The 57671-nt window shown below is 51.4% G+C and carries 43 protein-coding genes (1 of these 43 cut by a window edge); 16 read left to right on the top strand and 27 right to left on the bottom strand.

Annotated elements, in window-relative coordinates:
• Window positions 1-1878, bottom strand: partial view of an Ig-like domain-containing protein gene (locus DZK30_RS13200; protein WP_118974585.1) — the 5' portion only. Its footprint begins 531 nt before the window's first position; the window shows 1878 of its 2409 coding nt (coding positions 1-1878); the start codon lies at window positions 1876-1878; the stop codon falls past the left edge of the window.
• A gap of 282 nt (window positions 1879-2160) precedes the next feature.
• Here DZK30_RS13200 and DZK30_RS13195 point away from each other — a divergent pair, with 282 nt between their 5' ends.
• Both DZK30_RS13195 and guaA read left to right on the top strand, forming a co-directional pair.
• Complete coding sequence (locus DZK30_RS13195; protein WP_118974584.1) at window positions 2161-2475, top strand: DUF3467 domain-containing protein; 315 nt, start codon at window positions 2161-2163, stop codon at window positions 2473-2475.
• 45 nt (window positions 2476-2520) lie between these two features.
• Window positions 2521-4053 carry a glutamine-hydrolyzing GMP synthase gene (gene guaA, locus DZK30_RS13190; protein ID WP_118974583.1) on the top strand — a complete coding sequence of 511 codons (1533 nt, stop codon included), beginning with the start codon at window positions 2521-2523 and terminating at the stop codon, window positions 4051-4053.
• Between the two features lie 55 nt (window positions 4054-4108).
• On the opposite strand, the gene DZK30_RS13185 is transcribed toward guaA, so the two are convergent.
• From DZK30_RS13185 to tsaB, 3 genes are read right to left on the bottom strand one after another with little or no spacing between them, the layout of a single operon-like run.
• Window positions 4109-4618 carry a PH domain-containing protein gene (locus DZK30_RS13185; protein WP_118974582.1) on the bottom strand — a complete coding sequence of 170 codons (510 nt, stop codon included), beginning with the start codon at window positions 4616-4618 and terminating at the stop codon, window positions 4109-4111.
• 57 nt (window positions 4619-4675) lie between these two features.
• The gene (locus DZK30_RS13180) at window positions 4676-5191 is read right to left on the bottom strand and encodes an acyl-CoA thioesterase (protein ID WP_118974581.1); all 516 of its coding nucleotides are present in this window, start codon (window positions 5189-5191) and stop codon (window positions 4676-4678) included.
• Between the two features lie 56 nt (window positions 5192-5247).
• Window positions 5248-5889: a tRNA (adenosine(37)-N6)-threonylcarbamoyltransferase complex dimerization subunit type 1 TsaB gene (gene tsaB / locus DZK30_RS13175; RefSeq protein WP_118974580.1), complete on the bottom strand. Its 642-nt coding sequence runs from the start codon at window positions 5887-5889 to the stop codon at window positions 5248-5250.
• Between the two features lie 72 nt (window positions 5890-5961).
• Here tsaB and DZK30_RS13170 point away from each other — a divergent pair, with 72 nt between their 5' ends.
• The 3 genes from DZK30_RS13170 (at window position 5962) to DZK30_RS13160 (ending at window position 8066) form a co-directional block, all read left to right on the top strand.
• On the top strand, window positions 5962-6426 hold the full coding sequence (locus tag DZK30_RS13170; RefSeq protein WP_118974579.1) for a DinB family protein: 465 nt from the start codon (window positions 5962-5964) through the stop codon (window positions 6424-6426).
• 257 nt (window positions 6427-6683) lie between these two features.
• Window positions 6684-7376, top strand: a complete 693-nt coding sequence (locus DZK30_RS13165; RefSeq protein ID WP_118974578.1) for an ATP-dependent Clp protease proteolytic subunit — start codon at window positions 6684-6686, stop codon at window positions 7374-7376.
• A gap of 36 nt (window positions 7377-7412) precedes the next feature.
• A complete protein-coding gene (locus DZK30_RS13160) occupies window positions 7413-8066 on the top strand; it encodes a ClpP family protease (RefSeq protein ID WP_118974577.1) in 654 nt (217 codons plus the stop codon).
• A gap of 82 nt (window positions 8067-8148) precedes the next feature.
• Here the strand turns inward: DZK30_RS13160 and DZK30_RS13155 are convergent, their stop codons facing one another.
• The 9 genes from DZK30_RS13155 to DZK30_RS13115 all read right to left on the bottom strand — a co-directional run bounded on the left by DZK30_RS13155 (window position 8149) and on the right by DZK30_RS13115 (window position 19801).
• The gene (locus DZK30_RS13155; protein WP_118974576.1) at window positions 8149-8391 is read right to left on the bottom strand and encodes a hypothetical protein; all 243 of its coding nucleotides are present in this window, start codon (window positions 8389-8391) and stop codon (window positions 8149-8151) included.
• A gap of 59 nt (window positions 8392-8450) precedes the next feature.
• Window positions 8451-8705 (bottom strand): hypothetical protein, encoded by a 255-nt coding sequence (locus tag DZK30_RS13150; protein ID WP_118974575.1) that lies wholly within the window; start codon window positions 8703-8705, stop codon window positions 8451-8453.
• 185 nt (window positions 8706-8890) lie between these two features.
• On the bottom strand, window positions 8891-11788 hold the full coding sequence (locus DZK30_RS13145) for a histidine kinase (protein ID WP_118974574.1): 2898 nt from the start codon (window positions 11786-11788) through the stop codon (window positions 8891-8893).
• The gene (locus tag DZK30_RS13140; protein WP_118974573.1) at window positions 11785-12549 is read right to left on the bottom strand and encodes a LytR/AlgR family response regulator transcription factor; all 765 of its coding nucleotides are present in this window, start codon (window positions 12547-12549) and stop codon (window positions 11785-11787) included. The genes DZK30_RS13145 and DZK30_RS13140 overlap by 4 nt, the downstream gene beginning before the upstream one ends.
• 136 nt (window positions 12550-12685) lie before the next feature.
• Entirely contained in the window at window positions 12686-14629 is a 1944-nt protein-coding gene (locus tag DZK30_RS13135) for a porin family protein (RefSeq protein ID WP_118974572.1), read from the bottom strand.
• 6 nt (window positions 14630-14635) lie between these two features.
• Window positions 14636-15214 (bottom strand): RNA polymerase sigma factor, encoded by a 579-nt coding sequence (locus tag DZK30_RS13130; protein WP_162903067.1) that lies wholly within the window; start codon window positions 15212-15214, stop codon window positions 14636-14638.
• Between the two features lie 131 nt (window positions 15215-15345).
• The gene (locus DZK30_RS13125; protein WP_118974570.1) at window positions 15346-17226 is read right to left on the bottom strand and encodes a M1 family metallopeptidase; all 1881 of its coding nucleotides are present in this window, start codon (window positions 17224-17226) and stop codon (window positions 15346-15348) included.
• Window positions 17227-17309: 83 nt separating this feature from the next.
• The gene (locus tag DZK30_RS13120; RefSeq protein WP_118974569.1) at window positions 17310-17804 is read right to left on the bottom strand and encodes a YfbM family protein; all 495 of its coding nucleotides are present in this window, start codon (window positions 17802-17804) and stop codon (window positions 17310-17312) included.
• 185 nt (window positions 17805-17989) lie between these two features.
• Complete coding sequence (locus tag DZK30_RS13115; protein ID WP_118974568.1) at window positions 17990-19801, bottom strand: serine hydrolase; 1812 nt, start codon at window positions 19799-19801, stop codon at window positions 17990-17992.
• Window positions 19802-20090: 289 nt separating this feature from the next.
• Between DZK30_RS13115 and DZK30_RS13110 the strand changes: the two genes are divergently transcribed.
• Window positions 20091-20618, top strand: coding sequence for a hypothetical protein (locus DZK30_RS13110; RefSeq protein ID WP_118974567.1), 528 nt, complete (start codon window positions 20091-20093; stop codon window positions 20616-20618).
• 198 nt (window positions 20619-20816) lie between these two features.
• Here DZK30_RS13110 and DZK30_RS13105 read toward each other — a convergent pair whose 3' ends face one another.
• From DZK30_RS13105 to DZK30_RS13070, 8 genes are all read right to left on the bottom strand, one after another.
• Window positions 20817-21095 carry a hypothetical protein gene (locus tag DZK30_RS13105; RefSeq protein ID WP_118974566.1) on the bottom strand — a complete coding sequence of 93 codons (279 nt, stop codon included), beginning with the start codon at window positions 21093-21095 and terminating at the stop codon, window positions 20817-20819.
• A gap of 85 nt (window positions 21096-21180) precedes the next feature.
• Complete coding sequence (locus DZK30_RS13100; protein WP_118974565.1) at window positions 21181-21630, bottom strand: hypothetical protein; 450 nt, start codon at window positions 21628-21630, stop codon at window positions 21181-21183.
• A gap of 205 nt (window positions 21631-21835) precedes the next feature.
• Window positions 21836-24103, bottom strand: coding sequence for a polyribonucleotide nucleotidyltransferase (gene pnp, locus DZK30_RS13095; protein WP_205529433.1), 2268 nt, complete (start codon window positions 24101-24103; stop codon window positions 21836-21838).
• 103 nt (window positions 24104-24206) lie between these two features.
• A complete protein-coding gene (locus DZK30_RS13090) occupies window positions 24207-24374 on the bottom strand; it encodes a hypothetical protein (RefSeq protein WP_162903066.1) in 168 nt (55 codons plus the stop codon).
• 26 nt (window positions 24375-24400) lie between these two features.
• Window positions 24401-24814 carry a hypothetical protein gene (locus tag DZK30_RS13085; RefSeq protein WP_162903065.1) on the bottom strand — a complete coding sequence of 138 codons (414 nt, stop codon included), beginning with the start codon at window positions 24812-24814 and terminating at the stop codon, window positions 24401-24403.
• Window positions 24815-24929: 115 nt separating this feature from the next.
• The gene (rpsO, locus tag DZK30_RS13080) at window positions 24930-25208 is read right to left on the bottom strand and encodes a 30S ribosomal protein S15 (RefSeq protein WP_118952694.1); all 279 of its coding nucleotides are present in this window, start codon (window positions 25206-25208) and stop codon (window positions 24930-24932) included.
• Between the two features lie 63 nt (window positions 25209-25271).
• On the bottom strand, window positions 25272-25796 hold the full coding sequence (locus tag DZK30_RS13075) for a hypothetical protein (RefSeq protein ID WP_118974561.1): 525 nt from the start codon (window positions 25794-25796) through the stop codon (window positions 25272-25274).
• 21 nt (window positions 25797-25817) lie between these two features.
• Complete coding sequence (locus DZK30_RS13070; RefSeq protein ID WP_118974560.1) at window positions 25818-27191, bottom strand: pyridoxal-phosphate dependent enzyme; 1374 nt, start codon at window positions 27189-27191, stop codon at window positions 25818-25820.
• 176 nt (window positions 27192-27367) lie between these two features.
• Between DZK30_RS13070 and pdxA the strand changes: the two genes are divergently transcribed.
• Both pdxA and yihA read left to right on the top strand, forming a co-directional pair.
• A complete protein-coding gene (gene pdxA, locus DZK30_RS13065) occupies window positions 27368-28420 on the top strand; it encodes a 4-hydroxythreonine-4-phosphate dehydrogenase PdxA (protein WP_205529432.1) in 1053 nt (350 codons plus the stop codon).
• 9 nt (window positions 28421-28429) lie between these two features.
• Window positions 28430-29077, top strand: coding sequence for a ribosome biogenesis GTP-binding protein YihA/YsxC (yihA, locus tag DZK30_RS13060; protein WP_118974559.1), 648 nt, complete (start codon window positions 28430-28432; stop codon window positions 29075-29077).
• Window positions 29078-29216: 139 nt separating this feature from the next.
• Here the strand turns inward: yihA and DZK30_RS13055 are convergent, their stop codons facing one another.
• Window positions 29217-31106 (bottom strand): DNA polymerase III subunit gamma/tau, encoded by a 1890-nt coding sequence (locus tag DZK30_RS13055; RefSeq protein ID WP_118974558.1) that lies wholly within the window; start codon window positions 31104-31106, stop codon window positions 29217-29219.
• Between the two features lie 304 nt (window positions 31107-31410).
• On the opposite strand from DZK30_RS13055, the gene DZK30_RS13050 reads away from it, so the two are divergent.
• The 7 genes from DZK30_RS13050 to DZK30_RS13020 all read left to right on the top strand — a co-directional run bounded on the left by DZK30_RS13050 (window position 31411) and on the right by DZK30_RS13020 (window position 38231).
• Complete coding sequence (locus DZK30_RS13050) at window positions 31411-32085, top strand: DUF2306 domain-containing protein (protein ID WP_162903064.1); 675 nt, start codon at window positions 31411-31413, stop codon at window positions 32083-32085.
• Window positions 32082-33044: a WD40/YVTN/BNR-like repeat-containing protein gene (locus DZK30_RS13045; protein WP_118974556.1), complete on the top strand. Its 963-nt coding sequence runs from the start codon at window positions 32082-32084 to the stop codon at window positions 33042-33044. Before DZK30_RS13050 ends, DZK30_RS13045 begins: the two co-directional genes overlap by 4 nt.
• A 295-nt stretch (window positions 33045-33339) precedes the next feature.
• A complete protein-coding gene (locus DZK30_RS13040) occupies window positions 33340-33918 on the top strand; it encodes an RNA polymerase sigma factor (RefSeq protein ID WP_118974555.1) in 579 nt (192 codons plus the stop codon).
• On the top strand, window positions 33905-35128 hold the full coding sequence (locus DZK30_RS13035; protein ID WP_118974554.1) for a hypothetical protein: 1224 nt from the start codon (window positions 33905-33907) through the stop codon (window positions 35126-35128). Before DZK30_RS13040 ends, DZK30_RS13035 begins: the two co-directional genes overlap by 14 nt.
• A 223-nt stretch (window positions 35129-35351) precedes the next feature.
• Window positions 35352-36875 (top strand): lysine--tRNA ligase, encoded by a 1524-nt coding sequence (gene lysS, locus DZK30_RS13030; RefSeq protein ID WP_118974553.1) that lies wholly within the window; start codon window positions 35352-35354, stop codon window positions 36873-36875.
• Between the two features lie 18 nt (window positions 36876-36893).
• Window positions 36894-37262 (top strand): glyoxalase superfamily protein, encoded by a 369-nt coding sequence (locus tag DZK30_RS13025; protein ID WP_118974552.1) that lies wholly within the window; start codon window positions 36894-36896, stop codon window positions 37260-37262.
• A gap of 15 nt (window positions 37263-37277) precedes the next feature.
• A complete protein-coding gene (locus DZK30_RS13020; RefSeq protein ID WP_162903063.1) occupies window positions 37278-38231 on the top strand; it encodes a hypothetical protein in 954 nt (317 codons plus the stop codon).
• 91 nt (window positions 38232-38322) lie between these two features.
• On the opposite strand, the gene DZK30_RS13015 is transcribed toward DZK30_RS13020, so the two are convergent.
• The 3 genes from DZK30_RS13015 to DZK30_RS13005 all read right to left on the bottom strand — a co-directional run bounded on the left by DZK30_RS13015 (window position 38323) and on the right by DZK30_RS13005 (window position 45080).
• The gene (locus DZK30_RS13015) at window positions 38323-39036 is read right to left on the bottom strand and encodes a hypothetical protein (protein ID WP_162903062.1); all 714 of its coding nucleotides are present in this window, start codon (window positions 39034-39036) and stop codon (window positions 38323-38325) included.
• A gap of 102 nt (window positions 39037-39138) precedes the next feature.
• Window positions 39139-40206 (bottom strand): T9SS type A sorting domain-containing protein, encoded by a 1068-nt coding sequence (locus DZK30_RS13010; protein WP_118974549.1) that lies wholly within the window; start codon window positions 40204-40206, stop codon window positions 39139-39141.
• An 86-nt stretch (window positions 40207-40292) separates the two neighbouring features.
• On the bottom strand, window positions 40293-45080 hold the full coding sequence (locus DZK30_RS13005; protein ID WP_162903061.1) for a hypothetical protein: 4788 nt from the start codon (window positions 45078-45080) through the stop codon (window positions 40293-40295).
• 772 nt (window positions 45081-45852) lie between these two features.
• Here DZK30_RS13005 and DZK30_RS13000 point away from each other — a divergent pair.
• Entirely contained in the window at window positions 45853-46245 is a 393-nt protein-coding gene (locus DZK30_RS13000) for a helix-turn-helix domain-containing protein (protein WP_118974547.1), read from the top strand.
• Between the two features lie 165 nt (window positions 46246-46410).
• On the opposite strand, the gene DZK30_RS12995 is transcribed toward DZK30_RS13000, so the two are convergent.
• Both DZK30_RS12995 and DZK30_RS12990 read right to left on the bottom strand, forming a co-directional pair.
• Complete coding sequence (locus tag DZK30_RS12995; protein ID WP_118974546.1) at window positions 46411-47445, bottom strand: T9SS type A sorting domain-containing protein; 1035 nt, start codon at window positions 47443-47445, stop codon at window positions 46411-46413.
• 82 nt (window positions 47446-47527) lie between these two features.
• The gene (locus tag DZK30_RS12990) at window positions 47528-57346 is read right to left on the bottom strand and encodes an HYR domain-containing protein (RefSeq protein ID WP_118974545.1); all 9819 of its coding nucleotides are present in this window, start codon (window positions 57344-57346) and stop codon (window positions 47528-47530) included.
• Between the last annotated feature and the right edge of the window lie 325 nt (window positions 57347-57671).

Below are 57671 nucleotides of genomic sequence, written 5' to 3'. Positions count from 1 at the left end.
AATATGGCGGTCTTCTGTCTGTACGCAGCTATAGGGCGTGGTAACCGTTACGGAATAGGTACCGGAGTCCGTTATAGCAATGGTCTGTGTGGTTGCCGCCGTATTCCAGAGGAAAGTATAACCTGCATTGCCGGCATCGAGCGTGATCTGTGCGCCGTCGCAGATGCTGGTATCATTGCCCAGGGCCGGCACCGGCAAAGGACGGATGATTACATTGGTGCTGCTGTTGATCACGCAGCCGTTGGTACTCTTGATCTGCGCCGTATAAGTACCGCCGGCCGTTACATTGATGGTCTGCGTCGTATTACTTCCGGGCGTCCACAGAAAGGTGCTGCCCGCATTGCCCGCATTGAGCGTAGCGGTGCTACCCGAGCAGAGATCGGTTACGGCGGGCTGTACGTTCACCGGAACGATGCCGGGTGTAATAACGCGGGCGTCGGAGCCGCTGCAGCTGTTCACGGTTACCGCCACGGAATAGGTACCGGCTGTGTTTACAGTGATCGTAGGCGTAGTAGCTCCGGTATTCCAGGCATAGGTGCCACCGGTCGTGGTCGCGTTGAGTGTATAGGTAATACCAGGACATATAGTGGTATCGTTGCCTATATTCACTGTTGGTATAGGACGTATGGTAGCCACTACCGCCTGCCGCGGACTGGATTCGCAGGTGCCGCTGGCAGCAGCGATGTAATAAGTCGTGGTGGCCGAAATGGAACCGGTTGTATAGATATTGCCTGTAATAAGCGCCGTACCACCGGTAAGCGCCGCATACCATTTGATGCTGGCGCCGGCTACTGTACTGGCTTTAAGCGTGACCGCGCCGGTACCGCAATTGAAGCTGTCCGTCTTGCTCACAATCGCCGGTGCATTACAGGTGGTAGTAAAATTCGTAACAGGAGTCCAAAGGCTTGTATCGTTGGCTCCGCATACCGCCCTTACATAGTAGGAATAGCCGGTTGAAGGAGTCAGCGGCGGGTTTAAGGTATAAGGCTTGGTGCTGGTAAAAATAGAAGTGCCGCCGGTCGCCACGGGGAAACCGGTAGGACCATATTTGATCTGCCACTGGCCTGGGGTTCCGGTCTGCGCCCAGTCTAGCACCGCCGTAGTAGGTGTAATAGAAGTTGCAGTGGGGCTGGTCGGCGCCGCGCAGGTTACCACAGTTTCCACACTTGCCGCAAATACGTTGAGCACAGATCCGGCAGCACTCGTGGTGGCTTTGGTAATCTGGATGCTGGCAATTTGCTTAGTCTGGTTGGCCGTATTGATCGGGATCGTGATCTGATACAAACGTGGGTTGCCTGAAGGATTCTCCGTAAGGTTAGAAAGATAGCCTACCCGGCCAAAGCCGGACGCTGCCACGGGCTGAAGCGTGGAGCTGAACCAATCCGGCACAACGATCGCGGTGCTGATGGGCTGGTTTGTAGCATCAGTAAAGTTGATCTGCCCGGTAAAATAGCTATTGCCGCTACCAGAAGTAGCCAGTATAAACAAATTGCTGGCGGTAGGATTGCTGGCAAAGACCAGGGTACCTGAAGTACCGTTGGTCGCTATACGCAACGAGTTGTTGCCGGTGTAAGGTGTTCCAGAAGGACCAATGTTAAAGTTAAGGCCGGGTGTGGCAGCAACGGCGCTACTGATCACACCGCTGGCCGGCAAACCGAAAGTAACCGGAGTGCTGGTGCTCGTTTGCTGCCAACCAATAGCCATGAAGCTGAAATTGGCGCCATCCACATCGGCAGAGGTAGTCGCCATTACAGTACCGGTACCATTGGCCACCACGTCTGCCGTAAACCCAGTAGTGATTGGCAGCGGCACATAAGCTGCCTGCGCAGCATAGGTGGACAGGGCCAGCAAGGAAGCAAAAAGTAATCTTGATTTCATCTATTATTTGGTTTATCTAAAGAGGTAAAAATTTGTATTTTCTTTAAGCTATAATAAGAAATTCTGCTTCAAAAAACGCATCAAAACAAGAAACTACATCAATATGCGGGATTCAATTCTTTGTTAACCTTCCCTAAAGAAAAGACGGCGGAAAAACAAATAAGTGAGGGGTAGGAAGGCAAAAAATGGGGACCATCCTTTCTGAAAAAGCAAGGCTTTATTTCTCCGCATTATTAAATTACCTTTGCACCTCTTCAACTCAAAAAAATACACATTTTAATAATGGAAAATCAGAATCCTGATCAGCAGCAGATCAATATCGAGCTTACAGAAGAAGTTGCAGACGGAACCTATGCCAACCTGGCCATCATCACCCACTCTTTCGCCGAATTTGTGATCGATTTTGTCAACGTAATGCCGGGTCTTCCTAAGGCCAAAGTCAAATCGAGAGTGGTTATGACGCCGCAGCATGCCAAAAAGCTGATGCGCGCGCTTATTGACAACGTTAAACGTTATGAGACCCAGAACGGCGTGATCAAAGATCAGGAACAAGCCAGCCTGCCCTTTACCTTCGGTGGTCCTACTGCCGAAGCGTAACGCCGTACCGGCTTACATCCCGTAAATGATATTACCAAGCATATAATGACTGAAAAAATCCTCATTCTCGATTTCGGTTCCCAGTATACCCAGCTGATCGCCCGCGGCGTGCGGGAACTGAATATCTATTGCGAGATCGTACCCTGCCTGAAGCCGGTGGCCATTACACCGGAAGTGAAAGGGATCATCCTTTCCGGGAGCCCGTTTTCTGTAAACGACCCCAATGCGCCCAAACCCGACATTGCTGTGCTGGCCAAAGAAGTGCCTGTACTAGGCGTTTGCTACGGCGCGCAGCTGATCGCGCAGCAGAACGGCGGCGTGGTGGCTAAATCCAACAGCCGGGAATACGGCCGTGCGCATCTTCATTTTGCCGCTAAAGAAACCCTTTTCGAAACCGTATCGGATGCCACCCAGGTATGGATGAGCCATAGCGATACGGTAAAAGAGCTACCCGAAAACTTCGAGTTACTCGCTACCACCGAAAGTATTCCCGTTGCGGCTTACAAGGCCAAAGGCTATCCCAACCCGGTTTATGGTATCCAGTTCCACCCCGAAGTAACGCACAGCACCGAAGGCCGCCAGATCATCAAGAACTTTGTTGTCGACGTATGTGGCTGCGATCAGAGCTTTACACCTGCCGCTTTCGTGGAAGAATCTGTAGCCGCCATCAAAGCAAAGGTGGGCTCCGAAAAAGTAGTGATGGCCCTTAGCGGTGGCGTCGATTCCACAGTAGCGGCCACGCTGATCCATAGAGCAATCGGCGACAAGCTCTTCTGTATTTTTGTAGACAACGGCCTGTTGCGCAAGAACGAGTTTGAGCAGGTAATGGAAGGCTACAGGCATCTTGGCCTGAATGTAAAAGGCGTAGATGCGAAAGATCGCTTTTATGGTGAGCTGGATGGCGTGAGCGACCCTGAGCGCAAGCGCAAGATCATCGGCAAGCTGTTCATCGATATTTTCCAGGAAGAAGCGGCCTTGCTGAGTGATGTGAAGTTCCTGGGACAGGGCACTATTTATCCCGATGTGATCGAGTCCGTATCGGTCAACGGTCCATCGGTAACCATCAAATCGCATCATAATGTAGGCGGCCTGCCCGACATCATGAAGATGGAGCTGATCGAGCCGCTGCGCTTCCTTTTCAAGGATGAGGTGCGCCGCGCGGGCAAAGAGCTGCAGCTCGATGATATTTTTCTCAAACGCCATCCTTTTCCCGGCCCCGGCTTGGCCATCAGGATCCTCGGCGCTATTACTGCCGACAAGGTTGCTTTGTTGCAGGAGGCCGATGCCGTATACACCCAACTACTACGCGATACCGGCGAATACGACCGCGTATGGCAGGCCGGAGCCATATTGCTGCCGGTACAGAGCGTAGGTGTTATGGGCGATGAACGCACTTATGAATTTACGGTAGCCCTGCGCGCGGTGACCTCGGTCGATGGTATGACCGCCGATTGGGCGCACCTGCCTTATGAATTCCTGGCAAAAGTATCTAGCGACATCATCAACAATGTAAGGGGTATCAACCGCGTGGTATATGATATCAGCAGCAAGCCCCCGGCCACTATCGAGTGGGAATAAAGTTAAAATAATAAAAAAAAGAGATTCAAGTTTTTGTAAACTTGAATCTCTTTTTTTAGTTGGTATCGTACTCCCCCACTCCTTTCTCGTTCCGTCTCGTTTCCACTAAGTGCCTGAGCTGTTCCCGGAGTGCCGTAGCCTGGCTTACGGCTTTGATCGCAAACAACTGCGTGCTGCGTTGTGAGGAGATCAGCGAAATGTTGCCTAGTCCGAAGAGCCGCAATTGCAGCGGCTCAAACAAATGCACATCCTTGACCCGGTACAGTTCGATCTCGTAAGTGGTACGGTTGAGCACGCCCGCCCGCCTGATGATACGCTGGTTGGTGAGCGTATAGCTCGCGGCATTCAGGATCATAAAGTAGCACAGTGCGTACACTACAGCAGCGAGGCAGCCCAGCAACAGATAGTTGCTGTCGAAATGCAGGGCAGCCCATATGCTGACCGCCGCGACCAGCAGGGCCAGGGCATAATGTTTGGCATTGAGCAGCTGGGAAGACTTTCCCTTCCATACGATCTGCTCGCCGGCATTGTGCAGGTCGAGGCTATTCTGGCTGATCTGGCTCATGGCATCTGTTTTGAATGTCCAAATTTACTTTTTAGCTCAGGATATCCCAAATGCTTTCTACAGGAACAAAGCCTTCAATTCGCCCGCTTCTTCGGGTTTCATTTTGCCACCCAGTATCAGGCGCAACTGGCGGCGGCGCAGCGCCCCATTGTACATTTCTTTTTCAGCCTCCGTTTCGGGTATCAGCTCCGGTACGGTATAAGGCCTGCCGTTGGCGCCCAGGGATACGAAGGTGAAGTAAGCTTCGTTGGACAGATACTTATGCCTTGCCTTGAGGTCTTCGCCCCATACCTTGATATAGATCTCCATGGAGCTGTTGAAGGCACGGGTAACCTTGGATTCGATGGTCACCACATCGCCCAGCTTGATGGGATTGGCAAAGGATATATTATCGACCGAAGCCGTTACCGCAACGGTATTGCAGTGTTTCTGCGCGGCGATACCGGCGGCAATGTCCATCCAGTACATCAACTTGCCCCCCATAAGATTGGCCAGGGTATTGGTCTCTCCGGGAAGCACCAGCTCGCTCATCATGGTGAAGGACTCCCGGGCGGGCTTTGCAGTTTGTAGCATGTTTTGTGAAAAAAATTAAGATAAAAAAATAGCGGCCTGCGCCGCAGTGTAAAGCGTTATTTTTTGCTTTGGGTAGTGTAAGCAGCCTTCAGGTAAAAAGGTTCGGAATACGCCAGATCGTCGAAGGCAGCCCTGGCAAACCGCTCTTCTGCCAGCGCGACCCAGGAAGGCATATCGATACCCGCTGCTGTATCGGGCTGTATCCGGCGGGCTCCGGGAAGGAGCGCCGGCTCATCGGTAAGCAACCATTCCTCGCCGGGATCGCCTATCTCCTCTTCGAACCGGTGTGCCGGCGGCTCGGCAATGCTGCCATCGTCATGGTAACGGGCATAGAAATATTCCCCGGCCCTTGCCTTGAGCGCGATCACAAGCGCTCCCTGCCCGCCATATTGTGCAGCGAGGAGATCGAGGTGGTTGAACAGCATCAACGGCTTTTCCAGTGCGAAGGCCAGGCCCTTGGCGGTGCTGAGGCCCACCCGGATACCGGTATAAGAGCCAGGTCCGGCACATACGGCAATCGCATTCAGGCGGTCAAGCGCCGTTCCGGCAGCATCCAGCGCCTCACTGATCACGAGGTTGAGGATCGCCGCCTGCTCCCTGGCATCGGGCATACGGCGCAGCAGCACCGGCTGGTCCTTGCGGGATACGGCTACCGTCGCTGTTTTTCCGGAAGTGTCTATATAGAGCAGATCGGGCATGGTCAAAATTCAGAGTGCAAAAGTATTACATTTGTGACTAGCAAAGCAAAACAAGCACAAAACCCCTGTCTCATGGACAAAGCACAATTCCTGAAGAACGACCTGGTAACCCTTATTTCCGGCATCCCGGCCGATCATCAGCCGGCATGGGGAAAAATGAACCTGCAGCAAATGACGGAGCATATAGCCCGGGAAGGCTTCGGCTGGGCCAGCGGCAAAATCGTGCATACCCGCGTACTTACACCCGACGAGCACCTGCCACAGGTACGCGCCTTCCTGGTAAGTGAAAAGCAGTTCAGGGAGAATACAGAAAATAAGCTGATGCCGGCGGAACCTATACCGGTTCAGCATGCTGACATGCCTGCCGCGCTGGAAGCCCTCCAACAGGAAATCGACCATTTCTTTGCCGTTTATGCCGCCGACCCGGGCAAAACCTTGCTGAATCCTTTCTTCGGCGAACTAGATTATGACCTTTGGATACAATTGCTGCACAAGCATGCCAGCCATCACCTGAAACAATTTGGGGTAACAGCCTAAGCATCCCGCCCGATACAGATATTTACCATCGCCTTTAACAAAGGCGTCTTTTGTCGTTAGCGTCATTTGTTGCGGAATACAACCGTGCCAAAAGGGATTAATGTTTGCCAACAAGACCCACTATGCCACACGAAAAATGACGATTTGGCATTTTCCCCGATTGGATTGATATTTGTTACCCTCCCTGTAGGGCTTTTTGCTTTTTGGAATAGAAAAGCCCTAAATTTATCTTTCACTGTAAAATCAATTATTCAACAATGGATCATAACGAGTTTCGCAAATATGCGGTCAAACATCGGGGCATCAGCAGCAACACCTTTGATAGCTATGCCGCCCATGTAAGCGCGCAACCGACGGCTTTAACCCCTTATATCATTGAGGAACGCCCGCTTAACGTAGCTTCTATGGACGTTTTTAGCCGGCTGATGATGGACCGTATCATTTTTATGGGCGAGCCCATAAATGACTATGTGGCCAATATCGTTACCGCGCAGCTGCTTTTCCTGGAAAGCACCGACCGTACCCGCGACGTGCAGATGTACATTAACAGTCCCGGTGGCAGCGTATATGCCGGCTTGGGCATTTACGACACCATGCAGATCGTAAACCCCGATATCGCGACTATTTGCACCGGTATCGCCGCCAGCATGGCTGCTGTGCTGATGTGTGCCGGTACCAATGGCAAACGCACAGCCCTGCGCCACGCACGCATCATGATGCACCAGCCGAGCAGCGCTATCGGCGGCCAGGCAACTGATATCAGCATTACCGTAAAAGAGATACAGCGCGTGAAACAAAACCTGTATACCATCATCAGCGAGCATACAGGCCAAACCCTTGAGAAAGTAGCCAAGGATAGCGATCGCGACTTCTGGATGCTGGCCGAAGAAGCCAAAGAGTACGGTATCGTAGACGAGGTGCTGCTGCCCAATGCCAAGAAAAAGAAATAAGCAATCCTTCATTTCAAAAAATCCAATCGAAAAAATATGAATCAATATAATCTGGCTCAACTGGGCCTCCGGTATAAAAGCGAGGACGGCGACGAAGATGAGGAGACTGAAAAACCTGTAGTCGATCCACAGGTCCCCGGTAGTCTTACGGTAAAAAAGCAGGAAGAAATGTTCTTCAAGAACCGTACCGTATACCTGTGGGGCCCCGTAGAAGACAAATCGGCCAAAGATGTGGTCAATAAATTGCTGCTGCTGGATGCCGACAAACCTGGCCAGGAGATCAAATTCTATATCAATAGCCCGGGCGGCGTTGTTACAAGCGGTCTTGTTATTTATGACGTGATGCAAATGATCAAGTCGCCGGTTGCTACTATCTGTATGGGTCTTGCGGCCAGTATGGGTTCTATCCTGCTGTCCGGAGGCAAAAAAGGCAAGCGTTATATTTTCCCCCACGGAGAAGTAATGATCCACCAGCCCAGTCTGGGTGGCTATTTCCAAGGGGTATCGGCTGACCTGGAGATCCATGCCCGCCAGATCCAGAAGACTAAGGAAATGAGCGCGAAGATCCTGGCCGATAACTGCGGTCAGCCCTACGATAAAGTGCTGCTTGACCTGGAACGTGACTACTGGATGGATGCTGAAGAAGCCATTAAATACGGTATTGTAGACAAAATTGTAGATAAACTGTAAGCCACCTTGCTTTCAGACAAAATAAAACCCGGCGTCGATCGACGCCGGGTTTTATTTTGTTTGTGTAACAAATCCGACGGTATTATCGGGTACAAACCAATGAGGCCGCCTGGCATACACCCGACAGCGCGCAGGTCTGCGCCATCCGGGTTTCAAAGCACTGTATCCACTGTGTTTCCGGAACAGGTATGACCACGATATTGCAGGTGCGGCCTTCTGTTTCGTACCGGCCTGCGCCAAGGACATATTTTTCTTCAGCCGCCGTTAGCCGGCCCATAGGGACTTTCTTTAACGATAATCTTTGTTTCGGGGATTTCTTTTTCATGATCTTTTTATTTTAGGTTATAACGGGCAAAATGCATTTCTGACGCCGCTCCGATGTGATCAACAGGCAATAAATACCGATTCCATCTGGCAGCCGGGCTGACGGGTATGCATGCATGGCGGCGGCACACTCGGACAGTTAACCCGGGTAGGCGCCGTACAGGTCATATTATCGCATGTGGCGACAAAGGTGAGGCAGGAGCCTGTCGCGCTTGTAGGTGGGCATCCGCCCTTAGCCTTATCCTGTTGCTGGAGTGGCAGCACCGTCACTTTCTCCAGGGAGAGCTTTTTAATGTTCAACTTTTGTTTTTTCATCGAATGTTTATTTTAAAATGATCAATAAATATTAAGGACAAAACAGGGTGTGTAGCATCGTTGCGGTTAAATAATGCTTAAAGCTACGCACACGATACGCCGCCAGGATGCGGATTGTAGGGAAGGTGGTATTGATTGTAGGAACGGCAGGAAGGCTTGTAAGAACGGTCGCGCAGCGCCTGCTTTCAGGGCCGGATGACCAATGGCAACTCCAGCCGGGCGGTAACGCCTTTGCTGCCTTTAACATCTTCATTGGCGTACAAATGAAAGGCATAGTGCTCTTTGTAAATTTCGCCCAGGAGCGCCAACCGGCTTTTAATGGTCTGTATACCCAGGCTGCGGTGCTCATCGTTTTCCTCTGGCCGCACCATCAAGCCCTTGCCATTATCCCTGATGCGGATCAGCAAGCGGTTGCTGACGGCCGAAATATCAATATCGACATGGCCGGTATAGCCGGTATCGGGTATACCGTGCAGTATTGCATTCTCGACCAGAGGCTGTACCAGCATGGCCGGTATCATCGTGTATTCTGCAGGGATATGTTCATCGATGGTGATCGTGAATTGCAGCATTTTGCCAAAGCGTAGCTGCTCCAGCTCCAGGTAATCACGCAGTCCCGCCAGCTCTTTTTCCAACGAGATAAGCGATGCGGTATTGTTGTTGAGGTTGCGACGTAACAATCTCGAAAATTTGGTCAGGTATTTGTTGACCTCATAAGCATTGCCTTCGTTGACAAAATGCTGCACAGAATTCAGGGCATTGAAGACGAAATGCGGATTCATGCTCGATTGTAGCGCGCTTATTTCGAGCAGCGCTACCTGCAGCTTAAGATCCTTCATGTTCATTTGCCGTTTTCGCAGCCGGTTGACGAAATACATGCTCAGACTGCTCGCCGTCAGCACTGCGACAATAAAAAATAGCGCTACTGCTGCCGTTTGCCTGTGCCAGGGGACTGGAACATAGAGCCGCAATACCGCTGCCTGCGACCACTCGCTATCGCCCTTCCTGCATTTAAGGAAGAGTGCTTCCTTACCGTCGAAGCCAACCGGGATGGTCAATATGGGGTCGCTGGTTTCGATGAAATTGCCTGAAGGCCCGAAACGATAGGCAAAGACAGCCCTGGCCGTATTGCCAAAGGCCAGCGCGCTGCAATGCAACCTGATCTCGCGGCAGCGCGGCGGTAGGGCTATTTGCGCGCCATAGGCGGTCCATACTTTACTGCCACTCTCCAGCGCATGAAGGAACAGGCGCGGTGTACCTGCCTTTTTCAGCAAAGCGGTCCGGCTTAGCTTCTGTAATCCGCCATTGGTAGATGCATACAGGAATTCCCGGTCCACACAAAAGGCACGAACATCGTTTGATTGCAAGCCGCTGTTTTTGTCGATCCAGTACTGCGGTACGAGCTTGTTTCCCCTAAGCTGAAAAATGCCAATACCTGCAGTACCTGCAAGCCATAGTTTATCGCCCTCCACAAAGGCCTTTCCAATAAGCCCGTAGTGCAGCTCCCGGCCCGACAGCACCTGCAACACATTCCCATCCTTATCGGTCAAAGCTACGCCCTCGCCATCGCTTACCAGCACCAGAAGCCCCTGCCCCATCTCCCGGATATCGATGATCCTTTTTTGCAGGAAGGGATGGCCTCTTCCCGGTAGTGGCATTTTCTTACCACGCTCCAGCAACTGCAGCCCTTCAATACTGCTGTACCACAAACGATCGCTCCCCGTAGCAGGCCATACCGCATACTTTCGGGTGCCGAGTCCTTTTCCCCGTTCGGTATGGAACAGGGAGCTGCGGCCTGTTGCCGGATCGAGCCAACCCAGGTCTGTCATGGTGGCAAAGTATACTTTCTGCCCGTCTGTTTCAATGTCCTTAAAAGCGCCGATAGCAGCTGCTTTCGAATGCTGCTTTACCAGACAGCGGCTGGCCCCCGATACGACGATCTGCCGACCGGCTGTCATTCGTATGTCCCTGACGGGTAGATATTGATTTGCACCGGTAAGTCGGTAGGCCTCCTGTACATCAAAATCCTTATCGGCCATCGCGACATTGCCGCTTTCAAAACCCAAAATGATCTTCCCTTCGCTGGTCATAAACATATCGGTGACTATCTTTCCGGGCCAGTTGCTCCGGGGAGGGACCATACGCCAGTTGCGGCTATCGGAAGGATAATAGTATAAGCCTTGCGTCAGCGTAGTGATCCACACCCCGTTTTGCCGGTCGACCAGTATTTTACCTTCGTTCTTAGGATCGGGATACGAGTCGATGAGCCTAAAGACGCCGGCCGTCTTTTGCCAGCGCGTCACGCCCCCGCCATTGTTGAACGTAAATATTTCGTTTGCTCCGTTTACGTAAAATTTTTTTATAGGACCAGCCGACCGCACGGCTGGCAGAAGCAGCCGGAAATGATCGTTCCGGAACAGGTAAATGCCCTTCCTACCCGGATAATATAGCGTGTTGTGGTCGGTATAGGCATATTGCGGCATATTGGCGCTCAGCGAAGGGGCAATCCCAAAAAGGCATTTGCCATTCTTAAAAATAGAATCCCGGTGCAGGTAGTAGCGGTCTGTCCTATCTTCCCAATAACAACTTGCCGGCGCATGAACGATCTTGCTGCTTACAATCCCTGTTGCATTGATCTTGAGCAGTACATAACTGCCGTTCTGGACAAGGATATGCAATAGGTTGTTCTTCCCTTCATAAAAGCTAACGGGAATATTTTTTAATTGTATCCCGGCCAGAATGCTATCGTTGGCATCATTACGGAACCGCCCGTTTTGATAATAGGCGATACGGCCATTAAAACAGAAGAACCAGATACGCCCGTAGCTGTCCTGAAACAGTTTCAGCACTTCGTTATCGGGCAAGCCATCGGCAATGCTGAAGTTCCGGAAATAGGTACCATCGAAGCGGTATACGCCGCTATTGCCCGATAGCCAGATAAACCCGTCCCTGTCCTGTACGATATCATAAAGCTTATTGCTCAGCAACCCGTTTACTGTAGTGTATTGAATATAGCTACCGGGCTGGGAACCGGAATTATAGCCGAGCAGCAGGAAGCCTATCAATGCGGAAAGCTTTCTCACGGCTGTCTTTTTTTACAGCGTTCCAGGAAGTCAGGAAGCTTTCTGCGGCTTATCGGGATCTTATACCCTTCCATCATGTGGGCCACATAGCCTTCCCGTGAAGAATAGCCGGTAAGGTACTTCAGGTTAATGATAAAAGACTTGTGGGCGCGAAAGAACGACGATGGCTCCAGGACTGTCTCGTAGTAACCGATCTGCTTTGAAGAAACCATTTTTCTATAGCCTTCCAGGTGGAAAATGGTATAATTTCCATCGGCTTCTGCAAAGATGATCTTCTGCGCATCGATAATATCGAATCCCGCCCCATGCGGTATGATCAACCTTCCCGGCGCATCGTAATCGCTGCGTCCGGGATGGACACTGTTCTCACGCTGTATTTCTTCCTTTCCGGTATAATGTTTGTTAAGGTACCGGCTTGCCTTTTCTACCGCTGCGTTCAGCTCATCAATGTTTACGGGCTTCAGCAAATAATCAAGCGCATGTGCCTTGATTGCAGACAAGGCATACTGTTCATGCGCCGTAACAAAGATCACCGCCTGTTTCTCGGTGTCAATGCTACGGACAAGACCGAACCCTCTTTCGGAACCGAGGTGAATATCGATAAACAAAAGCCCGACCGTCTTTTCCTTCAATACGGAAACGGCTTCGGCAACGGTAGCAGCGCAGTAGATGTCGCCAACCTGCGGACAATGCTTGCGCAACAAGCCTTGCAGGCTCATTCGGGCAAGCGCTTCATCATCCAGGATCAGGGCGGTGTTCATGGGATCTGGTTTATAGGAGTGCGTCACAAAGTAAAACAATATAAATATATTTTCCCTTTTCGATACGCATAAAATGACCGGGCATAAAAAAGCCGGCAAGACGATGATCCTGCCGGTTTCTTTATAGAGATGAATGCTATCGCTTGTCCATAATGTAGATCACTTTGTCTTTACGACCGAAGTAATAACCGATAGAGAACTGCATGGTAGGAATGCGGAACATCCTGTTGATAGCATCCGTTTTGCCGGTGCTGTTATCCCATACAATCTGGCTCACCCGCGCATCCAGCGATACCTTCCTGGAAACGTCGTAGCTCATTCCCCATACATAACCCAGCCCGAAACGGGAACCGAAGTCTTTTTGCTCATCTACCTTAAAGAAAGCATCGCGGAACGGATTCTGGTTCTGGCTTTGATTTTGCTCTACGTTGGTGGTATTAAATGTATTTTCCTTGCTCCATTTAATCGGGAAGGCGTATGCCATATCAAGGCCTGCAAATATGGACAAACGTCCCAGGTTATAGCTTAGTGTTACCGGCATTTCCAGTGCGCTGAAGCTATTGATCTTATAGGCCGAGGTGGTGGTATTTTGCTGACCGGAGAACAGCCATCCTGAACCCACTTGTTGGCTGCTGATATTTTCAAAGGTCACTGAACGGTCCTCAACAGAGTAATTGCTGAAGTAGTGATTTACATATTTCAACTCTGCCGTCAGGGTCAGGCGTTCACCCAGGGAATAAAGGCCGGCTACACCCAGCTGCATCCCGAAAGCACCAGGGTTTCCGAAGGAAGCATTTCCGCCCACCAATATGCCGGTATAGAAATTATGGGAACCGTCGAAATAGTTGGAAATACCCTGCGATGTATTTTGGATCAGCTGGTTGAATTTACCGGGATCTACACGACGACTAGCTACCTTGTATTGGTTCAGGGGTACCAGGCTCACAATCTCTTTTTTAGAAAGTGTCCGTTCTTTCAGGCTGGCTGAAGGTATTATTTTCTTCGTGCTTGCCTCTATGCCCATTTTCCGCAGAGTGACCAGTTCAAGCTGATCCAGCGGAACGTAGCGCACCTTTTCCACGCGGGTCACGGCTACGGTATCCATTGCCGTTTTATAGGAAGACCCGCCCTGGTTCCGGTTGCCGGAAGCGACAAGCCGCTCCACCAGGTCTATGCGTTTGAAGGTATCACGCTCTTCCTTATACAGGTTACCGTTGTTATCCCTCACGATCTTTTTGCTGTTCAGCGCCAGCGGCAATTGCTTTACGCCCGTATTGCCGGATGCATAGTTTTTGTTGCCGGCTGCCGGCTGCATTATTTCGCCCGCGATCGCCGGTTCTGCATTCTTTGCATTGGCCGCGCTGCGTCCCGGTTTGATCTGTTCGATCACCCGCTGCTCTTCCATTACCTCTCCCGTATTTCCTGCAGTGTGCACCTCTGTTTTGCGCTGGGCTCCATTGTTAGTGGCCATAGCAGCATGTTGTTGTGGCCGGCCGGTCGATGTCTCATGCGCTGCAGCGCTGGCCGGGTTTCCGAGGCCGGCGGCATTTGTTTTTTGTTGTGGGCCGCCGGTTCTGTTTACAGCGGCTGTTGCGGCATGTGCATTACCTGTATGCGTTGTGGCGAGCTCCGGAGCAGCGGTCCCGCTTCCGGAACGGGTGTTACGGGTACGGTCTCTGTTTGGCGCTATGCCGGCTGCCGTTGTCTGGCTGTCGGATGGTCCATTATTCCCATTGCCGTTGTTCCTGCTGCCATCGGCGCTCAGGCGGGGCCTTGCGTCGCTGCCAGCGGCGGGTACCCCAACAGTATGCCTGGCAGCGGTAAGTGACGCAGCCGGTGTTTTGGAAGATTCGTTCAGCTTGTAATAAGTAGCGCCACCACCTGCAGCCAGCATCACGGCCAGAACAGGGATGAGGAATCGACGGAAAGATCTGCCGGCAGATACAACAGTACCCAATGGCATTTCCTTGTCCAGAAGCTCCTTCATGTGCAGCCAGGAGCCCGGGCGTTCCGGTTCCTCAGCATTCCGCAGCTTTTTAAACAAATCGTCAATATGGATGAAATCTTTCTGGTTATCCATACCGTGTTATTTTTTTAAATGTAAGTTCAGTTTTTCCACTTTTTCCTTGAGCATGCGCCGGGCTTCCGAAACGTGCCATTTTGATGTTCCTTCACTGATGCCCAATGCTTTAGCAATTTGCTTATGCGGGAGATCGTCCAACACAAACATATTGAATACCGTTCGCGTAGCTTCCGGTAGTTCATGGATCAGGTTGATCAGGTCGTTATAATAAAGCCTTCCGGCATGGTCTTTATGAACAAATTCATCTTTTTCGATCAGCAGTACATTCTCTTTATACTTGGTATTGGACGAAGCATAGTCGGCAACAGCATGGAAGACGATCCGCCGCAGCCAACCTTCAAACGAACCTTTAAAAGAATAAGATTCAATCTTCTGAAATGCCCTCAGAAATCCGTTGTTCAATATCTCTTCCGCCTGCATCTGTTCGGGAAAATAGCGACGCACCATGCTCATCATCCGTGGATAGAAGAGATGGTACAGCTTCGCCTGAGCTCCCCGCTCATTACGGGCACACCCGTAGATAAGCTCCTGGAGTTCATCGGTTTTTACAGATACGTTATTATATACCAATGCTACGGACAATATTTAACAGGTTTTTTATTAGTCCTTGGCTTTTAAGACCGTTCACCGGCAGAAAAAGTTGGGTCGGGGCGCGACAATATAATGGCTGTCGACACCTCTAATTTAACGCAAATATTGCAATGGACAACAAATCATTGCAATATTTCGTCAATCGTTTTCTGGGCCAGCGGATGATAGTTGGGCCTGGCTTTGTTGTAAATATCCCGTGCCATGACAAGGCCTTCGGGGGTCGCCTTCATGGCCTTATACAAGGGCTCCAGGAATTTCTGGCGCCCGGTTACGTAAAGGAATTGTTTCATGGCCGGGTAAGCGGGCTCATAATGGTTGCGGATCGCCTGCAAGAACCAGAGATCGGCGAGCTCGCTATTGCCGGTTTGCGTGAGGTGAAAAGCCTGATCGAGGTCCTTCATCTTTTCTACCGGCATTCCATTGGGCAAATGACGTAAAAAGTGCATCCATTCATAGGTGCTCCACCCCGCGGTGTCCAGCTTCGCAGCCGGCGTACCGGCGGCGAAAGCCGCGCTTTGGGCCTCTGCTTTTTTAAACCGCAGGTCGCCGGCATGCGGACAATTGGCAGGTATACCGGGCCCGTATACCCAGGCGTCGATATTGATCTTTTTCTTCCAGTCGGGATGCTGGTTCAGCAAATGCTCGTCCAGGTAGGCCAGGAATTGTTCCGTTTCGATCGTCTTGAATGCATGGCTGTCGAAATAACCCCGCAGGAAACGGTCCATATTGTCGCGACCTACTGTTTGCTCCACCAGGTACAGGAACGCAGCGCCTTTTTCATAGGCGATATCGGTAAGACCTATATCCGGATCGCGGCCCTTAAGGTCGAGCTTCAGCCAGGTATCCTTGCTTTGCGCACCCAGTTCGTCTACAGCCGCCTTCATATCCTGGAAACCCAATTCCCATAGCATATCGACATAATCCTTGCCGTAAGTGGCTTCGGTGATCCTTCTTTCAAAATACACGGTAAACCCTTCGTTGAGCCAGAAATCGTTCCAGGTAGCGTTGGTCACTAGGTTGCCGCTCCAGCTGTGTGCCAGCTCATGCGCAATGAGGTTGACCAGCGACTTGTCGCCGGCCAGTATGGTAGGCGTGCAGAAGGTCAGCCGTGGGTTTTCCATGCCGCCTATAGGAAAGCCGGAAGGCAGCACCAACACATCGTAGCGCCCCCAGCGGTAGGGTCCGTAAAGCTTCTCAGCTGTATGCACCATTGTGCCGATGTCCTCGAGCTCTTTGTGCCCTTTGGGTAGCAAGACAGTCTCGGCATAGACGCCGGTGCGGCTATCTACGGCAGAAAAGCCGATATCGCCCACGGCCAGTGCCATCAGGTAGGCCGGCACGGGTTGTTCCATTTTAAAATGGTAATTACCATCGACCGATCGTTGCTGCGGATTTTCGGCGCTCATCAATGCCATCAGGCCAGCCGGCACCTTTACCCTGGCATCGTAGGTATAGCGTATACCGGGACCATCCTGGCAGGGTATCCAGCTGCGGGCGTAGATCGACTCGCTCTGTGTATAAAGGAAAGGCTGTTTCTTGCCAAAAGTCTGCGCCGGGTCAAGCCACTGTAAGGCTGTCGGGTGCGTACCGGTACTGTAATAGATTGTCAGCGCCTTATTCGTGCTCTTTACAGGAATACGCAATGCGCTACCCAACACAGTATCTTTGGCTTCCAGCACAAAAGAGGCTTTGCTGCCATCATCGAGGAGCACACTGTCGATCGTAAGGTCCCAGGTATCGAATACAATGCTGCTGCTGCTTTTGAGAAACTGAAAATCCCAGTGAGCACTTCCTTTGATCTTTTTTTGGTTAAAATCGACGGCAATATCGAGGCCCAGGTGCGTCACCTTTACACTGTCGGCATTGGAAAGAGTGTGCCAGTCTTTCTCGATGGTCGCGGCAGCCGGCGCCTGCTGCGCTGCTTTTGAATCCCCGGTACCGGATTGACAGGAAGCCAGCAGGCACAAGGCCGCCAGCGGAAGCATGAATACATGTTTGTTCATTGAATATCGCGGCGCCTGCTAAAAGCGCTTGCTGCAAATATAACGGTATCATGCGGTATACCCGCTTCGCCGCATAGTATACCTCACTGAAGGAAAGTGATCAACGCTTCCCTGTTACCGGCTGCAGTGGCCAGTATTTCCTGCACCAGTTCAAAATATTCAACCAGGTAATCATCAGTGCCTTCTTCCTGCCAGGCATTGCCGGGATAAACGCCGGCCGCCGTCATCGCGGCAGCATCGAAGCGGGTCTTCAACACAGCAGGGTCTATATCTTTCAGCGCTTCATAAAGCGCCTGCACCTGGCCGGCATCCAGGTAATGCGCGGGTCCCGTGCCCAGGTTTTGATCTTTATCGATCAGCTGCCCGCTGAATATGAGCCGGGCCAGCGGATGGCCCGAAGAGGAATTTTGCCCCGTAAGCAGGTAAATGATCCCGTCCCATGATTTGTCGATGTCGTAGCGGCGTCCATCTTCATCGGTGGCATGTATTCGCGCTGCCAGTTGCGCGCTGTCGGCCAGGTAAGTGTCCAGTTCCCCGGCGCTTACTCTTAAAAAATGGGCGGTCATGCCGTCGTTCATTGTTGTTTGTTTTGGTCAACCGGTGGCAAAGTTACGGGTTGCCGGCATGCGGGAATGAAGTGATCAACGTCACAGTGCATGTGTACGTCAAGCGTGCCTCTATCCAAATAAAAATACCCCGCAACAGCGCTGCGGGGTATTTACGGAGTATCCGGCCGGCCTTGGGACACAGCCCGGCTCAGTATTTATTTTTTCTTCGCCTTGAAGGTGCCATTGGGCTGGATGATCTTTACCGCGGTAATGGCGCCGTTGTCGCCGGGTTCAAACTGAACGCTGTAGCCAGTGATCTGCTTCAAAGAGAAAGTATGGTTGCCCGTAGGAATGGTTTCATAATCGGGCTGTCCCGGCACAGCTACATAAAGGACATCTCCTTTGGTATACACCTTGATAAGGACACCCGACAGCTCATAATTGCCTGTGTATGGGGTGAGCTCGTTTGCCGTTACCGCTTTGGCCGCAGGCCTGTATAGAAATTCGATTGGCTTCACGCCGCCTTCGAAAGGGGCTTCCAGCGAAGCTATTTTACCATCATCGTCATAGTGAAAGATGATGCGAACCCCTTTATCCGCCGTATCGACAACGCCTTGCGTATGATCTACCCATCTGAGCGTAAATATATCGTAGGCATAGTGTTGCAGGCAAAAGCGCTCTGGCCCCGCTGTTCCCCATAAGGTATCCTGCGACAGGGCGATAGTCATATCCCCCGCCTCCGGACTGTTGTATATGCCTTCGTAGTCCCGGAGCGGATGGGAAGGTCCGGCATTGGGCCTTTCTTCATTCACTACAGCCTGCTCTGCTTCTTTTTGCTGCTTCGCTGCCTTCTCCACCATCGCCTTCCTTTCTTTACTCCAGTCCACATATTGCAGCTTCAGAAGCTTGTCAGCGATCAGGTTACGGGCAAGTACAGGCAAAGGCGAGTTGTTTTGATTGCTGAGAATAACGATGCCGACACTATCGTTGGGAAAGAAGGAAATGTTGGCCGAAAATCCGTCGATATTGCCACCATGATCCACACGGTAATGGCCACGATAAGAGTTGAGAAACCAGCCCAGGCCATAGCTGCCGCCATGCAGATCGGGATGTTCCTTGCCGGGCGCACCGTCGCCCATAGCCATTTGCGCCGAGATGGCGTCGGAGACATAAAAGGGCGGCAGCACTTCTTTACCTTTATACTGTCCGCCGTTGATCCACATCATTACCCAATGTGCCATTTCCATCGCGCTGCTGTTGATACTGCCCGCAGGGCCCATACCAGCGATATCGTAGTATCCCATTTTCCTGATCACGCCGTCTTTACCCACCTTATATCCCAGCGAAGCATCGGGATCCTGTTGCAGGGTTTGGATCGAGAGACCGGACCGGGTCATTTCCAGGGGAGCGAAGAATTTTTCACGGATATTATCTTCCCAACTGCGACCGGTAAGCTTTTCCACCAGCACGCCCTGCCCCAGGAACATAAAGTTGTTGTATTGCCACTTTTCCCGGATAGCAGCAGTAGGTTCCATATACCGTACGCGGTACAGCATGCTATCCCGGGCCCTGGTGTTGAAGAAGTACCAGGAGTAATCGTGGCGGGAAAGACCCGTGCGATGACACATCATATCCCGTATCGTAATATTGGCATCCATATTGTCGTTGTAAAAATGCAGGTCGGGCAGGTAATCCCTGATCTTATTGTCGAGCTGTACCTTCCCGTCTTTTTGCAGCAAGCCTACCAGGCCGCAGGTAAAGGCCTTGGTAGAGGAACCTATTGCAAAAAGCGTATTGGGTGTTACCGGCTTTTTGCCTTCATAGTCGCGATAACCGAATCCCCTGCTATAGATCACCTTATTTTTTTCGACCACAGCAACGGCAAAGCCGGCTGCATGCCAGTCGTCCAGCAGCTTTGACAGGGATGTCTCGATGCCGGCAAGACGTTTGTCAGAGGATTGCGTTTCCTGTGCCCAGGTCGTGCATACCAGGCAAAGACCCAACAATAGCGCGTAGTACTTTTTCATTTTTATCTTTTAAAATAAAGTGACTATCCGGATATAGGAAACAGAATACAATTTGCTTCTAAATAACGGTTGCTGAGCTCGTCGAAGCACCATCTTTGTCCTTTCGACAAGCTCAAGGACCGGCTTTGTTTCCTATATACGGATACTCAGATAAAATAAATAACCGAGGCACAAATGTAGGAGAAACCTTTACGATGTAATCCGGTTTCGTATAAAAGAATTGACCGGATATCTCCGGTACGATTAACATACCGCTATCGCCTTCTTGTTATATTTGTCCTTAAAAAAAATGGTGCAAAAGGTAGAAGTACTTACCGGGACCTATATCAGGTCGTTAATGATCCTGCATCTTGCCCTGGTCTCCGGGCAGGTAATTTTTGTCCTGGTCTCCCTGTTCCTCAATATAACCCATGCCATGGCACCCATTTCCTTTTCGCCTGAGGTTCGCGGGAGCTTACTGTATATCGCTCCGGCAATAGCAGCAGGTGGTGTTGCTGCCGGCTGGTTCCTGTTTAAACAAAGGATAACAAATCTGAAGCTGTTGCCGCCCTCAACCGAAAAGTATGCCGGTTACCGCAGCGCATCTCTCCTGCGGTATGCCGCCATGGAAGCACCGTCTCTCGTGGCCACTATGTTGTTCCTGCTGAGCGGGAACTATTATTACCTCATTATCGCCGGTGCGGTTATTCTTACTTTTATCATCGTGCGGCCTTCAGCGGCAATGCTGATCAGGCATCTGCAACCTTCGTTCGAGGAGCAGATGGCGCTGGAACAGCCAGATGCGGTCTTGTATGAAGATGACAGGGTCTTGGGATAAAGCAAAAAAAGAAGCGTACGGTTTTCCCATACGCTCCTGTATTAAAATTGTCTGACCATCCGGATATAGGAAACAAAGGCGGTTCTTGAGCTTGTCGAAAGGACAAAGATGATGCTTCGACGAGCTCAGCAACCGTTATTTAGAAGCAAATTGTATTCTGTTTCCTTTATCCGGATAGTCAATAAAAACTGCTTTTGGCTAGGCTTCCAGGTCGGGTACCTCATCCAGCTTGTTTGCCGTTCTGAACTCATCCGTTTCAACAGTAAAAGAGCCTGCCAGACTAGTAACCAGGTCCTGGTTCTCGCTGATATGTTCAAATATCTTCATCAGCTTTTCTTCCAGGCCTTTATTGTTGAGGTTAATGTTGTCGGCCTCGATCTGCGAGATCTTTTTTAGCACGGCAGTCTGGCTGTTGGCCAGGTCTTCCAGCTCCCGCCCTATTTTCTCCATCATTCTCAGTTTTTCCAGTGGCTGCATAAGCGTTGTTTTGTTTGTTTAAAAACATTATTTATGCGAATAAGTTCCCGCCGGAGCATGCTTTTAACAATTTCCTGCCGGTTACTTATAGTTCATAGGCCAGGTATTCCTTCGCATGCTTCAGATAGTAGACAAAGACCCTATCGCCTTCCCTGAAGATGCGGTAAGGATCGGGAACAAAGCTTTTGATGTCTTCGGAAGAAAGCCAGTAGATATTGATACCGGATGGCGTATCGAATACTTTGGTGATCTTTACCTGTTCTTTTACGATATAACCCAATCTATAATCTTTGTAATAGTGAAGCTTGACCTGCCTGAGTTTATTTAGGATGTAGAGATAGGCAAAACCCAAAGGCAGGAGGAAAAATAAGATGTGGTAAGCGGACCGGTGAATAGCTATATATACACCCATAAATGCGATCAGAAAAGTAAAAGCAGAAAGTAAACCGACACCCTTCCTCAGAGGCCTCAGATAAGCGAGCCTCAATTGATCTTTATAATCTTCTTCCATCGGTATCAGGTTAATGTCCTCCATGCTTCATCAAAGATAAAGGTATCATGGAAAAAGCCGGCATTAGTACTAAGGCAAACATTTTTATGATAGGTCTGGATTAGATTTCACACGCCACCGGAATAGAACAGGCAGTTTACATTTTGGATATGCGCCTTTGTGCCGTATAGAGAAGAATGCCTGCCCTCTTGCGAAGGCAGGCATTGACAGTTATAGAACAGGCTTGGAACTAGTCTTCGCTTGATTCTGCTTTAGGCTCTTCTTTGGGCCGGCGTTCGGGGCGATCACGACGCTCACCGTCGCGGCGTTCGGGACGCTCACGGCGTTCGCCTCTTTCGCCTCTCTCCCCTCTTTCGGGGCGCTCAGGCTGCTCTACGTAACCTTCGGGCTTTTCCATCAGCACCTTGCGGCTCAGGCGGAATTTACCGGTCTTGGGATCGAGGCCTACCAGTTTGATCTTGATCTTGTCGCCTTCGTTCAGCACGCCGTCGAGGTTATCAAGACGTTTCCAGCTTACTTCGGAGATATGCAGCAGGCCTTGCTTGCCCGGCATGAACTCTACGAAGGCGCCGTAAGGCATTACGGATTTCACTACGGAATCGTAAGTCTCGCCGATCTCGGGTACCGCAACGATGCCTTTGATCCAGGAAAGTGCCTTGGCCAGGTTTTCGCCATTGTTGGAGAAGATCTTCACCACGCCGGTTTCGCCTACTTCTTCGATATTAATCTCGGTATCCGTTTCGCGCTGGATCTCCTGGATGATCTTACCACCTGGTCCGATCACGGCGCCGATGTACTCGCGGTCGATGATGATCTGCTCGATGCGTGGCGCCTGCGGTTTCAGGTCGGCACGACGCTCGGGGATGCAGACATACATTGCGTCAAGGATGTGCAGCCGTCCGCGACGGGCTTGCTCCAGAGCGCTCCGCATAACATCCATGCTAAGGCCGTCTACTTTAATATCCATCTGGATACCGCATATGCCATCGCGGGTACCGGTTACTTTAAAGTCCATATCGCCCAGGTGATCTTCATCGCCCAGGATATCGGTAAGCACTGCCCATTTGCCATCGCCGGCGCGACTGATCAGGCCCATGGCCACACCGCCTACGTGCTTGGGATAAAGCACGCCTGCATCCATAAGCGCCAGGGAACCGGCACATACGGTAGCCATAGAAGAAGAACCGTTGGATTCCAGGATATCGGATACGATACGCACCGTGTATGGATAGCCCTCGGGCATCATCATTTCCAGGGAACGCTTGGCCAGGTTACCGTGACCTACTTCACGACGGCTGGGACCACGCTGTGGTTTCACTTCGCCGGTAGAGAACGGCGGGAAATTATAGTGCAGGTAAAAAGTCCTGTAAACTGAAGTACCGGCGGTTTCTACCAGCATCTCGTCGTCTTTGGTACCTAAGGTAACGGTAGACAAGGCCTGTGTTTCACCGCGGGTAAATAAGGCAGCGCCGTGGGGAGAAGGCAGGTAATCCACCTCCATTTCCAACGGACGCACTTCATCCAGGCGACGGCCATCCAGGCGACGGCCTTCATCCAGGATCATATTGCGTACGGTATAGAACATCAGGTCTTCGTACACACGTTTGGCCAGGGCCAGGTCCTCATCAGGCGTATCTTCGGGGAAAGAAGCCATCAATTCTTCTTTCACCACTTTATAGGCATTGCTGCGCTCGTGCTTACCGGTACCGCCACGGGAAATTTCCAGTACACGGGCGCCGGCGAAAGCCTCTACTTTATTTTTTATTTCCTCATTCTCATAAGGAGCGGCAACTTCTCTTTTGGCGGTCACGCCTACTTTGGCGCGCAACTCTTCCTGAGCTTTCACCTGTACACGTATCGCTTCATGGGCTTTCTCAATGGCGATGATCATATCTTCTTCCTGGCACTCTTTCGCCTCGCCTTCCACCATCATAATATTCTTGTCGGTAGCGGCGATGATGAAGTCCATATCGGAGGATTTCATCTGCGTAGTGGTAGGATTAATTACATATTCGCCATTGATACGGCTTACACGCACTTCGGAAATAATTTCCTGGATAGGAATATCAGAAACCGCCAAGGCTGCAGAAGCAGCCAGACAGGCCAGCGCATCGGGCTGTACCTCAGGATCGTTGGAGATGAGGTTAACAATAACCTGTACCTCGCAGAAATAATTTTCCGGGAACAGGGGACGCAATGCCCGGTCGATCAGACGGGAGATCAATACTTCGTAATCGCTGATGCGGCCTTCACGTTTGAAGAAAGAGCCGGGAATGCGGCCCGCAGAAGCGAATTTTTCCTGGTAATCGACAGTCAGGGGAAAGAAAGACTGTCCTGGTTTGGGCTCGGTAGCCGCGACTACTGTTGCCAGCAGAATGGCGTTGCCGCAACGCACGGTTACGGAACCATCGGCCTGACGGGCGAGCTTGCCCGTTTCGATTGTAACTTCACGTCCATCGTCCAGCTTGAACGATACGGAAATTGGTTTCAGCATCATAATTTGCTATTTATTTTGTCATCTGGGGCCTTGTTTCAGCGTTTTGTCCTTTTGCCCCGGGTATAAAAGGACGGTATTTGTATTGAATGCTTAATTAAATTTTTCACAACCTGTTCTGTGCCCTGTATCTTCTGATCAGCAGAACCAGAAAGCCCGCGTTCATTATCAGCAGCACGCTGCACAGGATCACCAGGAGCTTGTTGCCATCTCTGGTTGCCCATACCAGGCAAACGATCAGCGCGATCATGGCTATGACACGCCAAATCAGCATTCCGTATTTTTTGATCATGGGCTATATCATTTGCTGCGATCACCGGCGCCGGCCAGGTCTGCGCCCGGCTTCACTATAATTGTCGTCAGTGGTGTGCCGTTCTTATAATAGTAAGCATAGCTTACCTGGATCTTGTTTTTCCTGTAAAACTGCATCTCTGCCATGGTATCGGCATAGTCGGTCAGCTCTTTTTTTACCTTGTGGTAAAAGCTCGCCGGATCCACATCGCCTTTGGCCACATGTACCAGCGTATAGCTGAACTTTATGCTTTTGCCTTTCGCCGATACACTGTCCATGCGCACACCATCGGCTACTTCCCTGGGTCCCTTTTTATTGAGCTGTTCGGCTTCTTTGCGGAGCTGCAGGCTCACCATATCATCCAGGGCCGACTGACAGCCGGATAAGAACACTAGCATCAACAGGAAGGCCAATAGTCTCATAATCCAAACAAAGCGAAACAGGTTAAGCTTATTTATACAAGCCGGCTATAAACGCAAAAAACTATTCCCAACGCTGTTTCGGTTGGGAATAGTGATATGGAGAACCATAGTATAATTATTTACGCAGGCCTAATTTGGCGATCAGCTCACGGTAGCCTTGCAGGTTGGTGCGGCTCAGGTAAGTGAGCAGACGTTTACGCTGTCCTACCATTTTAATCAGGCTCAGGTTGGAAGAATGGTCTTTCTTGTTACCGTTCTTCACGTGTGCTGAAATATGCAGGATGCGCTCGGTTAGCAGAGCGATCTGAGCTTCTACAGAACCTGTATTTTTTTCAGATCCACCGTAAGTTTTGAAAATATTTGCCTTTTTAGCGTCGATGGTTGCGTTAGCCATTTTTAATGAATTGTATTTTTATTGTACCTCACAAAATCGGAGCGCAAAGGTAAGGTATTTATTTTAATTTCCAATTCTGCTTGCATAAAAGTTTGTCGTATGCGCTTTGCTTTTATCGGAAAGCTTCAGATCAAGGTTAAATGCCGGCCGGCTGCCCATATTCATATTTAGAAAAATACCTGTATAAAATCCTGACATTTTACTATCTGTAAAACACACATTGTAGCCTATATAAGCCGAGGCCCAACCGAATACTGATAATCCTGCTGCCGGAGTTAAGTTCAGGTAAGGGTGCACATAGCTAATATCCACCTTACCCGCCAGACAATAAACCTGTAGCTCATATCCTATTTTGGGACCGAAACGAACTTTATTATGTTCATTAAACAAGGCTACCAGTGTCGCAGATGGTCCGCTTGAAGCGGTAAACCCGTCAGAGCAATGATAGTATCCTATTTCCAGGCTTTTTGATCCCAGTTCTGAGTTTACACTGGTGTAACCGGCCTTGATATTGGGCACGTACTCGTTTTTTTGGCCATAGGCATGCAGACTAATAAAAGCAGAAATCAAAGCAATCAGTTTATGCATACCAGGTATTTTTACCAAAAATTATCCTTTCGACAAGGCATTCAGCACATCATACTTTGTAATGATATGATAATCGCCGCTGTCGTCCTTGGCCAGCACGCCGCCGTTCTCCTTGTTGATATAGCTTGTAAGGCGCTCCAACGGCGTATCCATAGCCACCAGGGGAATGGGCGCTTCCATTGCAGCTTCTACGGTCTGCTCCTTTAAATTGATATCCTGCATCAGCTTTTTGAACAGTCCGTGCTGGGATACCGAGCCGGCAATAGCGCTGCCTTTCGTTACCGGGATCTGCTCGATATCGTACTGATGCATGAGGTCCATAGCCTTTTGTACGGTCTCACCTGCATCGATGGTCACCAGGCGGCGACGGCCAAGGCCACCGATCAGATCCTGTACGGTATTCACGTCCAGAAAACCACGATCCAGCATCCATTCATCGTTATAGACTTTACCCACATAGCGGCTGCCATGGTCGTGGAAGATCACCACCACCAGGTCATCTTTGGTCAGCTTGCTTTTCAGCTGCTTCAGGCCCGATAGTGCGGAGCCGGCAGAATAACCCACGAAAATGCCTTCTTCTTTAGCGATACGGCGGGCCATCACGGCGCCATCTTTATCGGTTACTTTTTCAAAATAATCGACGCAATCGCGGTCGTAGTTTTCCGGCACAAAATCTTCCCCGATACCCTCTGTAATATAAGGGTGCACCTCCTTCATATCGATCTCGCCGGTATTAAACCATTTGGTTAGCAGTGAACCATAGCTATCGATGGCCCATACCTGTATATTGGGGTTCTTTTCCTTAAGGTATTTGCCCGTACCGGTAATGGTACCGCCGGTACCGGTAGCTACCACCAGGTGCGTTATTTTGCCTTCGGTCTGCTCCCATATTTCGGGGCCTGTCTGCTCGTAGTGCGCCAGGCGGTTGGCCAGGTTGTCGTATTGGTTCACGTACCAGCTGTTGGGCACTTCGGTAGCCAGCCTCTTGGATACGGAATAATAGGATTTGGGATCTTCGGGCTCTACATTGGTGGGGCAAACGATTACCTCGGCGCCAAAAGCCTTCAGGATATCTACTTTCTCTTTGGATTGCTTATCGGTAGTGGTAAAGATGCAGCGGTAGCCTTTCTGAATAGCCGCCAGCGCCAGCCCCATACCAGTATTGCCCGAGGTACCTTCGATAATGGTGCCGCCGGGTTTGATCCGGCCGTCCCGCTCTGCTACTTCCAGCATTTTCAAAGCCATACGATCCTTGATGGAATTGCCCGGATTAAAGAACTCCACTTTGGCATATACCGGGCAAGGCAGATCAGCCACAGTCTTATGTAATTTGATCAATGGTGTATTCCCGATCGTATCCAGGATATTGTCGTAAACTTTTTTATCGGCGGTCATAAAACAGGATGGTAAAATTTGAGTCGCAAAGGTACAAAAATTACCAGGCATGCGGCAACAAGACATTGCCCGCATGCTCCCGAGCCACGCGGAACGCCCGAAATTGAATATCATTGCGTAATTTGCAGCCCTGTTGCCGGGAAGTTCCGGCGGTTTATTCTTATGTATTTGTGATTATGGAAAAACCCATTATCGGTATTACCACCGGCGACCTGAACGGTGTGGGCCTGGAGTTGATCATCAAGATCTTTTCCGATAACCGCATGCTGGACCTCTGCACCCCCGTTATTTTTGCTTCCAATAAAGCCATTAACTTTTACCGGAAGCTGGTGCCCACCGATCATCAGTTCAATTTTGCCAGCACCAAAAGCTTCGACGAGCTCAATCCCAAGCAGGTCAATGTGTTTAACTGCTGGGAAGAAGAGGTGGCCATAGCGCCGGGCGAGCTTACACCCGAAGGCGGCAAATATGCCGTGCGCTCCCTGCTGGTAGCGGCCCAATGCCTGAAGGATGGGCAGATAGACGCTATCGTTACAGCCCCCATTCATAAAAAAAACACCCAGGTCCCCGACTTCAACTATACGGGACATACCCCTTTCTTTAAAGAAAAGTTTGAAGCAAAAGATGTGGTGATGCTGCTCTACAATGGCGATTTCCGCGTAGGGCTCATCACCGAGCATATTCCCGTGGCCGAAGTAGCCAAAACTCTGACCACCGAGCTCATCATCCGTAAGGCACAGATACTGAAAGAGGCCCTGATAAAGGATTTCGGCATCGCCAAACCGAAGATCGCCTTCCTGGGGCTCAATCCCCACGCCGGCGACGATGGTCTCATCGGTACCGAAGAGCAGACCGTGATCAAGCCGGCGATCGACAGCCTGATGAATAGCGGTATGCTGGCCTTTGGTCCCTACAGCGCCGACGGGTTCTTTGCTCATCACCATTATAAGCAGTTCGATGCTGTGATCGCCATGTACCACGACCAGGGGCTTATTCCCTTCAAGTCGCTGAATAATGGCGAAGGCGTTAACTATACTTGCGGCCTGTCCGTAGTAAGGACATCGCCCGATCACGGCACCGCTTTTGACATTGCCGGTAAGAACCTGGCCTCACCCGATTCGATGCGGGAGGCTATTTACCAGGCTATCGATATACTTAAACAAAGAGCATCGTACGCTACTTATACGGCCAATCCCCTGCAAAGGCAAAGGCTGGCCAAAGAGCGCTAGTAATAAGATATGGAGATCCACAATGCCACTTACCTGGTCAGCAGCGCCAAAGTATCGCAATGCCCCCAGCCCGACAAGCCCGAATATGCTTTTATCGGGCGCTCCAACGTGGGCAAGTCGTCGCTGATCAATATGCTGACCAATAACGCCAAGCTGGCCAAGGTGTCGAAGACGCCCGGCAAGACCACACTGATCAACCATTTTCTGATCAATGGCGAACGTAATGCCGATACACCCTGGTACCTGGTCGATCTGCCCGGCTACGGCTTTGCCAAGCGTTCACAGTCACAGAGAGCGGCCTGGCAAAAAATGCTCGCCGATTATTTCCAGCAAAGGACCAATCTGCAAACCGTATTTGTGCTGATCGACAGCCGGCTGACACCTCAGAAGCTCGACCTCGAATTCCTGGCCCAGCTGGGCGAATGGGGCATCCCGTTCAATATTGCGTTTACCAAAGCCGATAAGAATACCCAGGCCGAGACGGCCCGTAATGTCAAGGCTTTTGTGAACCGCATGAAGGAAGAATGGGAATACATTCCCCGCACCTTCGTTACTTCGACAACAAAATTTATGGGGCGTAAAGATATGCTGGGCTATATTGAAGAATTGAATGCCGATTTCGATCCCAACGAGATCGCAGGTCCGCAGCCCTCATGATCATATTGTGTAAAACACTGCGATAGTTGTAGAGACATTGCATGCAACGTCTCTACAACTATGCCGGGTACAAAACGGCCGGTAAGGCCCGGTGTACCGGCCTCCACATTTCCGGCACGTCATGAATATCTGTAAAAAATTAAAAATCCACCTGCAGGTTCAAGCTCTCCCGCAATAAGCGCAGCGCAGGGTTTTGCGCCGCCATCATTTCATAAACCTCCAGCTTGGTCAGCACCCTTTCTTTAGGTTCTTCCTTCCTGGCCGAAGCATCCAGCTGTACCATCACCCTCAGATCGGAGATACGCGTCTTCTGCTTTCCGAAATCCATAAAGGTCTCCCGCTGGTTCTGGGCGTAGATCGCATTGATCTCCGACACGCATACCAACCGGAGTTCGCTGGCCGAGATGAAATTAATGCTCATCATATCGAGCTGAGCAGCAAGAGGGATTTGTTTCAACTCGTGACGGACATGGTTACGGAAGTCCTGGAATAGTTCTATCGCGCGTTCCTGGTTCAGCTCGACCTGTTCACCCAATGCTTCCTGCTGCTGTTCGCTCTCCTGCTGTATCTGCTGCAGAATGCCCATCCCCAGCTTGGGCCGTTTGGACTGCAAGGTAGGTGGCGGTATGGCGGCCGTCTTCTGTGCTGGGGGAGGAGGCATTCTTATTGCCTCCGGGGCAGGAGCAGGGGGCGGGGTATACGTGTTATGAGCCGGTGGCGCCTGCGCTATAGGCGGTGGTACTGCCATAGCCTGCGCAGGCGCAGGGGCCTGGTATATAGGCGGCGGCGCTGCAGACGCGGGGGGCGACATGGGAACCGGCGCAACTTGTTGTGCCAATGCCGGTGTGTCCACAGGCGGTACCGGAGCCGTTACCGGCTGCTCATCAGGTTTTTTTTTTAGATCGGAACCATTCAGTTCCGCCGTATCAAGCACATCGTTCAGGTAGCATAGCCGTATGAGGCAAAGCTCCAGGTGCAACCGTTTGTTGAGCGCTGTGCGAAAGCCCAACTCAGCTTCATTAAGCAGGCTGAGGCCCGAAAGGATATAGCCGGAGGGGATCATCTGCGCTTTTTCGAAGTAGAGGCGGCGATGATCTTCCGGTACATCCAGCAGCTGGGCCATCCGCACATCTTTGCTCAGCAGCAGGTTGCGGAAATGCTCGGCAAAGCCATTAAGGATCACGTCGCCTTCGAAACCACGCTGGAGGATATTGTCCAGCAGCAGCAGGGCCCCGCCAACGTCTTTACTCAGCAGGATATCACCCAGCTTAAAGTAGACATCGGCATCCAGGATATTGAGGTGCTCAACCGTTTGCGCATAGGTCAGCTGGCCATTGGTAAAGCCGGCAATGCGGTCCATCATGGACAGCGCATCGCGCATACAGCCTTCGCTCTTCTGGGCGATAATGTGCAGGGCGTTATTTTGCGCAACCACATTTTCTTTGGCGCAGATGCCGGCCAGGTGCCCTACGATATCTTCGGTCTGTATCCGCTTGAAATCGAATATCTGGCAACGGGAAAGTATGGTAGGTAATATCTTGTGCTTTTCGGTGGTGGCCAGGATAAAGATCGCATAGGGAGGCGGCTCTTCCAGCGTCTTCAGAAAAGCGTTGAAGGCCGCGGTGCTGAGCATGTGCACCTCATCGATAATGTAGATCTTGTATTTGCCGTGCTGTGGGGCATAGCGCACCTGCTCGGTAAGCGAGCGTATATCGTCGACCGAGTTGTTGCTCGCGGCATCCAACTCGAAGATATTGAAAGAAGTATTGTCCTGGAAAGAAAGACAGGTGCTGCATTCGCCGCAGGCTTCCATATCCGGGGTTGGATTCTCGCAATTGATGGTGCGGGCCAGGATACGGGCGCAGGTAGTCTTTCCCACCCCGCGCGGCCCGCAGAACAGGTAGGCATGGGCCAGGTGCTGGGTGCGGATGGCGTTTTTAAGCGTGGTGGTAATGTGTTGCTGTCCCACTACCGTATCGAAGGTCTGGGGGCGGTACTTACGCGCTGACACAATATACTGTTCCGACATGGCTGCAAGTTCTGCAATTTGGGGCAGATGGCAAAACGAATCGATCTGGCCCCCTGTTTGAAAACTATTAGCCGATAAACATATCGTTTGAAAGATTTTCTTATACATTAAGAATAACTAAAAAAGTTATTAAAGCAGCTCAATAGAAATCAGGATTGTCTTAAGAGCGATCCGGGCTATGAGCACGCAATTAAACGCTCAAAAATTATCGGTAAACTCCGGCTGTGTCTATGTAAAATACCCCACGAGTAGGGGGTATTTTTGCTTTCCTGCTCTTCCACATGAAATTGGTAGCTTTGTTTTAATGAGCGACAACTACACTCCGACGACCGGCGCCAAGATCTTCCGCTCGATCTTCTGGTTTCTTTTCGTGATCCTAGCTGTTATCGTTGGGCTTTACCCCGTTTTGTATTTTTTCTCCAGCCTGCAGCAATCTTTTTTATCCCTCAAGGATCGGGCCCTGCTCACCAACCCGCTTTGGCATATCAGCTTTTATACGCATATCATCACCGGTGGCCTGGCCCTGCTTTGCGGCTGGGTTCAGTTTTCCGGTGCATGGCGCAGGAAATACCCGGCTTTCCACCGCGGCATGGGCTGGTTCTATACGCTGCTGGCCTTACCTGCAGCCGCGTCGGGAATCGGATTGGCGGGTGTGGCTACGGGTGGCGCCGTGAGCCGCTATGGATTTGCTCTCCTGGGTATATTTTGGCTTGCCGTTACTTATATGGCTTTATATTATGCGCAGAATAACCGAATTTTACGGCACCGCCAAATGGCCTTGTACAGCTATGCCGCCTGTTTTGCCGCGGTAACCCTGCGGTGCTGGCTGCAATTGTTCCTGCACCTGGCCATGGATTTTATCCTGGCCTACCGCATCGTAGCCTGGCTATGTTGGACACCCAACGTTGTGGTGGCTTTTGTATTAAACCGGAAAGCCAACAGCGCTTTCGCCCGTAAAAATGAAGCTGAAGACCTATGAAGTATGATTTCCGCATTCTTTTGCTGCTATGCCTTCTTTTCTCCTCCTGCAAGAAGGATCGCATAAAACCAACAGACACACAGCAACTTACGACTCATACAGAGGACGACCTCAACCACATACTGTTTCTTAATGATACCCTGGGCTTTATAGCCGGCGGGGAAAAATATTTTTCCTCGGTGCTGCTGCGTACCACCGATGGCGGTCTTAGCTGGCAGCCGTTTACCTTCACCGGCGACGACAGCAAAGCCGTATACGGACTGGCGACCAATGGCAGAAATGTGTACGGCGTAGGGTACAGCGGCAAAATATACGTCTACAACGATACGAGCACCGATTGGCGGCGCATTCAAAGCCCCAACCTGGAATGGCTTCAGCAAATCGTTTTTGCGGACGCCGACAACGGTTTTATTGTTTCGGGAGAGGGGTATCGCGCCGGTCGCTTGTACCGCATGGACCCTGCTGCGCATCTGACGCTTATCGACACTTTTGAATTCCAGCTGGAGGATATTCTGTTTGCCAATGGCCAAACCGGCTATACCTGTGGCTACGGCGCGGTGCTCAAAACGGCAAATGGCGGCAACTCCTGGGCGCTACAGGACATTCACGGCGATTTTTTCAGGAGCATCGCCTGCGTAGGACCCGACCAGGTGTGGGTCGTGGGCTATAACGGGACCATTGTTCATACAGCCGACGGGGGTGGTCACTGGGAAAAGCAGCGTAACGGCGACAATCCCCTCCTGAAAAAGTATCGCCTGAGGGCCGTATGTTTCAAAGACAGCCAGACAGGATATGCGGCAGGTGACAAAGGCTTGCTGCTGAAAACCACCGATGGCGGCAAACATTGGTCTGAATTTGAACGTTTTACAGAAAATGATATTAAATGTATGGCACTCAGACCCGATGGCAGCTTATGGCTGGCCGGGGCCGGTGGCATACTCTTTCATATTAAGGATTAGCACCCAAGTTTTTTAGCGGAAATGACGTCTTAATGGATACAGCCTATTGTTTGATTCGCATTAAATTCTGCCCTGGTAAACGAATACTGCCCCCGGTACCGTTATTAGCTGGAAGGCTGCCGTAGTATCGCCAACACAGCGGGCTGGTACAAGGATACGGAGCAATTCAGACAAAAACGATACCAGGAAGACAGCGAAGGAGGAACAGCACGGAAACAAGGAACAGCATTAAGACAGACATTGACGGAGTGATCCGCGACCCGAAAAACAGGACTATAGAACAGCGCAGAACTACATGCCGGAATATACTGAGCAGGATATTATAGAAGGCTGCAGGCGAAACGATCGTTCGCTTCAGGAACATCTGTACAAAAAATATTACAGCTTGTTCCTGAAATTGTGTGCCCGGTACGCAAAGGATATGCATGATGCGGAGCAATTGTTGCAAGACGGCTTTTTGAAGATATTCAACCACATGAACGATTACAGTGGCAAAGGCTCATTTGAAGGTTGGATGCGCCGGATCGTGGTCAATACCTGCCTGGACTATTTGAAGAGCAAGTACCTGAAGAATGCTATGCAGCTGCATTTTCCCAACGAGATCAGCGACTCGGCAACCTTCAGCATCAACAATAACGCGCTGGACAAAATAGCGATGAAAGACCTGCTGGGCATTATACAAACCCTGCCCCCTATGAGCCGGACCGTCTTCAATCTTTTTGTGTTTGAAGGATACAGCCATAAGGAGATCGGTAAAATACTGGAAATGAGCGAAGGCACTTCGCAATGGCATGTGAACAATGCCCGCAAGACCCTTCAACAAAAAATTAAAGCCAATCAGTTGACAGAAATAAAGCATTATGAGCAAAAATGAATTTGATGAATTGCTCTTAAAGAAACTTCGGGACGAAGAATTAGAGTATAACCCGGCACATTGGGACAGGCTGGCCCAATTGCTGTCGCCTACGCTTACCCCGCCTTCGGCCGGTAAACGTAAAAAGCAATGGCTGATCGCCACCGGTATTGCTGCAGCCATTTCCCTGGTGTTGGGAACGGTATTTACGATACAGTTGCCGGACAGCCCGGACGAAAAGCCCGCAATGCCATCGGTAGCACAGCAACAGCCCCGGCCGGCGACGGAGACTACAGCTCCGGAAACCAATACGGCAGCCCCGGCGATCAAGCCAGGATTGCCTGCCACCCCGGCTGCGGACAAACCGGCCAGGACCAATGACCGGAACCTGGCACAGGATGAGCACGAGGTGCTACCCGATCCCAATTTCCATTCACCCATACCTACGGTGCCTGTTCCCGATAACGATCCCAAGGTCAGGGAGCAGATCGCCGTTGCAAAAGAGCCAGAGACACCATCCCCTTTAAAAGAAAAGACAACAGGCAATCCGTTCCGCAACCCGGCGGTAAATACCAGCAAGGCTAAAGAAGAACCGACCTATACCTATCATGCCGACCCTGCCATAGCCATGAACGGCTTCTCCAAACGGGAAAGGAAAACCAGCATTTCCCTGGGCGGCGGCGTCAACTACGGCAACCTCAATACCGGTTATACCGCCGGGGTAAGTGTAAGGCATAAGATCGCCGGCAAGCTCTTTGTCGACGGTACGGTGGCAATGATGTACAACAACAACGCCAACAATGTAGTAGCTAATAACGGCCCTTCCATGGGAGATAACGGCAAAATGGCCGCCCGGCCTACCGCCTTCAACAATGAAACATCACTGGCTTCACCCGCGCTGAACCCGATACAGAAGCTTTACTACGTGCAGCTCAATCCTTCCATAGGCTACCAGGTAGAGAAGCATGTGGCACTGAGCTTCGGCGGCGACTTCCAGCGCATGCTGAACCAGAGCGACGAGATCGTGCAGCCCGAGAATATGGGTTCCAAGGTATTCCCGAATATGGATGTGGGCCTTACCGCCAAAAGCGAATTTTCCATTACACCCAATATACAGGCAGGCCTTATGTTCCGCGAAGGCATCAATAACCTGCTGCGCAACGATAATGCCAAATACGTCAACCGGCGCTATGTACAGGTACAATTCAAGTACAACATACCGGTGAACTGAGCAGGAGGAAAAGCGGTCTCCGGCCATAATGTTTGCAATACATCATCCGGCTTACCTTCCTCAATTATGCTTAGGCGCTTGCTTTCCGGGCAGGCGCCTTTTCTTTGACGCTTAGCCGTAAAGGTACCCTACCCCCTCCCGCGCATTTTTTCCGGGGCCGTGTATATCGCTTTATTATTATGTACTTTTGCAGCCGATTTTAAAACCTTTTTTAACAACTGATATGCAGACTACACTTAGCGAACAGGAAATTGTACGCAGAGAGAAACTTTCAAGGCTACAGGAAGCGGGCGTCGACGCCTACCCTGCAGCGCTCTACCCGGTATCCCACTACTCGGCCGATATCAAGGCCGGATTTACTGAAGAGCAAAAGGAAGCATTCAGCAAGGTATGCGTGGCCGGAAGAATTGTAAGCAACCTTGATAAAGGAAAAGTTTTTTTCATTAAGATACAGGACAGCAAAGGCATTATACAGCTTTACGTAAAACGGGATGACCTTTGTCCCGGCGAGGATAAATCTTTTTGGGATAACGTAGTGAAGCACGGGCTCGATCTCGGCGATTTTATCGGCGTTACGGGGTTCGTTTTCATCACTAAAACAGGCGAGACATCGATCCATGCCGAGACCCTCACCTTGCTGGCCAAGTCGCTGAAACCCTTACCTGTGGTAAAGCGCGACAACGAAGGCAATGTATTTGATGCGATCACCGACCCGGAGTTCCGTTACCGCCAGCGTTATGCCGATCTTATCGTGACCGAAGGAGTGAAAGAGACTTTTGTGAAGATCACGAAGATGAAAAATGCGATCCGTGAATTTCTGAACCACCATGGCGCGCTGGAAGTAGACACACCGGTGCTGCAAAGCATTCCCGGCGGTGCTGCTGCCAGGCCCTTTGTAACGCACCACAACGCGCTGGACATACCGCTGTACCTGCGCATTGCCAACGAGCTTTACCTGAAACGCCTTATCGTAGGCGGCTTCGACTGGGTATACGAGTTCAGCCGTAATTTCAGGAACGAGGGTATGGATCGCACTCATAACCCCGAGTTTACAGTATTGGAATTCTACGTGGCCTATAAAGATTATTACTGGATGATGGAGACCACGGAGCAAATGCTGGAAAAAGTGGCCTTTGCAACCAATGATACCGCCATCGTTAAAGTAGGCGACAAGGAGATCAATTTCAAAGCGCCTTATGCGCGCGTCAGCATCTATGACGCGATTAAGGAACATACCGGTTTCGACGTCAGCAATATGGATGAGGAAGGGCTCCGCGATGTTTGCCGGCAGCTTAATATATCTGTGGCGCCCAGCATGGGACGGGGCAAGCTTATCGATGAGCTTTTTGGTGAAAAATGTGAAGCACACTATATCCAGCCTACTTTCATTATTGACTACCCGGTAGAGATGAGTCCGCTGACCAAGAAGCACCGCAGCAAAGAAGGCCTGGTAGAGCGGTTTGAGCTGATGGTGAATGGCAAGGAAATTGCCAATGCCTACTCGGAGCTGAACGATCCCATCGACCAGCGTCAGCGCTTCGAAGACCAGCTGACCCTGATGGAACGCGGTGACGACGAAGCTATGTTCATCGATCACGATTTCCTGCGGGCACTGGAATACGGCATGCCGCCCACTGCGGGCATCGGCTTCGGTATCGACCGCCTGGCAATGCTGCTTACCGGACAACCTTCCATACAGGATGTATTGTTCTTTCCTCAGATGCGGCCGGAAAAAGTCATCGCTTAACCAGTATCAAACGAATACATGTCATCCATCAGACCCGTACTGCGCATCTTCGACATTGCCAAGGCGCTCGAATTTTATGTCGGCTGGCTGGGCTTTACCCTAGACTGGGAACACCGGTTTGAGCCCAACACGCCGGTGTACATGCAGGTCTCGATGGATGACCTTGTTTTTCACCTCAGCGAGCACTATGGCGACGCCTGTCCGGGTGCGAAGGTTTATATCGAATACAGCGGCGACCTTGCCGCTTACCAGCAACTGCTCCTCGATAAACAATACCGTTACTACAGTCCGGGGCTGGAAGACGCGCCCTGGGGTGGAAAAACGATGGAGCTCATCGATCCCTTCGGGAACAAACTATTGTTTGCCGCTCCGGAAAAATCATCCTAAACCCCGAACCCGTTTATGCTACGATCCTATATTTGCGTTCTCCTGTTGCTCTTCGCTTGTTCCGGCATCCCGGCGACAGCCCAGAACCAATACCAGCTCAAGGGCTTTATGGGCGTACAGGGTGGCGAGTCCTTTACCTACAAGCTCACGCTTAAGGATTCGGTCCGAAACCTGCTCAGCGGCTATGGCTATACATACCTGGACGAGCAGCATGACGTGAAAGCCTATGTAACCGCAGAAGTAGACATTTACCGGAAAACCGTGCTGCTGAAAGAGACCAGGATCGTCTACAACCATAATTTCAAAAGCAATGCGCTGATATGCCTGATAGAAGCGTTATTGGTCTATAACGACAAAGAAAAAACGCTCTCCGGCCCTTTGAATACCATGACAGCCGGGCAAGGCGCCGATTGCAGCCGTGGCAGCATTACGTTCACCATACCGGCGGAGATCGACCATATTTTCCATCCCGAAGCCACGACCGCTGCCGCAAAGGATACCGTTGTCGCAACAACCCGGCCGGCCGCTTCGCTCCCGAAGCCAAAGCCCAAAGTCATCTATGATACGGTGCGTAAGGCCCGGCCGGCACCTGTAGCAACAAATAGCAAGCCCGCCACACCCAAGCTTCCCGACAATATTACAGAGGGCAAAGACAAGACCCTCTACTGGCAATCCGACCTGGTAGTCCTGGACATATGGGACGGCAATAACGAGGACAATGACCGTGTCAGGATACTGTTCAACGGGACCGAGGTGCTGAAAGATCATGTACTCACCAAACAGAAGAAACGGATCGAATTACCCATCGGCGGCAATGAGCTGAACATCATCAGCATCACAGCGCTGAACGAAGGCGGTGATCCGCCCAATACCGCCAACCTGCTGCTGAGCGATGGCAGTACGCAATACGAAGTGATCGCCCATAATACCATAGGTAAAAGCGCGCTGATCAAGATCCGCAAAAAATAAACAGTGAACCTATAAATGTATAAAGACTGCCTCACAGAGAGACAGCCTTTACCTATACCCCATTCTGACCCTTTCTTCTGTATACGTGCTTTTATAAGCCGAACTTATAAATAACCCCTGCCGTCAAGGTGCTGAAAGCATCATTGTGCTGGTTGGCCGCCACAGTAGGGACGTATCCGTCAACTTCATCAGACAAGCACAAACCAGCCCGGAAATTGAGGTTCAGAAGGAGCAGATTCTTTTTTTGCCGGGCTATGGGGATATTGAGACCCAGCTCAAGTGGTATGTACAAATTACTATTCTTATAATCGTTCATCGCGCCATATTCCCGCAGCGGCATGGGATTGGCCTTGCCATTGTTGTGCAGGTAACCCAGGCCGCTACCGATGTAAAAGCTCGAAAGTACTTTTAGTACCTTATCTCCGCCGGGATTATCGGCCAGGGCAGCGGGAAATAAACGGAACGACAGGCACAACGTGGTAATGCGGGATTTGAATCCTGTTTGCGCCGCTTCCGCATCGGCAGGCTTACCCCCCTTCAGCCAGCCCATTTGTGCATCCAGGCTGATCTCAAGAAAAGACAGTGAGAAATAATGGAGGCCGGCCCTGAATACCGGTGACGGAATCGTATTGGTCCAGGAAAAATCGGTATGACTGAATGTATAGCCACCGCCAATGGAAATGCCCAGATGTTCTGTTACGGGCTCCGTTTGGCCATGAGTCCTTTCGGGGGACAAGTATGCAAGGCCTATGCCCAGCAATACACCCCGCGACAATGTCCGGAATGAAAAAGATGAGAATAACATAGGTTGAGGGTTTAAAGGAGAAGCAAATGCAAAGGATAGCAAAGGCTGCCCCCGCTCGTTCCGGAGGACAGCCTTATGCAGCATACATCATAAGCAGCAGGATTATTTCTTGATCAGCTTGGTGGTAAAGATCACTTTATCGCTGTTGGTGATCTGCAATTGATAGATCCCATTAGCCAGCGAAGAAATGTTCATACCCTCCATACTGTTTTCCAGCGTTCTTTCCAGTACTTTCTGACCGACAGCATTATACACCAGGGCTTTACCTTTATCGCTAAGTCCTTTGATGTAGATAATGCCATTGCTGGGATTGGGATAAACGGATATGCCGTCAACCAGACAGTCGAGCTTGGCACTTTCCACCTTAGACAACGCAGACTTTTTATCGATATCTACCTGGCGTATGCGGTAAATGTTGTGCCCTTGCAGGGGTTGCTCGTCGATATAGGAATAGCGCTTCAGCTCCGCACTGTTACCGGCGCCTTTCACCGTACCGATCATGGTGAATTTGTTGCCGTCGCCGCTGCGTTCTACCTCGAAATGATCATTGTTCTTTTCCATGGCTGTCTCCCAGATCAGTTCCACCGAGCAGCTTTCCTTTTTGGCCACGGTGAACGAGGTGAATAGCACCGGCAAGGGATTGTTGGCTACCGAAACTGTCCCCTGGGCCGAATTGCTTCCCGCCACGGGGATAGGCGTTGTATGAAAAGGCCCCGTGCCCTGGATAAAAGCAACGTATGTCCTGTTGGTAAAAGCTGCCGTGGTTTTTACCGGGATGTGGAATACAGCTGTGCTATTCCCATTGGTCGGCGGAAAGAACCCATAGCCAACGTCTGCTGTATTGGACAGGACGGCATTCTGCGGATCGATAATCGTGTAGCTCCAGCCTGTAGGTGGCGTATAGGCATCAAAAGTCATTCCCACAGGCAGCACAGCTTTGATCTCCAGGCTGCCCGCCGGCAGCGCCGGCGCAGAAGCATTGCCGAAGGTAAGGTCAAAAGTGCCGGGTACAACAAAGCCGGTATAGTTACCTGCATTGAAGAAAGCCGCTGTTCCCGAAAGCCCTCCCGTAAGCGACGAGGTGATGGGCTGGGCCTTGCTTTCGAATGCAAGCAAGCCGGCCGCCAACACCATATGGGAGGCTAAGATGGTTTTGAATATGTTTTTCATAGGAATTTTTTTTTGGGATAAAAACGGGTCATGTTTTCTGGAAATTTATCCGGGCAGCGACAGACGCCGCCCGGATAAACAGATGCTTAATCGATCACGTTGATGATCGTATTGGTCGTATTGTTCGAGCTATTCGTTTCACCACCGCTTCCCGGGGCCACCTGGATCACCACGCCGTATATGCCTTTGGAGGTAGAGCCGGTAAGAATAATATTACCGCTAACCACCAGTGGAGTGGCGCCCGAAGGCACTACAGCCGAAGTAGAGGTAAGTATGGTCACCGGACCGGAAGTGCTCACGGTCCATCCCGGTGTAAGACCGGTATTGGCGATACTGAAGCCTGCCGGAAGCAGGAAGCCCGCAGATATGGTACCATTGCTGTTCACTTGTCCTATGTTGTACAACCGCAGCTGTATGGGCAACGATGTGGTACCGGCAAGCGAATAGTTGTTGCTGGCCATATTAGCCACAGGAACAATGTCCGGTGCGCTGCAACTGTTGATGGTGAAGGTTGCTGTCTTCGTGCAGCCCAGGGCATCGGTTACCTGTATGGTATAGGCGCCCGGAGAGAGGCCTGCGAAGGTATAGCCGGTGTCGGCATTAGGCAGCACGGTTTGCTGTGCGATGGTGGTAGTAGCACCCACAAAGATCTTCACGGCATAAGAAGGACTACCACCCTGTACCGAGAAGGTCACAGATCCCATTGCTACGCCACAAGCTGTATCGGTACCTTTTACCTGGAGCAATACAGGAGTAGCCGGCTCTGTAATCGTGAATTCGGCGCTGTCGGCACAACCGTTGCTGGCGATCACCAGCAGGTAGCTGCCACCATAAAGGTTCGTGGTCGACAGGGCCAGGGCCTGGTTGGCGCTGGTAGAGTTCAGTACCTGTGTACCGTTGCGGAACAGTTTGGTATTTACGGTAGCGCTGCCCTGAGCCACATAGTGGTAATACAGCACACCGGAATTATCACCGTTACATACCATCACGTTCTTCACAGAATCAATCGTAATGTCGGGACGATCGGTAACCGTTACATTGAAGCTATAGGAAGAGTCACAGGATGAAGTAGCCGTGTTGTTCACCTTAATGGTATAGGGGCCGGCGAGATTAGGCTGGCTCACCAGGGTGATCACAGATGATTCGACGCTGGCAGAGATGCCGCTGGCGATCATCGTGCTACCTTGATAGAACTGGTAAGGTATGCCGGTAGGTATACCGGAGATGGTGTAATGTGTCACCTCTTCCTGGCAGAAATTATGAGTCGATCCCGGAGTAACAGTCGCACCGTTTACTTTCAGCACAGGCTTGGGCATCTCGGTGATCTGCACCTGGAAAGAACGGTAGGCGGGACAGGCGCCGGGAGCAGACATTACAGTGAGCAAGTAGTGATGCACGCCCACAGCCAGGGTATTGAACTGATGTGTGCTTCCGCCCGGAGTCAGCGCCAGTGGGCTGCCTGAGCTACCGAAATTCTGTGCGGTGCCAGGTCCGGAGACGCGGGTGATCCAGTAAGTCTGGCCTACAGCACCCGAAATGGTAACGGATTTGAAATAGCCTTCACAGAATTTTACCGGATTGGCCGAAGAAGCTGTCGCGCCGGTGATGGGCGCCGTAATATCAGCACCCGGGGTCGCTACGGTATTGGTCTCGATAAAGGTGTAGACGGGAGCTGCATTGGCTTTCACCCAGAAAGAGCGGATGGAATCACAAACGACACCCGACATCATGCCATTGTCGGAATTCTTTACAATAAGGGTGTACAGCCCGGACGAGCCTGCTGTCACCGGCACTTGTATCGTGCTGTTCACACCCGATGCAGTAAGACTGCCGGAATGTACCAAAGTACCGCTGACGCCGCCTTTACGCAATTCGAAAAGGATCGTATTGGTAGCGCCGCCGCTGCCGCACACTTCATCGAATGCGCTGATGTTGTGCGCAGCATCCCAGTTGAAGAAGAATTTGAGATCGCTGGAACCTGCATTATAACATACGCTTACAGTATCGGAAGGCGCATTGATCGCTGTACCGGTACTACCGAAAGAAGACATGCTGGTGGTATTGTTATTGTAAGCATAACCCACGCGTATGCTCGGCTTCTGGTTGATCTTGGCTTTAAAATCGAAAGTATTGCCGCACCAGGTATTGGGGTTCTTCACTTCGATGTGATAGAACATGCGGGTCGGGCTGGAGCAATACTGGTCAAAGTTTGAGGTCCAGTCGTTACCAAAAGTGCCATTAGCGCTGTTCCATACATATTCGCCGTTAGTACCGATAACGCCGGTCTGCAGCTGAGTGAAGGAGCCCAGGCTGGTACCCTTGTTATAATGGATCTCAACGGTATGACCGGGTGTACCGGTGATGCGGATTACCGGGTTGGCATCTTCACACATTTCTACAGTGCTTTCCGCCGCTACCAATTGGTTGTTGTAGTAAACATTGCTGCTCAATACGGGCAACGGGTTTACCTGCACATTAAAGCTAATGGTAGAATCACAGCCGGAAGACAGCATAGGATTGGCGCTTAGTGTAATGGTCGCGCTGTAATTGGTAATGCTGCTAACGCTGGGCGCCGACTGGGTGCTGGTATACGCACCGGAACCGGGAATACTGCCCGAAGCATTGAACAGCGAAGAACCTGTGATGCTGAAAACAGAGCCGGAAGCAGATACCAGCGAATCGCGCACACCGGTCTGTCCGGAGCACAGTTGAATAGTACTGCCATTGGTTACCACTTGTCCGTTCACATAATAGGCGATAGCCGGACGGGGCAGCTCGATCACGGTATAGGTCAGTACTTTGGAGCATCCGTTGACCGTATTGTTTACCGTTACTTCATAAGTACCAGCGGGGGAAAAGTTGATGCTCTGCACCAGCCCCGAGCCATTATTATTTACCGTACCGCTGCTGCCAAAGGGCGCACCGTTACGGGTAACGCTATAGGTATAGCCAGCTGTGGTATTGGTTATATTGAACTGGATCGTGCCGCCGGCGGGCTGCATGCAAATGGTATCGGAAGCGCCGGCATGCAGGGCCACTCCATTCATCTCAAAGCTGAAGACCGGTCTGGGCTTCACGGTCTTTGTGATGGTTTGGTTCAATGGCACGACGCAGTTGGGCGCCGTATTATAACGGATAGAATCGAGGCGGTAAGTATAGTCGGTACCCAGCGCAGAAGGATTGATACCAGACACGCTCACATTTACAGAGCTGACGCCGGAACCAAAGCTGAGCGGCGATTGGCTGCTATAGGCGCCTGAGTTGGTACGGCGGCTGTAGTAAACAGTACGGGCATAGGAAGTGCCTGTATTGGCTGTTACTGTGATATTACTGAAGTTGTCGCCTTCACATACAGACTCAGAAGCTGCGATGGAAGCGGTCAGAGCGGGTCGTACTACCAGGATGCTGCTCTGGCTCGTAATGTTCTGTGTGCAACCATTGGAGCCGGTGGTATTCTGTACGGAGTTGAGGGTTACCGTCGTATTTGCGGTAACGCCGTTCACTGTAATGGTAGCCGAGCCGTCGGGCTGCACGTTCACCGTATTGGAATACGGTGTACCTGGCGCACCGCCGGTTACGGTATAGGAAACCACAGCCAGGGCTGTGCCACTGATGGTCCAGATACCATTGCCACCGCCGGAGCAGAACTCGCCGTTATTGCTAACGATCGAAGCCGTAGGCTGACTTACAGTTACTACTGCGCTGCCGGTCATCACTACCGGTCCGCACACCGTTGCGCTGGATTCGGCCTTAACCGTATACGTGCCGGCAGCGCTGGCCGTAAAGGTGAGCGCTGCGCCATTACCGGCCTGTATTTGCGCAGGGCTTACCGCCGAAGCGCCATTGTACAGCTGATAATTCACCCCGATCTGGCTGCCGCTTAAGGCGATGGGCATGGTACCGCCGGGAGGATTCTGGCATATGTTGCCACTTCCCGATACGGTATATACGGATGGGTTTTCTTTAATAATAGCAGAACCGGTCATATTGGTCTGGCACGAACCGGTGCTGCCCACTACGGTATAAGTACCGGGCAGCATACCCGGCCAGCTGAGCGCTGAGCCGGTACCCGGTACAGGGGCGCCTACGGCAGCCGGGGAAGGCGCTGCCATAGTGCTTACATACAGTTGGTAATTGACGCCGGATTGGCTACCCGACAAGCTAATGGCGGCCGAGCCGCAGGCAGCAGGCGTAGGATTGCTCACGCTGAAGGCAGAAGGGCTCACACAAGTGATCGTACCCTGTATCTGTACATTATCCAGCGATATGGATTCCGAATTGGGCTTGGTACCGGAAAAGCTGATCGTTTGCGCACCGGTAAGCCCGGAAACCGTAGCGACGCCGCCAGGATTCACGCAACCCAGGAAACCCGGCGTTGCAGCCGTACCATAGTTGGCGGCTCCGATCTTTACCTGCGCATTGCTGTAGCTGCCGCCAAGCGAAGAGCGGCGCATATCGGCCGAGATGCTGGTGATCTGCATCTGGTAGCCCGGCGCTACGGTAAGAATGATTGAAAAATTGTAAGAAGTGCCTGATCCGGGGCTCACCAGGCCGTTAGCGCCACAAAGGCTGGTACCGGTAGCACCACCTGTCCAGGCCGCAGCGCTTACATTGGTGCTCACGACCGACGAGCCGTCGAAATCATTGGTGTATACCTGGGCCCGTGCCGTGGCACAAGTCAACAGGACCAGCACGGCCAGTGCCAGTGTTCTCGTTATCCGGGAAAAGTAGGCTCCCCGGTGGGCGGTCAGCCGCCTGATCGCCTGAAGAGCGGGTGCAGACCGCCTGTTCACGAAGGCCGGGGTCTGCTCCTTACTCTGAGCGGCCTGCATCATTCTGGGAGACGTATCTCCCCTTGCGTTTAGCTTAATCATTGGTAAGTGTTTAAGGGTTTATAAAAATTATAGCTGGGGTAATTCCACTTGAATTAGGGACAAAAGCCTGCCCTCCCGGTTCCGTATTGGCTTATGGGGCCGATAGGAAACGGTTGTCGGGATCATTCCGGATGAAGATTATTTCATCTGCTGAAGGATATAGCTATGGGGTCAGAATGCTATACCATGAAAAAGAAAAATGGTGACAGGTCGTTCATAGGCAAAAGGGGCTTATCGGGTTTATTGGGGTGCTATTTTCCGTTACTGAATCTTCTTTCGATTGAAGAAAGAGGGTGGCAATGAATGAAAAAATATTAACACAAAAGTAGGTTTAATATTTTCACAAAAAAGGACTGATCAAGGTAGGTTATACTATCAAATTATGCTAATATGATTAGCAACCAGGTTAATACCTGGTTTATTGTCATAAATTTAATTTGAATTAGTATTATTCATAAATAGTCAATTCTATCACTTCTGCAGCGAAAAACATATCGCAATCACATTAAAATCAGCATAGAAGCCATTTATTTTCTTGTTCAGAGGTGTTTTTTTTACATAAAACGAAACAAGATATAATATTTTTACTACAGAAATGTCCAATACGTAGAACTACGTGAAAAGTACTAGCAGCAAAAAAATAAGCACAAAAGAGACATTTTTATTTTTACAATTCCTAACTTTACTTTGAAAAAATAAAGCGCCCTATTTTATTTTTTTAACAACTACCCATAAACCACCCCTTTTAACCCACCCTGAAAACCCCCGTTTTATGGAATTAAACGCTATCAGATGCAACATTAAAAAGCTAAGAAAATCAGCAGGCATTACCCAGAGAGAAATGGCTGCCAAACTCTTCATCGAGGAACGTACCTATTCCAAGATCGAAAGAGGTGAGCAGAAGTCGATGGATATCCGTTTTGTCGCTTCTATTGCCGACATCCTGCACACCAAGATCTGCAACCTGCTTAAAGATCCCGATCCTCTGGGACCACAACAGGTGGCGACTGACCCGGCAATGGTCTTGCAGGAAAACCATGCCTGTGGCATCGACGGACCATCCAGGACAACGGATATCGCCGGCGAGATCAGAAAGCTGAAAGATGAAATTAAAGAGCTGATCCTTTGTCAAAAGGAGACCCTCAAATACCTGAAGAGTGCTTGAAAGAGGGCGAATCCGGCACACAAAAAACGATTGCTTAACAGCAACCGTTTTCTATTCTATATTTCCTCAAAAGCTGATGAACAGTATATTCCAGGCTAGGATCTACAATATAGGAACGGGCGGCTCCGATGGAAGCCGCCCGTTTTAATGATCTGCTGCTACAGCCTATTCGGCCTTTACGAACTTGCCATTGAAAATGATCTTCGTCCCTTTTACCACTTGCAGGTGATAGGTACCGGCAGCCAGTCCTGAAGTATTCACAGGGTGAACAGCCTCGTCCGTTGCTTCTTCAATGATCACCTGGCCCAGAGCGTTGAATACCCTTACCGTATTGTCGCCCTGCATGCCACGTACATTAACCACATCAATTGCAGGATTAGGGAATAAATCGATAAGCGACAGGCCACAATCGACTGTTGCATTGGCAACAGATGATGTCGTCGTTTTTCCGTCCGCGTCATGCTGCACAATACGGTAGTAATTCCGGCCTTTATAGGGATGAGCATCTGTGTAGTGATACCGGCGCTCTTCCGACCCGCTGCCCTGCGACTTGATCTTGGCAACGGATTCAAAGCGTATGCCATCGTTACTTCGCTCCACGCTAAAGTAATCATTGTGCAGCTCGTTCAGCGTAGTCCAGTCCACGTTCACTTCGCAGCCTTTGGTGCCGGCATCCACCGTTCCAAAAGCAACCGGCAGCGGTACACCCATTACACTTACCGTACCGGTAGGGCTATTGTTGCCTTGGTTGGGGTCAGTATACATGGGAATATACTGGAAAATCTGACCCTGGTAGGTCTGACTGGCCACTGCGCCTGTAGTTCTGAAAGGCACTGAAAAGCTAACAATACCCACCGGTGCGAAACCGGCTACAGCAACGATAGGCTCCAACAACACCGAAGTAGGGCTTGTCAACGTATAGGTCCAACCCGCCGGACATCCGGGATAGCTCTGTGCAAACTCGAAACCGGATGGTAAGGCTAGCGATATAGCAAAGGAATGCGGCAGTAATAGCACCCCCGACCCATTGGAGAAGGTAACATCATAAGAGCCGGGCGACACATAACCCGGGTAAGTTCCCAGGTTAGGTCCGCCTGTAAGGAACAGGTCTGCCTGGGGAATGGTTTGTGCAAATCCCGCATCTGACAAGCAACACAACAGCGCGCCTGCACAAATCATTTTGCCGAATAGTGATTTCATAATTTTTGATTTGAATACGCTTTAAAGATTGCATTTTGCTGTTCCGGTCCGGCAGCTGCTGCTACCGGACCGGTAAGCTTTCTTAATTGGTTTTGTTCAGGATACCGCTCGCCGAATTATTCTCAGGAGAATCGTCTCCACCGGAGCCAGGTCCAAGGATGACCTGCACGCTATAGGTTCCGTTGGCCACAGCTGGCGCCAGCTGTATCGTTCCCTGTATCGAAGAGAAGCCGAAGTTGCCGTTGATCGTCGCAGGTGACTCCAGGATGTAGTACGAAGGCGCTTCCGTCACCGTCCAGTCTGTATTGCTGAACGTCATAGAAGAACCGGTGGCTGTGGGCTTCAGCACATACAACGTGATGTTACCGGAGCTGGGCACAGCTGCTACGTTGAACAGGTTGATGGTATAAGGACGACTGGTATTGCTGCTGGTGAAGGACGGCACCGGTATGGTGATCGTCGGCGCCAGGTTGGCCCTGGGTACAGCAACCACAACCGTGATCGTATCCTTATTGTCGGCCTGCAGGGTACCGGTACAGCCATTGGCATCCTGTACACTCAGTAGTGTGTATGCGTAGGCGCCCAGCACTGCATTGGATTGCGGCACGGTAGTTACCGTATTGGCGCCGGTCGTGCTGATCGTCTGCGCGGGACCATTGTTCACGGAATAAGTGAAGGTATATGGCGCCTTGCCACCACTGGCAGCAAACGTAATGTTTGACGTGGTATTCAGGTTCTGCGCTACCGTTGAGGTACCGCTGATGTAACCGGCAAGCCTGTTCACTACTTCGATGTTGTACGAGCAGGTCTGCGTATTGCCGGCCGCATCTGTGGCCGTATACGTTACCGTAGTTGTACCTACTTCAAAGATATGTGTACCCAGGTAGTTGATACCACTGGCGGCAGAAGTGCCGCTGGTAGCACCGGACAGCGTCCAGGTCAGCGTGCTCATATTACAGTTGTCGGTCACTGCCGGCACTGTCGTCACGATCTCGGCAGTACAGCCGGCGTTGTTCGTCACTACATTGGTCATAGATGCAGGACAGTTGCTAAATACCGGTGCGGTATTATCGGTAACGGTCACATCGAAAGAGCAGGTAGCGCTTACATTGCCCGCAGCATCTGTAGCCGTATAGGTTACCGTCGTCGTACCCACAGGGAACAGGTCGCCGGGTTGGTGACTCTTGTTCCATACCAGGTTGGCGGCCGGGGTACAATTGTCTGTGGCAGTAGGCTCGGTCCAGCTGGCAATGGCTTCGCAGCCGGTAGCGCCGGCGCCTGTATTTACCTGGACAGCCGAAGGGCAGCCCGCGATCACCGGTGCGGTATTGTCGGTCACCACGACGTTGAACGTGCAGGTAGCACTTACATTACCGGACGCATCTGTTGCGGTATACGTCACCATGGTCATACCCACGGGGAATACGTCGCCCGGCTGATGGCTTTTGGTCCATACCAGGTTGCCCGATGGCGTACAGTTGTCTGTAGCAACAGGCTCGGCCCAGGTAGCAACGGCAGAGCAAGGTGTCGCGCTGTTGCCTGTATTCACCTGTACGGTAGCCGGGCAATTGCTCAGCTGCGGTATTGTATTATCGATTACGGTAACATCAAAAGAGCAGGTTGCGCTGACGTTACCCGCGGCATCGGCAGCCGTATAAGTAACTGTGGTGACACCCACGGGGAATACATCGCCCGGGTGATGATTTTTGGTCCATACCAGGTTAGCCGATGGCGTACAGTTATCTGTAGCGGTTGGCTCCGTCCAGGTAGCAGCGGCCTCACAACCGGTAGCGGCAGCGCCGGTATACACGGTAAGCGCAGCAGGACAGCCAGCCAGCACAGGAAGTGTCTGATCGGCCACTACCACATCGAAAGAACAGGCGGTGCTTACATTACCATGTTCATCTGTCGCCGTATAGGTTACGGTAGTGGTACCTACCGGGAATACATCTCCGGGATGATGGCTCTTCGTCCACACGAGGCTGCCTGAAGATGTACAGTTATCCGTAGCAGTAGGCTCGATCCAGGTAGCGGTAGCGCTACAGGTTGTCGCCTGCGCATCGGTACCGACATGAATGGTAGCCGGGCATCCGGCAATCTTTGGCGCCTGCGCATCTGTAACGGTAACAATAAAAGAACGTACAGAGTCGTTGCCTGCCTGGTCCGTAGCGGTATAAGTAACCTTGGTGGTACCTACCGGGAACACAGAACCAGGTGTATGTGTACTGGTGAAATGCACGGCGCCCAGCACACCGCAATTATCGGTTGCCACCGGCGCTGTCCAGCTCACGCGCTTACCACAGCTATCAGCCCCATTATTCACGACGATATCGGCCGGGAAGCTCACGATAGCAGGTTTGCTGTGATCGGCAAAATTGACATTAAAGGAGCATTGCGCTGCATTGCCGTGAATGTCGGTAACGGTAAGTGTTACGGGAACAGATTGGGTAAAGGCAGCAATAATAGTACCGGCAACGGGACTTTGTGTCACCGTAGCCACGCCACAAGCATCTGTAGCGGTCACCCGGTAAGTGAGATCCGGGATTTCCGCGGTACAAAGCGGTCCTTTTTCCATAGTCGTATCGGACCAGCAACTCAAGGCGGGCGCTGTTATATCCATTACGGTTACCGTAGCATTGCAGGTAGCGTTGTTGCCAGAGGCATCTGTAGCCGTAAGCGTCACCACGTTCTGACCTACATTAGAACAGTCGAAGCTTAGCTTGCTCGCCGCCAAAGTGATGGCAGAGCAATTGTCGTGGCTGTTATTGTCGATCATCGAAGGTGTGATCGTAGCCGTACCGGCAGCATTCAGGTTCACCGTAATGTTCTTACAAATGGTAACCGGAGCGGTGCCATCCACAAGGTTCAGCGTAAAGCTGTCCACGCGGTAGTTTCCGGCAATATCAGTGGCCTTCACTTTTATGGTGCGGGTGCCGCCATAGCCGATCACGAGCGATCCCGGCTGATTGGGAGCAAGTTGCTCCAGGGTCACCGTACCGCCACAATTCTCGTTTACCATAAAGAGATTCCGGTAGTCGGGCATTGGTACCTGGCAATTGTTGCCTGCGCCCACATTAAGCGTCTGGGCTGCGGGTGCGGTCAGTACCGGCGCCTGCACATCATTCACCGTTACGGTGAAGGAACAGGAAGCCGTATTACCGGCGGCATCCGTTATCACGAAGGTATTGGTCGTATTACCCAGTGGGAACAGGGATCCGCTGGGCAGGCCTGCTGACTGGGATACGGTATAGCCTGAACAGTTGTCGTGGGCTACCGGTGCATTAAAATTAACGATAGCGCCGCATGCGCCGGCATCGTTGCCCTGCGTAATATTACCCGCGCAGGAAATGGTCGGGAATACATTGTCAGACACCGTTACGGTATAGCTACAGGTATTATGATTACCGGAAGCATCGGTCACCGTATAAGTCACATTGGTAATGCCTACATTGAAGTGATGCGTTCCGATAGCGCCATTACCTGAAGCCAGGGTAGCACCGGACATGGTCCAGCTCAGCGGATTGGCGCCCAGGGTACAGTTATCGGTATAAGCCGGTGTTGTTGTGGGCACGTCGTTTCCGCAGTCGTTGGTTGCAGAGAACGCCGTCAGGTTGACCGGGCAGGCAGTAAATACCGGCAACTCCGCGTCTTCTACGGTAACGGTGAAGCTGCTGTCTTTGCTGCTGCAAATGTTTGTTGCCGTCAGGGTGACGGTAGTCACACCTTTGTTGAATACCAGGCCGCTGGCATCGCCGCTGCCTGAACCGGTGGTCGCACCGCTCAGGGCATAAGCCACAGTAGGACTGGGTACACCGTCTGTCACCGGTCCCGTATAGGTCACCGGAGCCGCGCAGGTACCGGTTACGGTCTGTGCGAGCTGGTTGCCGGGAACAGCCAGGAATGCCGGTGCAGTATTGATCATCATGCTGTACGACGAGCTCCTGGCACATCCTGCTGCAGTGGTCACGGCCAGCTGGTAAGTACCGGCATCGGTAGTCGCTGCTGTAAAAGTATAAGCAGGGTCATTCAGATGCCCGCTGGCAACAGGGCTGCCGTTGTGGCTCAACGTATAGCTTGAGGAAGCATCGCCGGTGAGCGCAAGCGTTACAGGTGTACCGGCGCAATGGGTAGTTGTGGCATTATCGGCCAGCGCCGCATTGTTCACGGTAAGGATATACTGAGGCAGCGGATTGATGGCCAGCTCGTACGTACGGGATGCAGTGCAGCCGGTAGCGATATTGGTCAGCGCCACGGTATAAGTACCCGCATCATTCAATGCTGCTGCATTGATCGCATAAGCCGGGCCGTTTACCGTTCCTGAAGCAAGCGTATTGCCTCCTTTGCTGATCACATAAGTATGACTTGCATCGCCGGTTACGGCCAGCTGAAGGGGTGATCCTTCACAATGTGTAGCCGTCTGGCCGGTAGCCAGCACTATGCCATTCACCACAAAAGAATCAGTCGGCTTGGGATTGACATAGATGTGGTAGGTTTTAGTCGCCGTGCAATGGGTTACATTGTCCGTCAGCGTCAGTTCATAGGTACCCGCCGTCGTATTGGTAGGCGTACCTCCGGAAACGAAAGTATGAGAGAAGGATCCGTTCGCATCAACCGTTCCGGTAGCATAAGACGCGCCGTTGAACAGCATAGAGAAGGTATGCCCTGGCGTAGCACCGCTGATAGCAAAAGTAGTGCTTGTCGCCTGGCAGATCTTATCCGTAGCACCATTGGCTACAGCCTGGCCGTTTACATTGAAGGTAAATGCCGGCGAAGGATTAACGGTAATCGTAAAGGTATCGGCAGTGCCGGTACAGCCATCAGCTTCAGGCACAATACGTACGTTCGCAACGATCGCGGTCGTACCGTTGTTGATCGCGTTGAAGGCACTCATATTTCCTTTGCCATTAGCAGCAAGCCCGATAGACGGTTGATCGTTGGTCCAGTTGAATACCGTACCAGATACAGCGCCGCTGAAAGAAATTGACGCGGGTGAACCATTACATACGATCTGATCAGTAGTAGCGACCACAGTAGGTGTAGGCTTCACAGCAATCATAAACGTATCGGAAGGACCATCGCAACCATCAGCTACAGGCGTAACAACAATACGGCCCTGCGCCATACCGGCGTTATTATTTATCGCATTGAAGGAAGCGATATCACCGGTTCCACTGGCAGCAAGCCCGATAGCAACATTGTCGTTGGTCCAGTGGAATACGGCGCCGGATACGGCGCTGTTAAAATGTACCGCAGTTGTAGCAGCGCCATTACAGATCGCCTGATCGGCCGTGGCGGCAACATGGGGCGTAGGCTTCACGGTAATGATAAAGGTATCGGCAGCGCCGGTACAACTATTAGCTTTGGGCAGTATGCGCATATGCGCACTTACCGGTGCTGTACCGTTATTGATACCATTGAAGGCGGCAATTGTACCGGTACCGGAAGCGGCAAGACCTATGGCAGGATTATCGTTTGTCCATTCAAATACCGTACCAGCTACATTGCCGGCAAAAGAAACGGCTGTGATCGCTGCGCCATTACAGATCGACTGATCGCTTGTAGCGACTACAGCTGGTGTAGGATTGACAGTGATCGCAAAGGTATCGGCAGCGCCGGTACAGCCATCGGCTGAAGGCACGACACGGATATGAGCAGTTAGGGAAGCCGTTCCGCTATTGCTCGCATTGAAGGAAGCGATATCGCCATTGCCCGATGCAGCCAGTCCTATCGACAGCTCATCGTTAGTCCAATGGAATACGCTACCGGCCACAGGACCATTAAAGCTTACTGCAGCTGTTGCGACGCCGTTGCATAAAGTAGCATCGCTCGTTGCCACTACAGATGGTGTAGGTTTGATGGTTACCATGAAGGTATCGGCGGCACCGGTACAGCCATCGGCCAGGGGCGACACGCGGATAGCAGCTGTTACGGGAACATTACCGCTGTTGACACCATTGAAGGAAGCGATATTGCCGGAACCGGAAGCGGCCAGGCCTATAGATGGTGTATTGTTGGTCCAGTTCAATACAGTCCCGCTCACCGGTCCGCTGAAGCTAACCGCCGTAGTATTGGCGCCATTGCAGCTATTCTGATCGGCAGTAGCCAAAACAGAAGGAGTAGGCTTCACCGTGATCGCAAAGGTATCCGAAGCACCGCTACAGCCATTGGCTTTAGTGGTTACACGGATATGGGCGTTTACCGGAGTAGTACCGTTATTAATACCATTGAAAGAAGGAATGTCGCCGGTACCGGAAGCGGCCAGCCCGATAGCGGTATTATCATTGATCCATTCGAAAACGGTTCCGTTTACGCCGCCGCTGAAATTAACAGCAGCAGTGGGTGCATTATTACATACCTGCTGATCGGCAACGGCAACAACATTGGGTGTAGGATTAACCGTAACCGTAATGGTTTTAGCACCACCCACACAACCTTGAGAGCCTGGGCTCACCGGTGTGAAAGTGTACACGACATTAATCGGTGCATTGGTATTGTTGGTTAATGTTTCGGTAAAGCTTCCATTGGTGAGGTAGCTCATACCGGAAGCGCTGGTAGCGGCCGTATGTCCTGCGCCGTTATAAGCGGCAGTCCTGTTGTAGGTACCACCGACAGCGTTGGGATTGCTGATGCTGATGCTTACATTACCGCCATTACAAACCGGGCCCGCAGCAATAGCATCCAGGTCGGCAACAGGCTGTATGGTTACCAGGGTTTGTCCGCCCATCGCTTGCGCCGTAGCGTTGCAGATACCAGGTGTGGGTAGGGTACCGCTGTTGGGATGGAACACCAGTGACGACAGCACGAAAGATTCGGTGGTGTTCGTCGTACCATTGTTCGTAAAGCTATAAGAAGGACTGATGATACCGGCATTGGGGGTAAGACCGCTAAAGGTCTTACCGTTGGTGAAAGTACCGCTGAAAGTACCACCCGATACCGGATTCACGCTGATATTGATATTGGAGGTCTGCCCGCTGCATACATTGGCATTGCTCGATGCCGTGATGGTGCCTTGTACCGCTCCCAGGGAAGCGATCAATACCGTATCGGCAGAGGAAGCGCAAGCATTATTGCTCAGCGTCCATTTCAGACTGTAGCTGCCACCGGCAACAGCAGGTGTAAATACTGCATGCGCGTCGGTGAGGCTGGCAAACTGGGACAAGGCAGTGCTGGGACCGCCAATAATGCTCCAGGCGCCTGTTTGGGGCGCCACACCGGGTGCAGCGTCAAGCGCCTCGCCGGTGCTGCAGATCATTTTATCTGCACCGGCCTGCGCCACGGGAATCGCATTGACCGTAACATCAACGGCAAAGGGCGTACCTGCACAGCTGGCAAAAGAAGGCGTAACCGTATACCGGATAATACCCGACCCTGCGCTACCATTGGTCAGCGTCTGGGCAATGGCATTGCCACAGCCCGTGCTGCAATTGTTGAAACCCGTAACCATACCGGATTGCAGCGCTGCGGTCCAGGCAAAGGTAGTGCCGCTTACATTGCTGTTCAGTGCCACGTTGGTAGCCGCGCCACTACAGATGGTTTGTGCGACGGCCGTACCTGTTGGTATGGGGTTTACGGTTACATCTACGGTGAATACCGTACCGGGGCAACCCAACGATGAGGAAGGTGTTACCGTATAACGCACCACTGCAGGAACAGTAGTCGTATTGGTCAGTGTCTGTGCTATAACCGTTCCGCAACCCGTGCTGCAATCGCTAAAACCGGTAGCTGTACCGGATTGCAGCGCTGCGGTCCAGGTAAAGGTAGTTCCCGGAAGAGAAGCGGAAAGTGCCACATTGGTGGCGGCCCCGGAGCATATAGCCTGAGCGCTGGCCGACCCGGTGGGTACCGGGTTAATGGTAACCGAAGAAGAGCCGTTCAGGCTACGGGTACAACTGTTCGCCGGGTTGGTAACAGATACCAGGTTAAGTACCTGGTTAGCCGTAGCGCCGCCAATGATCAGCGAAGCCGTTCCTGATCCGGAAAGCGCTGCAGATGCGGCTGTTCCGTTAAGAGTGTAGTTAACCACATAACCTGCAGGTCCGGTAAGATTAAATACAGCGTTGTTGCCCGCGCAAATATTACCGCCATTGGTTACGGCAACCGGTGTAGCAGCCGAAACAACGATCGTGAAGGGTTGCTCTACCAATGTGCTGGAATGGTGATAAATATCAGCGGCTACCAGCTCTATAGCATAAGAACCAACATCACCGGCGCCGGGTGTACCGCTCAGGGTAGCCGTTCCGTCGGGGTTGTTGGTAAGTGTAAGCCAGGAAGGCAACACGCTATGCGCTTCAAACTCCAACTCATCACCGTAAGGCAGATCGACGTCCGTGCCGGTAATCGTATAGCTGTAAGGCTGACAGGCCACAGCGCTGACAATGGGAGAGGACGTGAACTGGGGCTTGGTATTTACGACTACGTGGTATGTTCTTGTCGCAGTATTATTATTCTGATCTTCAGCAACGAAGCTAAAGGCATGATCGCCCCACTGCCCTACAACGGGCGTCCAGCCCACATTCACCTGCGGTGTGGTGGTCAGTGCCGTAGGCAGGGAAGGGCTAAGGGTAACACCGGTGGGAACAGAAGCGGAAAGGATCCGGGTAGTCACTGTGGGGTCCGGATTGGAAGCCTTGATCACATCGTTCAGTGTCGCTCCGGTAAGCAAGAGCCTGTCGGGAACTGCAGGAGGCGTGGGCGCCAGGAACTGCGGACCGGCTGTTACATTAATCCTTACAGTAGTGCTGGTTTGCACACCTACATCATCGGTAGCAACAAAAGTCATCACATAAGTACCCAGCTGCGCAGCAGTAGGCGTCCAGCTGAAATTGGTGCTGGGCGAAGGTGTGGGCGTGCCCGAGGGGCTAAAGGTAGCGCCTGTGGGTAAGCCGGCGCCATTGAGCAATACTGTGCTACCCACGTCCGGGTCGGAAGCGGCTACGGCAAACGCAATATTATCGCCTGGGTGCACATTATAGACCGCATTGTTCAAAGGCGTTACGGCATAATCGAATACAGGCGGATTGGAACTACCCACGATTTTGACCAGGAAATCGACTACAGATCTGGAGCCGGTGGCATCTGTGATCGTAAAAGCGGCGCTCCACAAGGTACCTACGGCCTTACCAACCGTATTGAAAGTAGCAGCCCCGGTAGCAGAATTGATGCTGATACCCGGCGCCTGGATACCGCCACCGAAATCGACAGAGGCAGACAAAGCATAAGTAAGCGCACCGCCATCGGGGTCGGCGGCGGGCACATTGAAAGTGGCATTAGGAAGGCCTGTGGAAACACTGACCACTGGAGGAAGCGTAGAAACAGGAGATCCGAGATTACTGGTACTCAGGTTAACCGAGGTTACCTGGCCGAAGTTGCCATCTGCATTATTCTGCAGGGTGCTCAGACGACAGCAGTTGGAGTAGCTAACATTGAAGTCACCGCTGGAAGCATAGGTATGCGTAGTCGTGAAAGTGCCGATGAAATAATCTTCAGCAACATTCACAGAATTGACCTTGAGGCTTACCTGGGCATTGCTGTTATCGCCAAAGTTCAGGAAAACACCGTCGCTTATCGTACTTCCCACAGCCACACCGGGCCAGTTGGACATCCGGTAAGATTGGGTAAGTGTAATAGTAATGGTACGCGAAGCGGCATCGGGACGGCTCCAGGTAATGTTCCCGTAGCGGAAATGCGAGGCTTCTGCCCGGATGGCCGTCAGTACGGAAAATAGTATTACGAGTGCGGCAGCTGCAGCCATACCGGGCCTGAACGGCATCCGGGGCCGCTCCTGGTGAAAGCCGCGGGCTCGCTTCATGGCATTGGTGACAAAGGCCACCAGGAATAACATATACCGCCACAGGTTATCCTGCCGGGGTACACGTCTTTGTTTAGGGAAAATTTGCGTCATAAACGTGTGGATTGAATTAAAAGCAAGATTGTTTCGATTACGCTCGGAGATTGCAATGAGTAACAGGGTAGGTCAGGAGATAGGGTAGACATCGCATAGGGATACAGGTAAGCGCCATGCCGCCGGAAAGCACCGGGGTATACCGGTCAGCGGGACAAAATGTTAAAATATCTGTTTATTAAGGTTAAATTTTCAGATAGCAAAAGTATCCATTTGTGTTACCGTAAAGGGGACGCTTTTAGGTAGGTAAGGGGGCGCAAAATGACTTATATTTAATATTATTATGCAAAATGCATAATACACCCCCACATTCATGCCCCCTTCA

Source organism: Taibaiella koreensis (genome assembly GCF_003545715.1).
In the GTDB taxonomy this organism is placed as follows: domain Bacteria; phylum Bacteroidota; class Bacteroidia; order Chitinophagales; family Chitinophagaceae; genus Taibaiella; species Taibaiella koreensis.
The sequence above is the reverse complement of the archived record's forward strand: the minus strand, read 5'-3'. Positions and strand labels throughout refer to the sequence as shown.

Bases quoted from the DNA above. Each gene is read 5' to 3' on its own strand.
- DZK30_RS13055 (WP_118974558.1), bottom strand. From the start codon at position 31,106: ATGTCGGAACAGTATATTGTGTCAGCGCGTAAGTACCGCCCCCAGACC.
- DZK30_RS13090 (WP_162903066.1), bottom strand. From the start codon at position 24,374: ATGCTGATTTGGCGTGTCATAGCCATGATCGCGCTGATCGTTTGCCTG.
- DZK30_RS13070 (WP_118974560.1), bottom strand. From the start codon at position 27,191: ATGACCGCCGATAAAAAAGTTTACGACAATATCCTGGATACGATCGGG.
- DZK30_RS13195 (WP_118974584.1), top strand. From the start codon at position 2,161: ATGGAAAATCAGAATCCTGATCAGCAGCAGATCAATATCGAGCTTACA.
- DZK30_RS13185 (WP_118974582.1), bottom strand. From the start codon at position 4,618: ATGAGCCAGATCAGCCAGAATAGCCTCGACCTGCACAATGCCGGCGAG.
- DZK30_RS13180 (WP_118974581.1), bottom strand. From the start codon at position 5,191: ATGCTACAAACTGCAAAGCCCGCCCGGGAGTCCTTCACCATGATGAGC.
- DZK30_RS13045 (WP_118974556.1), top strand. From the start codon at position 32,082: ATGAAGTATGATTTCCGCATTCTTTTGCTGCTATGCCTTCTTTTCTCC.
- DZK30_RS13165 (WP_118974578.1), top strand. From the start codon at position 6,684: ATGGATCATAACGAGTTTCGCAAATATGCGGTCAAACATCGGGGCATC.
- DZK30_RS12990 (WP_118974545.1), bottom strand. From the start codon at position 57,346: ATGACGCAAATTTTCCCTAAACAAAGACGTGTACCCCGGCAGGATAAC.
- DZK30_RS13020 (WP_162903063.1), top strand. From the start codon at position 37,278: ATGCTACGATCCTATATTTGCGTTCTCCTGTTGCTCTTCGCTTGTTCC.
- DZK30_RS13110 (WP_118974567.1), top strand. From the start codon at position 20,091: ATGGTGCAAAAGGTAGAAGTACTTACCGGGACCTATATCAGGTCGTTA.
- DZK30_RS13050 (WP_162903064.1), top strand. From the start codon at position 31,411: ATGAGCGACAACTACACTCCGACGACCGGCGCCAAGATCTTCCGCTCG.
- DZK30_RS13035 (WP_118974554.1), top strand. From the start codon at position 33,905: ATGAGCAAAAATGAATTTGATGAATTGCTCTTAAAGAAACTTCGGGAC.
- DZK30_RS13025 (WP_118974552.1), top strand. From the start codon at position 36,894: ATGTCATCCATCAGACCCGTACTGCGCATCTTCGACATTGCCAAGGCG.
- rpsO (WP_118952694.1), bottom strand. From the start codon at position 25,208: ATGGCTAACGCAACCATCGACGCTAAAAAGGCAAATATTTTCAAAACT.
- pnp (WP_205529433.1), bottom strand. From the start codon at position 24,103: ATGATGCTGAAACCAATTTCCGTATCGTTCAAGCTGGACGATGGACGT.
- DZK30_RS13085 (WP_162903065.1), bottom strand. From the start codon at position 24,814: ATGAGACTATTGGCCTTCCTGTTGATGCTAGTGTTCTTATCCGGCTGT.
- pdxA (WP_205529432.1), top strand. From the start codon at position 27,368: ATGGAAAAACCCATTATCGGTATTACCACCGGCGACCTGAACGGTGTG.
- DZK30_RS12995 (WP_118974546.1), bottom strand. From the start codon at position 47,445: ATGAAATCACTATTCGGCAAAATGATTTGTGCAGGCGCGCTGTTGTGT.
- tsaB (WP_118974580.1), bottom strand. From the start codon at position 5,889: ATGCCCGATCTGCTCTATATAGACACTTCCGGAAAAACAGCGACGGTA.
- guaA (WP_118974583.1), top strand. From the start codon at position 2,521: ATGACTGAAAAAATCCTCATTCTCGATTTCGGTTCCCAGTATACCCAG.
- DZK30_RS13075 (WP_118974561.1), bottom strand. From the start codon at position 25,796: ATGCATAAACTGATTGCTTTGATTTCTGCTTTTATTAGTCTGCATGCC.
- DZK30_RS13120 (WP_118974569.1), bottom strand. From the start codon at position 17,804: ATGAACGACGGCATGACCGCCCATTTTTTAAGAGTAAGCGCCGGGGAA.
- DZK30_RS13100 (WP_118974565.1), bottom strand. From the start codon at position 21,630: ATGGAGGACATTAACCTGATACCGATGGAAGAAGATTATAAAGATCAA.
- DZK30_RS13115 (WP_118974568.1), bottom strand. From the start codon at position 19,801: ATGAAAAAGTACTACGCGCTATTGTTGGGTCTTTGCCTGGTATGCACG.
- DZK30_RS13000 (WP_118974547.1), top strand. From the start codon at position 45,853: ATGGAATTAAACGCTATCAGATGCAACATTAAAAAGCTAAGAAAATCA.
- DZK30_RS13005 (WP_162903061.1), bottom strand. From the start codon at position 45,080: ATGATTAAGCTAAACGCAAGGGGAGATACGTCTCCCAGAATGATGCAG.
- DZK30_RS13155 (WP_118974576.1), bottom strand. From the start codon at position 8,391: ATGAAAAAGAAATCCCCGAAACAAAGATTATCGTTAAAGAAAGTCCCT.
- DZK30_RS13105 (WP_118974566.1), bottom strand. From the start codon at position 21,095: ATGCAGCCACTGGAAAAACTGAGAATGATGGAGAAAATAGGGCGGGAG.
- DZK30_RS13010 (WP_118974549.1), bottom strand. From the start codon at position 40,206: ATGAAAAACATATTCAAAACCATCTTAGCCTCCCATATGGTGTTGGCG.
- DZK30_RS13170 (WP_118974579.1), top strand. From the start codon at position 5,962: ATGGACAAAGCACAATTCCTGAAGAACGACCTGGTAACCCTTATTTCC.
- DZK30_RS13140 (WP_118974573.1), bottom strand. From the start codon at position 12,549: ATGAACACCGCCCTGATCCTGGATGATGAAGCGCTTGCCCGAATGAGC.
- yihA (WP_118974559.1), top strand. From the start codon at position 28,430: ATGGAGATCCACAATGCCACTTACCTGGTCAGCAGCGCCAAAGTATCG.
- DZK30_RS13040 (WP_118974555.1), top strand. From the start codon at position 33,340: ATGCCGGAATATACTGAGCAGGATATTATAGAAGGCTGCAGGCGAAAC.
- lysS (WP_118974553.1), top strand. From the start codon at position 35,352: ATGCAGACTACACTTAGCGAACAGGAAATTGTACGCAGAGAGAAACTT.
- DZK30_RS13135 (WP_118974572.1), bottom strand. From the start codon at position 14,629: ATGGATAACCAGAAAGATTTCATCCATATTGACGATTTGTTTAAAAAG.
- DZK30_RS13160 (WP_118974577.1), top strand. From the start codon at position 7,413: ATGAATCAATATAATCTGGCTCAACTGGGCCTCCGGTATAAAAGCGAG.
- DZK30_RS13125 (WP_118974570.1), bottom strand. From the start codon at position 17,226: ATGAACAAACATGTATTCATGCTTCCGCTGGCGGCCTTGTGCCTGCTG.
- DZK30_RS13150 (WP_118974575.1), bottom strand. From the start codon at position 8,705: ATGAAAAAACAAAAGTTGAACATTAAAAAGCTCTCCCTGGAGAAAGTG.
- DZK30_RS13015 (WP_162903062.1), bottom strand. From the start codon at position 39,036: ATGTTATTCTCATCTTTTTCATTCCGGACATTGTCGCGGGGTGTATTG.